Raw genomic sequence first — 56,242 nt, forward strand, 5'->3', positions numbered from 1 at the left:
GAGACCGGGCCGGATCACGGCGTCAAGCGCCAAGGACCCAACGGCTTCCCGCCCACCGCCATCATGACAGACTTTCCACACACAGGGACCCATACGCCGCAGCAATAGTTGTTGCGCGAGACGGTCATTGCCTATCCTCGCCAAACTGCTGCTGCGGCGTATGGGTCCCGGCTTTCGCCGGGACGACAGCAAGGGTTGGAGCGACGGTGGATGCTACATCCGCAACAACGCCTGCCGGTCAATCTTCCCCGTGCCCGTCTTCGGCAGTTCGTCGATGAAGATCACCTCGCGCGGATATTTGTACGGCAGCAGCTTGCCCTTCACATAATCCTGCAGCCGCCGCGTCGTCTCGCTCTGGTCCGTGGCGCTGATGTTCATCACCACGACCGCTTTCAGCGTCATGCGCCTGTCAGGCAGTTCAGCCGCGAAAACCGCGCACTCGCGGATGTCAGGGTGATCGGCGAGGCACAGTTCGACCTCGAGCGGGTAGACCCATTGGCCCGAGATCTTGATGAGATCATCGGCACGGCCGCGGAAGAAATGAAAGCCGTCGCTGTCTCGGACGAAACGGTCGCCGGTGTAGATCCAGCCCCCCTCGCGGATGGTCTCGGCGGATTTGTCCGGCCGATTCCAGTACAGCGGCGTGTTGGAATCGCCGCGTACCCACAAAATGCCTTCCTCGTTGTCGCCGACCTCGCGACCGTCCTTGTCGCGTAAGCTCACCTCATAGCCGGGCACGCGCAGGCCGGCGGCACCGAGCTTCTTCTGCGCAGGGCTGTTGGAGAGATAGATGTGCAGCGCCTCTGTCGAGCCGAGGCCTTCGACGATCTCGAGCCCGGTGAGCGTCTTCCAGCCGTTGAAAACTTCGGCGGAGAGCACTTCGGCCGCGGAGAGGGACATGCGCAGGGACGAGAAGTCTGTCCGGGCTGCACCTTCGGCCTTGGTCAGCGATGTGTAGAGCGTCGGCAGGCCGAAGAAGACTGTCGGTTTGTACTGCTCGATCGCAGAAAAAATCGACGCCGGCTTGGGCTGACCCGGCAGCAGTAGCGTCGCTGCTCCCGCCGAGAACGGGAAGGTGACAGAATTGCCGAAGCCATACGCGAAGAAGATCTTTGGTACCGAGAAGCATATGTCGTCAGGCGTCAGCTTCAGCACGTTCCGCGCGAAGGCGAGATCGCTATAGGCCATGTCGTGCTGGAGATGCACGATGCCCTTGGGCCGACCGGTCGAGCCGGACGAATACATCCAGAACGCCATCTCGTTCCGATGCGTCTGAGCTTCCGCCAATTCGATTGGAAATTGCGAAAGCCAGTCTGCGGCGGCGATCGCCTTCGGCGCGGCGTGGTCGCCGAGATGGCCATTGACGACGATCAGCGTATGTAGCTGAGTGTCCTTGCAGGCCTCGGCATTGAAGCGCGCACAGAACTCGGCATCCGCCACCGCAGCGGTCGCGCCGGAATCGGCGAGATAGAATTGCAGGAGATCGGGCGGTGTCAGCGTGTTGATCAGCAGCGGCACGAAGCCCGCGCGTACCGCGCCGAAGATGGCGGCGGGGTAGGCCGGTGTGTCATCGAGGAACAGCAGTACGCGGTCGCCGCGCTTGAGGCCCAGCGATGCAAAGCCGTTGCCCCAGCGGCAAGCGTCTGCACAGAGCTCGGCATAAGTGCGTGTGCCCGCAGGCCCAATGAGCGCGAGCTTGTCGCCGCGACCCCTAGCAAGATTGTCGAACAGCACACGGCTGGCGTTGTAGATGTCCGGAACGGCAAAGCCGATTTCGCGGGCGCCCGCGCTGTCGGCGGGCACCTGGTCGCGAATCTCGCTGATCATGCCGTCACCTCGTCGACCGCATCTCCGCCGCCGTTCTTCTCGGCCTCGTAGCGGGCCATGAAGGCCGGCGACATCGCACGCAGACGCGCATCGTCGATGCGGCCGGAGCGGGTGATGTAGCTATAGGCAAAGTCGAGCAGGCCGAGCTGCATGTGCTGGGCAAAGTGCTCGTACCAGAACGCGCTTGTGCGCGCGGCATTGACGAGCTTCTGCACCACAGGCTTGCGCGCGGCCTGGTAGCGATGCAGCGCCGTCGTCAGATGTGCGTCCGATTCCAGCGCCTTGACCAGCGCGATCGCGTCCTCGATGGCGAGCCGCGTGCCGGAGCCGATCGAGAAATGCGCCGAGTGCAGCGCATCACCCATCAGCACCATGTTCTTGAACGACCAGTGCTCGTTCCAGACCCACGGGAAATTGCGCCAGACCGATTTGTTGGAGACGAGGCAGTGGCCGCCGAGCGTGTCGGCAAACACCTCCTCGCAGACGCCCTTGGATTGCTCGGCGTCCTTGTAGGCGAAGCCATAGGCCTGCCAGGTGGCGTGATCGCATTCGACCAGGAAGGTGCTCATGGTCGGCGAATAGCGATAATGATGGGCGTTGAAGGCGCCGCGGTCGGTTTTCACGAAGGTCTGCGACAGCGTGTCGAAACGCTTCGAGGTGCCGTACCAGACGAATTTGTTGGAGGAGTAGGACAACGATGTGCCGAAATCGCCCTCATAGGCGCGGCGCACCAGCGAGTTCAGGCCATCGGCGGCAACGATCAGATCGGGGCCGTTGAGCTGGTCGATCGCCTGGATCTGGGTGTCGAAGCGCGCCGTGACGCCAACATCGAGCGCGCGCTGCTGCAGGAATTGCAGGAGCTCCAGCCGTCCGATCGAGGAGAAGCCGACGCCGTCGATCGCGACATGATCGCCGCCATGGTTCAGCGTGATGTTCTCCCAGCTCTCCATATGCGGCGCGATCGCGTCGACCGTCTCGGGGTCGTCGGCGCGCAGGAACTCGAGGGCCTGGTCGGAGAACACGACGCCAAAGCCCCAGGTCGCATCGGCCGGGTTCTGTTCGAACAGGTCGACTTGATCCTCGGGGTGACGCTTCTTCCAGAGATAGGCGAAGTAGAGCCCGCCGGGCCCCCCGCCAATCACGGCGATCCGCAAATTCTGCCTCCCTAATTGACAGTATACTTACTATCTCAGGGTAGACTAATGGGCTCCGGCCACCCACGCCAGCGGAATTATCGACAGGCGTAGCGCACCGCAGCACGGCCGCGGGCACCCACATTGCGCGTGCCCGAAACCGTCAACTGCGAATCATAGCCAAACCGCGTCGGATTGACCACCCGGGCGTCAGACGCAGCGCTTTACGTAGACCCCGTTCACCAGCACCCGGGTACAGCGAACCACTGGCACGGGGTGGCGAACCACAACCGCGCCATTAGGGCCTGCGCAACCGGCGCGGTAGACGCCGCGGGCGCACACCACCGCGTTGGCATCGGATGACTCGAAGGTCATGGTCGCCGCAAAAGCGAAGAGCGCGGAAGCGATAAGCAGGAATGAACGCATGTCTTCCTCCCAGATTTTGTCGTGATTGAATCGTTGTTGGCACACGATTAGTCGCCGCAGGCGCGCGATAATTCATTCGCGCGCCACCGGATATCAATCGCGCGTGAACTGCGCGCCGCTTATCGCGCCGCGAATGGCGCAAGCACTTCCTTGCAGCCGGGCGACAGCGAAGCCGCGTTGCTGGCAATACACTGCACGATACGACCGCCACCGGGCTCGACGCCGGCGCAGAGCGAGCGGACGTCGGCGCCGCACGCGGAGCGGAGGATGAACAGCTCTTCGCGCGGCCGCAATGGTCGCAAGACGATCACAGCGGGCGCGGCAGCCGGTGCTGCGGCCGCAGCGGGTGCGGCACCGGCTGCTGGTGCTGCCGTTGCAGTCGCGCCGCCGCTACCAGCCACAGCGCTCACCTTGGCGCACGCCGCCGACACCTTGGCCTTGTTCTTCTCCAGGCATTCCAGCGCAGGCGCACCGCCCGGCGGCACGCTGGCGCAGACCTTGGGATAGTCGGCGCGGCAGGCGCTCTTGACCGCAGCAGTCTGGGCACTGCTCGGCTGCTTGGCGGCGGCCTTTGGAGCGGCCGCGGCGGCCGGCTTTGCTGCGGGTTCGGCGGCAGGGGCCGCTTCGGTCTTTACAGGCTCAGATTTGGCAGGCTCAGATTTGGCGGGCGCTGCTTCGGTCTTTGGGGCCGCCGCCGGTTCGACGGCGCGAACTGCGCTCTGGCATCCCGCCGACAGGCTCGACATGTGGCCCTGCAAACATTGATACGCTTCGACGCCGCCCGGCGTCACGCTCGCGCAATGCGCCATAAAATCCGAGCGGCATGCGGAGCGAATGGCGCTCTTCTGGGCCTCGGTCTGCGCGAATGCGCTTGTTGCAGTTGCGAAGAGTGCTGCTGCGAGCAACGCGTGACGCGTTGATGCATGTTTCAACGTGTTGAACATCTGAGTGAATTCCTGCCCTGTCGGTAACGCCGACGTTTTCTTAAAACTGATGCAAACAAATCATCGCGGGTGATGCCGCGCGCGGCATCCTTGGCCGCTTTGGCCACTACCGCAAGTAGATAATGTCAGTGCAATTGCGACGTAACTACGTCGTCAGAGCTTGATCATCCGCTTGCCGCGGTTCTCGCCGGCGAGCAATCCGATCAATGCTTTCGGCGTGTTCTGCAAGCCGTCGATGATGTCTTCCTGTACTTTCAGCTTGCCGGATTTGACCCAGGCCTGAAGATCGCCGAGCGCGCGCTGGCTGTCCTTCATGTAATCCATCACGATGAAGCCCTGCATCACGAGCCGCTTCACCACGATCAGTCCGGGCACGCCGCGCGGGCCGTGCGCCGACGGCGCGCCGTCATATTGCGAGATCGCGCCGCAGCAGGCGATGCGGCCGTAATTGTTCATCTGTGGAATACAGGCTTCGAGAATGTCGCCGCCGACATTGTCGAAATAGACGTCGATGCCCTTTGGCGCGGCCGCGCGCAGCGCCTTGAACACCGCGCCGTCCTTGTAGTCGACCGCGGCATCGAAGCCGAGCTCGGAGGTCAGCCAGTGGCACTTATCCGTGCCGCCGGCGATGCCGATGACGCGGCATCCCTTGATCTTGGCGATCTGTCCGACGATCGAGCCGACCGAGCCTGCGGCGGCCGAGACCACGACCGTCTCGCCCTCCTTTGGCTTGCCGACCTCGAGCAGGCCGAAATAGGCGGTGAGGCCGGCGATGCCGAACACGCTGAGCAGATGCGTCATCGGCTCGAGCTTCGGCATTTTCGTCAAATGCTTTGCCGGCACCGCGGCAAACTCCTGCCAGCCGGTGTCGCCGAACACGATATCGCCGGGCGCAAGCTCGGGCGCCTTCGAGCTGACCACCTCGGCAATGCCACCTCCTGCCATCACGCTGTTGGCTTCGACGGCCGAACGATAGGTCGCGCCGTGCATCCAGGCGCGGTTGGCCGCGTCGAGCGAGATGTAGCGCACGCGCAGCAGGGCCTCGCCGTCCTTTGGTTCGGGCAGCGTGCCCTCGACCATCTTGAAGTGCTCGGGGCCGAGCTTGCCGCTCGGTTTTTCCACCAGCAGAATTTGGCGATTGACACTTCCGGTCATGACGTTCCCTCTCCGATTGTTTGACGTTTATTGATGCAGCTGCCGCAAACAAAACGTGCAAGCCGCGTTCGTTGTGCGCTGCATGAAGGCTAGATCGCTGCGTTCCGTTTCGCAACGGGAACATCCGCCTCGCGCGCCCGCACGCAAAGCGTGTTGCGTCGCTGTCATATCTGCGACATCATGAAGCGGCCGGTGTCGTGGGGGTCGCTAATGTCGAACAAGTTCACGCAATACATCCTAGGCGCGATGGTGCTGGGCATCATCATGGGCTCGGCGATCTACAATTTCCTGCCCGATACGCGGGGTGACTGGGCCTCCTCCATCAACCTGATCGCCGTGATCTTCCTGCGCCTGATCAAGATGATCATCGCGCCACTGGTGTTTGCGACCCTCGTCGGCGGCATCGCCCATATGGGCTCGGGCTCCAAGCTCGGCCGCATCTTCGCCAAGACCATGGGCTGGTTCATCAGCGCCTCCTTCGTCTCGCTGATGCTTGGCCTCATCATGGTCAATCTGCTTCAGCCCGGCGCCAACTTCCCCGGCACGCTGCCTACGGCGGGGCAATCGACCGGCCTGGCGGTCTCTGCCTTCTCGCTCGAGAAATTCCTGACGCATCTGATCCCGACCTCGATCGCGGATGCGATGGCGCAGAACGAAATCCTGCAGATCGTGATCTTCGCCGTGTTCTTCTCGGTGGCGATGGGCTCGATGCCCGAGCGCTCCAAGCCTATTCTGGCGTTGATCGACGACCTCGGCCACATCATGCTGAAGGTGACGAGCTATGTGATGCTGTTCGCCCCGTTCGCGGTCTGGGCTGCCATCACTGCGACCGTCGCCAAGAACGGCCTGCTGGTGCTCTGGAAGCTCATCGTGTTCATGGGCGGCTTCTATCTCTCGCTGTTCATCCTCTGGGGCATCCTGGTCGTCGTCGGCTTCATCGTGATCGGGCCGCGCTACAGCCATCTCCTGAAGCTGATCCGCGAGCCGCTGATGATCGCGTTCTCCACCGCGAGCTCGGAGGCGGCCTATCCGAAGACGCTTGAAGGCCTCAACCGCTTCGGCGCCTCGTCGCGCATCTCGAGCTTCGTGCTGCCGCTCGGCTATTCCTTCAATCTCGACGGCACGATGATGTATTGCACCTTCGCGAGCGTCTTCATCGCGCAGAGCTATCACATCGACATGCCGCTCGGGACGCAGCTGGCGATGCTGGCGACGTTGATGATCACCTCAAAGGGCGTCGCCGGCGTGCCGCGCGCCTCTCTCGTCGTGATCGCCTCGACACTGTCGCAGTTCAACATCCCCGAGGCCGGTCTGCTGATGATCATGGGCATCGACACCTTCCTCGACATGGGCCGGAGTGCCACCAACGTGATCGGCAACACGCTGGCGACCTCCGTGGTCGCGAAGTGGGAAGGCGAGCTCGGCCCCGAGCATGCGACGGTCGGACCGGGCGATGTCGTGCCGGGCGACATGATCCCCGGCGAAGTGCCCGCTGAATAGAGGGGTGCGCGTCATGCGTCCGACTGTGGCGATATCGGCGGGCCTGTTGCTGGCATCCCTGCTGGCAACGGGAGCTTCCGCTCAGACGTCCTCCGGCGAAGGGCTCAGCCCGACGCTGTCAGCCATCAAGAACGCGCACACCGTGCGGCTCGGCTATCGCGAAAGCTCGCCGCCGTTCTCCTTCCTCGACCAGGCTAACAGGCCGATCGGCTACAGCCTCGAACTCTGCGAGGCGATCGTCGAGGAGATCGGCGCCGAGGTCGACGATCTCAATTTGAAAATCGACTACGTCAAGGTCACCTCGGACGACCGCATCGACGCCGTGCTCCAGAACAAGATCGATCTGGAATGCGGCTCGACCACGGCCAATTCGGAGCGGGGCAAGCGCGTCGCCTTCTCGCCGCTGATGTTCGTGGCCGGCACCAAGCTGATGGTGCCGAAGGCATCCAGCGTTCAATCGCTGACCGATCTAAAGGGCAAGACCATCGTGGTGACGAAAGGCACCACCAACGAGCAGGCGATCCAGGCGGCCGACAAGAAGCTTTCGCTCGGCCTGAAAATCGTCGTCGGCGCCGATCATGAGCAGTCGTACCAGATGCTGGTCGACGGCAAGGCCGACGCTTTTGCGACGGACGACATTCTCCTCTCGGGCCTGATCGTGCGCCACAAGTCGCAGGACAAGTTCCGTGTCACCGGGGACTATCTGTCCTACGATCCTTACGGCATCATGTTCCGCAAGGGCGAGCCGCAATTGTCGGCCGTGGTCGAGCGCACCTTCCGCAAGCTCGGCTCCAACCACGACCTCGTGCCGCTCTACAACAAATGGTTTATCGCGCGCATGCCGACCGGCGAGAAAATGAACGTGCCGATCTCGCTGCAGCTGGAAGAAGCGTTCAAAGCCATGGACGATTCCGCCAGCGCGAATAATTAGGCCGCTATCCCGTCATCCCCGCGCAATGGCGAAGCCATTGTCGCTGAAGGTGCGAGTGGCGCGATGCAAGGCATCGCGCCCGGAGCCTCGAAGGATGAGCGGCCCGCCCGTGGCTGCTAACGTCCCCCAAACACCCGGTCCAGCGCCGCGTCATACGTCGCCTGCACCAGCTCCGGATGCAGCTTCGCCAGCGCCTCCATCATCACGCCGGAATTGATCTCGAGCACGCGCCATTCGCCAACCACGCGCACCACGTCGATCGACGCAAAGCGGATGCCGATGGCTCGCGCAGCATCGACCGCGAGCCTCGCGCAAGCCGTTCGCACCTCGCCGTCCTCCAGCAACACCGGCTTGGCGCCGGCATCGAGATTGTGTCGCCAATCGTTGCCACGCTGCTTGCTGTAGACGACGAGGGGCACATCATCGAGCAGCACCACACGGACCTCGTCCTCGATCGCGACATAGGGTGAGATCACGAGCCCGGTGCTCATCGAAAAAACCTCGGCCGCCGCGTGGTCGAGCTGGGCCTCGGTCGTCACCTTGAACACCGATCGCCCGGATGTCCCTTCGTTCGGCTTCACTACCACACCTTGCGGATGGGCGTGAAACAGCGCGAGCATGGCACCGCGCCAGGCGGGCCCGACAACTTTCTCGCCCAGCTTCGGATTGAGGAAGAGGTGATGCGGGATGCACGGCACGCCTTGAAGTGAGAGCGCCTCTGCTGTCGCCGATTTGTCGTTGGCGAGGCGGTGCGCGATCGCGCTGTTGAGGCCGATGTCGTAGCCGAACGCGAAGCGGCGCATCTCGCCGCGGCGCATCGCGATCAGCCAGCCGCCGGCGCGGACATCGACGTCGATGTCATGTGCCGCGCAATAGCGCCTGATCGCCTGGACGAAGATCCGCTCGCCGCCTGCCATGTCCTGTTCCTGTCGCCAAAAGCCGCAAAAATGCGGGAAACGGCGCCAAAGCGGGGTGAAAGTCAGAGCTATTCTTAATGAAATTCTCGCGAGCGCGATGGAAATTAAGTGCTGCATTTGTGCCCGAAAGGGCAAAGAAATTGCCCTCTCGGGGCGCCCGACAGCAGATCCATTAATGATGTGACCAATTCCGCCGCAAATGCCGCTTTGACCGGCATCAATTGCATCCGGAACGAGGTTGATTATTGGTCGTAATGGCGTAGATCACACACGCGAAATCCTCCGCCATGGCAATGGTGTCCGCCCGGTTTTCAGGGCCGGGCAACGCTTTTGCCCTAAAACCGCAGACATTCGGAATATCGAAAATCATGAGCGCGTTTTACCGAGAGAAGGTCCTTTCCGTCCACCACTGGACCGACACGTTGTTCAGCTTCCGCGCCACGCGCGACACCGGCTTCCGCTTCCAGAACGGCCAGTTCGCCATGATCGGCCTCGAGGTCGATGGCCGTCCGCTGCTGCGTGCCTACAGCATGGCCAGCGCCAACCACGAGGAAGAGCTCGAGTTCTTCTCGATCAAGGTGCAGGACGGTCCTCTGACCTCGCGCCTGCAGAAGATCAAGGAGGGCGACACCATCCTGGTCGGCCGCAAGGCGACCGGCACGCTGATCACCGACAACCTCATCCCCGGCAAGCGGCTGATGCTGCTCTCGACCGGCACTGGCCTTGCGCCTTTCGCCAGCCTGATCAAGGACCCCGAGGTCTATGAGCAGTTCGAGAGCATCGTGCTCGTGCACGGCTGCCGCCAGGTCTCCGAGCTCGCTTATGGCGAGAAGCTCGTCGCCAATCTGCGCGAGGACGAATTGTTCGGTGAGTTGCTCGCGGACAAGCTGATCTATTATCCGACCGTGACCCGCGAGCCGTTCCGCAACCGCGGCCGCATCACCGACCTCATCAACTCCGAGCAGATCTTCAACGACATCGGACAGGGTCCGCTGAACATCGAGACCGACCGCGTCATGATGTGCGGCAGCCCGGCGATGCTGGAAGAGCTGAAGACGATGTTCGAAAGCCGCAACTTCGTCGAAGGAAGCGGCAACAAGCCCGGCCATTTCGTGATCGAGAAGGCGTTCGTCGAGCGCTGATTGGCGTTCGCTCTCAGGGGTCAGAGTCGTCCTGGCGATAGCCAGGACCCATAGCCACCGAGTCAAATTTGGCGAAGGCTGGTTGTTGTCAACCTTCGCACAACCCTGGTCTGGGGTAATGGGTCCTGGCTTTCGCCAGGACGACGGCGGTCGGTAAAGCCTCCTGCTGAGCTGAGCCCTGCCATGCCCGCCGCTGCTGCAGTGCAGCAGTCTAACCTCTCGGTGGATTGATTTTTCTCGACCGAATTCGCTAGCCTGAAACAAGCGCTGCGTCATATCCGTATGGCAGGTGCGGGCGTATCATACCGCCTGATGCTGGCGAGAGGGTGGGAATCGTGGCCGACAACAACAAGACGCAGGAATCGCCCAAACGTTTGCCGTTGGCGGAAGAGGGGATCATGGAAACCCTGCTGCTGCCGTTCTCGCCGCGCTTCATCATCCTCACGATCTGCGCGGTCGTCACCGCGCTCCTGATCGGCATCGCCATCGTGGACCGCAGGATCTTCGACATCCTGCTGGTGCCGATCGCGATCTTCGGCGCGCTGACGCTGCTCGGCGTCCGCGACCTCATGCAGAAGAGTCACGCGGTGCTGCGCAACTATCCGATCTCGGCGCATATCCGCTTCCTGCTCGAAGAGATCAGGCCGGAGATGCGGCAGTATTTCTTCGAGAGCGAAAAGGACGGCATGCCGTTCTCGCGCGACATTCGCGCGGTCGTCTATCAGCGCGCCAAGATGCAACTCGACAAGCGTCCGTTCGGCACCCAGGAGGACGTCTATCGCGAGGGCTATGAGTGGATGCATCACTCGGTATCGCCGAAGGCGCATGCCGAGGAGAAGTTTCGTATCACCATCGGCGGGCCGGATTGCGCGAAGCCTTATTCGGCCTCGGTGTTCAACATCTCGGCCATGAGCTTTGGTGCGCTCAGCCCGAACGCGGTGCGCGCGCTCAATGCCGGCGCCAAGAAGGGCGGCTTCGCCCATGACACCGGCGAGGGCGGCTTCAGCCCCTATCACGCCGAGATGGGGGGCGACATCATCTGGGAGATCGGCTCCGGCTATTTCGGCTGCCGTCATCTCGACGGCAGCTTTGATCCGGAGGCGTTCGCGCGGGTCGCGAGCCAGGACCAGATCAAGATGGTCGAGCTCAAGATCAGCCAAGGCGCCAAGCCCGGGCATGGCGGCGTGCTGCCGGCGGCGAAAGTCTCGGAAGAAATCTCCAAGATCCGCGGCGTCTCGATGGGCGAGGACTGCATCTCACCGGCCTCGCATCGCGCCTTCTCCACGCCCGTCGGCATGATGCAGTTCATCGCCGAGATGCGAAAGCTCTCCGGCGGCAAGCCGGCCGGCTTCAAGCTCTGCATCGGCCACCCCTGGGAATTTCTGGCGATCTGCAAGGCGATGCTGGAGACCGGCATCTATCCTGATTTCATCGTCGTCGACGGCAACGAGGGCGGCACCGGTGCTGCGCCGCTGGAGTTCATGGACCATCTGGGCATGCCGATGCGCGAGGGCGTCAATTTCGTCCACAATGCGCTGATCGGCATCAATGCGCGCGACCGCATCAGGCTTGGTGCGTCCGGCAAGATCGCCACCGCCTTCGACATGGCGCGCGCGATGGCGATCGGCGCCGATTATTGCAACTCGGCGCGCGGCTTCATGTTCTCGCTCGGCTGCATCCAGTCGCTGAGCTGCCACACCGACCGCTGCCCGACTGGCGTTGCGACCCAGGATCCGACGCGAGCGCGTGCGCTCTATGTGCCGCTCAAGATCGACCGCGTGCACAATTATCACCACGCCACGCTTCACTCGCTGACGGAGCTGATCGCCGCGGCCGGCCTCGAGCATCCGCAGGAATTGCGCCCGATCCACTTCAGTCAGCGGACGTCGACGACCCACGTGCAATCCTTCGCCCAGCTCTATCCGGCGCTGCGTCCGGGCGAGCTCCTGGAAGGCACGGAGGATCCGCGCTTCCGCGACGCCTGGCGGATGGCGCGAGCGGAGACGTTCCAGCCGGCGCTGTGAGCACTGGTGCGCGGGTCTTGCCCCGCCCGTTGGTGCAAATTCAGGGCAGCAAGGTTGGCGCTTAACGGTTGATTCAGCTTTGGGTGTAGATTCAGCCCATGGACGAGCGTCGCAACAAGGCCAGGCACCGCGTACTGAAGGCTGGAACCATCGAGTTCGGCGGCGGCGCGATCGACTGCACCGTCCGGAACTTCTCCGACAACGGCGCCGCTCTCGACGTCACCAGCCCGGTCGGCATTCCCGAGCATTTCACCTTGAACATCAAGGCCGACGGCACGCATCTCGCCTGCACCGTGGTGTGGCGCAAGGAAAAGCGGATCGGCGTGCGGTTCGGGTGAGGGCGCGCTCACCCCGTCTCCACCTCACTTGACCGGCTCGCCAGAATCTTGTCGATCCTCCTGCCGTCGAGATCGACCACCTCGATATGCCAGCCGGCGAAGTCGAACGCGTCACCGACATCAGGCAGCACGGTGAATTGCTGCAGCACGAGGCCTGCCACCGTGTTGTAGCGGTGATGCGGCGGCAGCTCGACGCTGAGCAACTCGCCGAACTCGTCGACCGGCATCCAGCCCGAGACCAGCAGTGAGCCGTCTGCGCGCCTGACATAAGCCGGCTCAGGCGGGCCTTCCTCGGAATGGAAGGCGCCGACGATCGCTTCCAGAATATCCGCCGCCGTCACCACGCCCTCGAAGGCGCCGTATTCGTCATGGACGAGGCCGATATGCACGGGCGCCGCCTTCAGGATCGCGAGCACGTCGCGCGCGTCGGCGGATGCCGGGATGATCGGCGTCTCGCGCACCAGGGCGCGCAGATCGGGCGTGCGCTCGCGCATATAGGCAACCAGCAGATCCTTGGCCTGCAGCACGCCGATCGGCTTGTCGCGATCACCGTCGCAGACGGGAAAGCGCGAATGCGGGCTCTTGGCAATCAGCGCCTGGATCGCTGCCTGATCATCGTTCAGGTCGATCTCGTCGACCTCCGTGCGCGGCGTCATCACGGCGCCGACCGGGCGGTCGCCGAGCCGCATGACGCCAGCGATCATTTCCTTCTCGCCGGGCTCGAGCACGCCGGCGCTCGCGGCCTCGCTGACGAGATGGTGGATCTCGTCCTCGGACACTTTTTCCTCGGATTTGCCGCCACGGCCGAGCAGGGTGAGGATCAGCTTGCCGGAGACGTCGAGCAGAAACACCAGTGGCAGCGAGACCTTCGCAAGCACGTCCATCGCCGGCGCGACCTTGACCGCGATGCTTTCAGGGTCGCGCAGCGCTACCTGCTTCGGCACCAGCTCGCCGACAATCAGGGTCGCGTAGGTGATGAGCGTGACGACGATGCCGACGCCGACGATGTCGGCGACGCCGGCCGAGAGACCAAGCTCGACCAGCCATTGCGTCAGCCGCTGCCCGAGCGTCGCACCGGAGAATGCACCGGAGAGTACGCCGACCAGCGTGATGCCGATCTGCACCGTCGAGAGGAACTTTCCGGGATCGGCGGCCAACGTTAGCGCGCGCTTCGCGCCCGGCACACCCTTGGCGGCTAGCAGCGACAGCCTCGCGGGCCGCGACGAGACCACGGCGAGCTCGGACATGGAGAGCAGGCCGTTGATGACGATCAGGACGACAACGATGAGAAGTTCGACGGAGAGCATGGACGTTCCGAGGGTAAGCGAGTGTGGCCGCGGATCGCAGCGCACGCATTGATATGGGTATTCTGTGAGGAAATGCCGGAAATCCTGTCGCATTTACCCCGCGGGGAACCTTGGCGGCTGCAGCATCAGGGTGGGGCTGCGAGGATCTGACACACCGCGGAACTACGGATCGTTGCTTAACGGGCTCTTAGTGGCCGCCAGTTAGGTTTTCCGACAATTTGCAGAAGTGTATTCGGGGACCCTGAGGATGCGGATCGGGAAGCTATTTGCACTGTCGATGCTGACGGTGACGGTCTTTGCAGTCGTGCTTGGCGCGGAGGTGCTGATACCCCAGACGCGCATCTTCACCGACCGATCCGACGCGATCAAGCGAGTCGATGCGTTCGGCACGATCCTGATGGTCAGCCAGCAGGTCGCCGGCCTTCGCGCCCCCTACATCTCTCCCATCTTTCAGGAGGGAGCTGCGACGCAGGCTCAGATCGATGTCACGACGAAGGCTGCGAAAGCGGCCGAAGCCTCCTTCGAGAGCGCAAGGCGCGCCCTCCTGGTGCTGGATGACGGCGCTGCGATGGCCGAAAACCTCGATCGCGCAGCGCGGCGGCTGAAGGACATCACCACGGCTGCAGATCGTGCGATGAGCGTTCCCCTCGTTGGGCGCGATAGTGTTGCGATCAAGGGCTTCCTTCCTGCCGTTGCCGAGGTCATCACCAACATCGAGCCGATCATGAACCGGCTGGAGGGGAGGGTCGTGGATGCCGATTCCTCGCTGGCAGCGCTGTTGAGCCTGGCGCGGACGGCGCAGGATCTCCGCGTCTCGGCCGGCAACCGTGCCGCGACGCTGTCGCCGGCGCTCTCCGCGCGCCGTCCGCTGCTGACGGCTGAGTTCTCTCTGATGGATCGCTTGCAAGGGCGTGTCGAGGCCGATCGCGAGCGGATCGCGGCCGGCATCGACCAGCTCGGCAATCCGCCGCGCATCGCCGCCGCGTTCAAGGCGGCGAACGAGTCTTATTTTGGAAAAGCCGCGCCAGTGGTTGAAAAGGAGATGCCCGCTGCGCGCGCCGACGGCAAGTACAGCGTCACGAACGAAGAGTTTGCGAACTTGATCGTCCCCGCCATCCAGATGTTCTTCGGCGTGCGCGACGCCGCGCTGGCGGAAGCGGCCGAGCGCGCCTCGGCTGCCCGCAGCGGCGCGCTGGCGATGCTCGGGCTCGCGGCCGTCGCCGTGCTGGCGTTGCTCGGGACGCTGGCCGGTGTGACCACGATGCTGCGTCGCCGCGTCGTGACGCCGTTGGCGAAGCTCGCGGGCGTGATCGGCGCGCTTGCCGCCGGACGGCACGAGGTCGAGATTCCGGCGACGGGCCGCGACGACGAGATCGGTCAGGTTGCCGGGTCGTTGCTGCATTTCAAGGATTCGCTGCTCGCCCAGAAGGCCGCCGACGAGGCGGCCGCGATCGAGGCCGAGGCGAAGCTCAAGCGCGGCCAGCGCGTGGACCAGATCGCGCGCGATTTCGAAGCCATGATCGGCGATGTCATCAACACCGTCGCGTCGGCCTCCTCGGACCTGGAGGTCTCGGCGGGAACGCTGACGAGCACGGCCGAACAGTCCGAGCAGGTCACCGCAACCGTCGCAGCCGCCTCCGAGCAGGCCTCCACCAATGTGCAGACCGTTGCGGCGGCGGCGGAGGAGATGGCCTCGTCGGTCGACGAAATCGGCCGGCAGGTTCAGGACTCCGCGCGCGTCGCCGGGGAAGCCGTGCAGCAGGCCGAGCGGACCAACGATCATGTCGGCGAGCTCGCCAAGGCGGCGGGGCGGATCGGGGACGTCGTCGAACTCATCAGCCAGATCGCGGGCCAGACCAATCTTCTGGCGCTCAACGCCACCATCGAGGCGGCGCGTGCCGGCGAGGCCGGACGCGGCTTCGCAGTGGTCGCCTCCGAGGTCAAGGCGCTGGCCGAGCAGACCGCCAAGGCCACCGGCGAGATCAGCCAGCAGATATCAGGCATCCAGGCCGCGACCGAGGATTCCGTCGGCGCCATCAAGGCGATCGGTGACACCATCACAAGGATGTCGGAGATCGCATCCGCGATCGCCTCGGCGGTCGAGGAGCAGGGCGCGGCGACACGCGAGATTTCCCGCAACGTGCAGCAGGCGGCGCGCGGCACCCAGCAGGTTTCCGCCAGCATCGTCGACGTGCAGCACGGCGCGAGCCAGACCGGATCGGCATCCGCCAGCGTCCTCGCTGCGGCCAGATCGCTGTCCGGCGAAAGCACCCGTCTCAAGACCGAGGTCGGAAAATTCCTCGACGCGATCCGCGCGGCGTAGGCGTCAGGCAGTCTCGCCGGGATTCTCCAGGCTGAACGTCTCCGATTGCTCGTCATAGGCGAACAGCTCTGCATAACGGCCCCAAGACACCACGGTCTTCAGCGTCTCGTCCGCATAATCCTCGGACATGTAGTCTTCGAGCTCGTTGCGGAACCGCGCCGCAGGCGCGGTGTGCGAGGGCCGTTCGTCGAGCACGCGGCGGATCAGGCCCATCACCGGGACGTAGGTGACGAGATGCTCGGCGAAGAGCTTTTTGCGTGCGTCGGTCTCGAGATGGGCGAAGCGCTTGCCTGCGTCGGTGAGCATCAGATCGCCCTCGCTCAGCTGGGCGAACCGCAACAGTTGCAGCGACTCGCCGAGATGCAGGATTTCGTCGGCTTCGAGCTGAAGCTGGCTCGCCAGTACCGGCAGGTCGGCATGTCCGTTGTAGGGCGCGTTCGCCAGTGTCTCGATCAGGCCGGATAGCACGTTGGACGACACATGGTGCAGCGTCATGCCGACGCCGGTGCCGGGGATGCCTTCGATCGCCGGTGCTCTCGGCTCCGCGCGCTGGGTCATGCGCGCATAGATGCTGTCGACGAGCTGGCGGAAATGCGGGTCGAGCCGGTTGCGTGGATGGCCCAGCTCGACCTTGATCTCGGCCGCGACACGGCCCGGGTTCGACGAAAACACCAGGATGCGGTCGCACATTAGCACCGCCTCCTCGATGTTGTGCGTGACCATGAGGATCGATTTAATCGGCAGGCGGCCCTCCATCCAGAGATCGATCAGGTCGGTGCGCAGCGTTTCGGCGGTGAGCACGTCGAGCGCCGAGAAGGGTTCGTCCATCAGCAGCATGTCAGGGTGCACGACCAGTGCGCGGGCAAAGCCGACGCGCTGGCGCATGCCGCCCGACAACTCCTTGGGAAAGGCCGATTCGAATCCGTCGAGGCCGATCAGGTCGATCGCGGCGAGGGCGCGCTTGCGCCGTTCGGCAGCATCGACGCCAAGCGCCTCCAGCCCGAGCTCGACGTTTTGCAGCACCGTCAGCCAGGGAAATAGCGCGAACGACTGGAACACCATGGCGACGCCGTTCGGCGGTCCTGCGATGATCTCGCCCCGGCAGGTTGCCTGTCCCGTCGACGGAGCGATCAGGCCGGCGATGATCCGCAGCAGCGTGGACTTGCCGGACCCCGAACGGCCAAGCAAGCCGACGATCTCGCCGGAGCGGATCGTCAGATCGACCTTCTCCAGCACCAGCAGCTGTTCACCGCTTCCCTTCGGAAAGTATCGGCAGACACCGCGGATATCGATGAGCGCAGGGGGTTGATCGAGCATGATGATCTCCTCGTCAGCCGAGCCGCAGGCGGCGCTCGCCGAAGGCGTAGAGCGGTCGCCAGACCAGACGATTGAACAACGTCACCAGAATGCACATCGTGGCTATCCCGAGAACGACACGCGGGAAATCGCCGGATTCAGTCGCAGATGCAATATAGGCGCCGAGGCCCGTGGCGTTCAGATGCGTGTCGCCCCAACTGGCGACTTCGGCGACGATCGATGCGTTCCAGGAGCCGCCGGAAGCCGTGATCGCGCCGGTGACGTAATAAGGAAATATGCCCGGCAGGATCACCTTGAACCACCAGCGCCATCCACCGAGATGAAGGCTGCTTGCCGCCTCGCGCAGATCGCTCGGAAAGGCGCTGGCGCCGGCGATGACATTGAACAGGATGTACCATTGCGTGCCCAGGATCATCAGCGGGCTCAGCCAGACATTTGGATTGAGCTTGAAGCTGACGATGGCGACGACAAACACCGGAAAGGCGAGATTGGCGGGAAACGCGGCAAGAAACTGCGCCAGCGGCTGGACGCGCTCGGCCAATTTTGGACGCAAGCCGATCCAGACGCCGATCGGCACCCAGATCAGAGTCGCAAGGGTAATCAGGACGATGACGCGCAACAGCGTGATCAGCCCGTCGCGAATCACGACGAGCACATCGCCCGGGCCGAGACTGGCCGAGAGATAGCGATAGGTCAGCCACGCAGCGTAAGCCGTGCCGGCGAGAATGACGGCAAGCCAGATTCTGTCAATCGATCGCGACAGCTGGTCATTGCTCTTTGTCGTTACCCGTAACTTGGGGAGCGAGATGCGCAAGTTCGAGACGGCGCGATTGATCGCGGAGAACGGCAATGTCACGGCGCGCAGGGCGCGGGTCCGCCGGAACAAATCGAGCATCCAGGAGGTGGGCGGCTCACCGGATGCCGTTTGCTCGAAGCGGAATTTGTCGGCCCAGGCAATGATGGGCCGGAACAACAATTGATCATAGGCGATGATGACGAGCAGCATCGCCAGGATGGCGTAGAAGATCGCCGGCAAATCGCGCTGCTGGATCGCCAGCGCGACATAGGACCCGACCCCAGGCAAGGTCACCGTGGTATTGCCGACCGTGATCGCCTCCGATGCGACCACGAAGAACCAGCCGCCCGACATCGACATCATCGCGTTCCAGATCAGTCCCGGCATCGCGAAGGGCACGTCGAGGCGCCAGAAGCGCTGCCACCCCGAGAGATGAAAGCTCTGGGTGGCCTCCTCAAGATCCTTCGGCACGTTGCGCATCGACTGGTACATGCTGAACGTCATGTTCCAGGCCTGGCTGGTGAAAATTGCAAACACCGAGGCGAGCTCGGCGCCGAGCACCTGGCTCGGAAACAGATTCATGAAGAAGACGACAGTGAAGGTCAGGAAGCCGAGGATCGGCACAGACTGGAGGATGTCCAGCACCGGGATCATCACCATCTCCGCGCGCCGGCTCCTGGCCGCGATCGCTGCATAGACGAACGTGAAGATCGTCGAGCAGACGATCGCGAGCAGCATCCGCAGCACGGTGCGCAGCGCATAGAGCGGCAGGTTTGCCGGATCGAGCGAAACAGGTGAGCGCTCCAGCTCCGACAATGGCGCGACGGTCTGCTCGCCGCCATAGACGATCAGCACCATGGCCCCGATCACGAGGATCAGTGCGACGACATCCCAGACGTTGGGGCGTAGCGCCCGGCCGATCGCGGTCGTGCGGATATCTCTCGGCTTCATGGGCCCGCCTCTGGGCAGCAATCCTGGGGCTAAAACTCGGCGTGGAGTCGGCCTGAGAAGATCGAGACCGGCCCACGATCGGCGTTATAGGCCGGGTTTGTGATCAACTGATAGTCCGCGGTCAGCGTCACACCCTTGATCACGGAATAAGCGTAGTACGCCTCGAGGATGCGTTCGGTGCGATAGTTGAGCTGGCCGTCGCCGATCAAGAGCCCGGTGCCGCCGGCTGCGAGGAAGTCGCGATGCGCGGCCGACAGGCCGTTGATGGCACCGCCGATACCCACCGTGTCGTCAGGACGTCCCCAATGGCTGCCCTTGATCGACAGGCCGCCCGACAGGCTGCGGTCGATGTCGGTGAAGGACAGGATCTGGTTGCGGCCGTCGTTCCAGCTGGCCCGTGCAAACAGTCCGACGTCATTGACGATCTGTTGCTCGAGATTGACATAGAAACCGTATTTGAGCCGGTCGCGCTGGTTCGCAGCGGTGATGGTGTTGATGTCGAGCGCCGGATTGGCCGCGGCGAGATCGACGACCTCGCGGTAGTTCGCGGTGTGCCCACTGTTGGCGAAGACGCCGACACGCAATTTTCCGGGCTGCTCCAGCAGCGTATGACGCTCCTCGAATTCGACCACCGAGCCCCCGGTCTTGAAGGTCAGCACGTCGCTGTTCGGCGCGTCCGGCACCTGGAATAGGCCGGCGCGGATCGCCCAGTCCTTGCGGTTGAGCTCGACCACGGCGCCGCGGGTGTAGCCGGGCAGGTCGGCCGGGAAGTCATAGGCTCCCGACGACCACATCGCCCAGTTCATGAAATCGGCGCGCGGGTCTTTCGCATAGGAGTTGCCGTCGAAGAAGTCGCCGACAGCGAAGCGGCCGACGATCAGCGTGACGCGGTCGATGTCGCGCTTGCCGGCCAGTTGGTTCGGCCCGTCCTCGACTGCTTCCTGTTCGCCGCCGAGCCCGAAGGTCTGCTTGATGTAGTAGCGCTGCGCGCGGATCTTCGGGAACGGCGCGCCCGCCTTCTGCGCTTCACCGTTGGAGAAGCCGGCAAGTCCGAGCGCGCCGTTGAGGCCAAAGCCCTGCGCGAGCTCGGGATCGAAGTAGATTTCCCCGCCGTCCCACAGCCGCGCGCCAAGAAAGGCTGTCGCGGTCCATGTCGCCTGCAACTGACCGCCACCGGGCAGGCTCTGCGGTCTCGCATAGGGCGAATGGATGGGCCCATAGCCTTGCGGCAGCACGGTCGTTTGCGCGTGGACGTTCCAGTCCTCGGAGTCAGGCAGCCTGGGTTTGCCGACGGCCGGCATCCATGGCGTGTCGCCGAACTGATAGTTCAGGCCGAGCTTGAACAGATGGATGCGCGGGTCGACGTTGACACTGCCGAGGCCAAAGCCGCTGAGATCGTAGGTCTTGCGCGAGAGATCGACATATTCGTACTCGGCCTTCGCGGTCCAGTTGCCGCTGACGGCGTATTCGAGACCGAGACCCGCAGTCCATCCGGCCTGGTAGTGTCCGACCGGGAACAGCGGCGTGACGCCATCGGCATCGTTGACGTTGATGCGCGTGTGCCCCCAGGCAACGCCGCCGGTGAGGTAAGGCATGAAGCGGTCGAAGGCATAACCCACGCGGCCGCGCACCGTGCCGACATAGTCGATCGTCGTGTTGAAGGGCACCGGCGAACGCGCGAGCGCCGGACCGTCTGTCGGCTCCGTGAACGTCGCATCTGCTTCGATGCCGAGCACCACCCGGTTTGCGAGCTGTCTGTTGTAGCCGAGCTGATAACCGCCGCTGAAGCCGGTCGCGCTGTGAGGCAGCAGCGCGCCCTGCAAGGGCAGGGGATTGGTGCCAGGTCCGAAAGCGGCATCGCCATAGGCAACATGACCGCCGACATAGAAGCCGGTCCAGTCGTAGACAGCCTTCGCTACCGGCGCCTTCAGCGGCAGGTCAGCGGCAAGGCTGGCGGCCGGTAGCGCAAGCACGCCCGAGGCGATGGCCGCGGCCGTCCGCAAATACCTGCAACGATGACTTCTCAACGTCAAAACGCACGCCCCCAAAACGCGAATGAAACCCAGCCGCCGCGACATCCCTGCCGATTCGCGGCGATCCTGTCATCAGGGGCCTTGGCGATTTACGCGATCGAGCGAGATGAACCCGTTTCGACGCGATTTCATCCCTGCCCCGCGCTTGTCCAGACTTTATTGCTAATCATTCGCAATAGCAACTAGTCCAGAATGTCGCAGAGGATGGTTCGCATCGTTATGTGACGGTAATGCAACAAAGAATGACCCCGCCCGGGGGGACAGCCGGGCGGGGTCGGGGGCACGACACGGGGTGGATGAGGCGCCCGTGCCGGACGCGGGATCCACGTGAGATCGGCCTCAACATTGGTCCATTTGTGGTCCGCGTGCCCAATTGGACGGAGGCTTGCCGTATCAGGTTCGAACGCGCTTCCGGCGGCTCGCGGGCGCGCATTTTTCCCAAATAATTTCAGGGGGATGAGAGTTAGCCGAGCGGACCCTTGGCGAGCCTGTTCACGTCGAAATCATCGATCTCCGCCAGCAGCTCGCAAAAGGCCCGCGCGCCCTGGTCGAGCAACTGCTCGCCCTTCGCCGGCACCGCCAGCGTCGCGTTGCCGACCGCGCCGCTGGCATTGAGGTCCTGCGCCTGCCAGGCAAAGGGTGCGGGTCGCTGTGTCGAGAGCCAGCGATATTGTTTTTCCATCGCGATGCTGCTCGCGGGAAAATCAGCAATCGCATTGGCGCGCACCTGATCCGGATAGCGCGCCAGCATGATCGAGGTCTCGACCGCACCACCGTGAATGCCGTGGCGCACTTCGTCTGATGGGAACAGCTTGTCCGCGCCTGATAGCCGCGACCACGACGTCGTCACCACCAACAGCTTTTGATGCGCGCGAAGATCCTGCGCTACCAGCATCATCGCGGCGCTGTTGCCGCCATGGCTGGTGATGATGACGAGCTTCTTGACGCCGCGTCGCGCGATGTCCTCGCCGATCCCGGTCCATCGCCTCAACGCCACCTCGGTCGGCAGCGTCTGCGTGCCCGGATAGTCGATATGCTCGGTGGAAATGCCCACGGGTTCGACTGGCAGGAACGTCACCGGAAGGGCCGCCGGCAACACGTCCCGTACGCGCGCCAGATAGGCGTTCGCGATCAGCACGTCGGTCTCGTTAGGCAGATGCGGGCCGTGCTGCTCGGTCGCCGCCAGCGGCAGCACCGCGATCCAGCGCGAAATGTCCGCGGGGGCAGCGTCGGCCCAGCGGATCTCGGTCCAGTCGCGGGAAGGCGTCATCAAGGTTTCTTTGCCCGAATTTGTCACGTAGTTTGGGGTTATCAGAGGACGCGGGCCCGGCCGGTTCGCGTCCTCGAACGTGTTGCGGTTTTATCGTGTTGTTGTCACATCGGCTAGAAGCGATCGACGGAGTGCATTCATGAGCCTTTCCCATCTGCGGCGAGCGTTAACGGCAGGCATGCTGGCATCTGTCGTGTCGGTCCTGCCGGCGCGCAGCGAGACCCTGGACAAGGTCACCTTCGGCACCAATTGGGTCGCCGAGGCCGAGCATGGCGGCTTCTTCCAGGCGGTTGCCGACGGCACCTACAAAAAATACGGGCTCGACGTCAGCATCGTTCCGGGCGGGCCGAACGAGAACAACCGCATGTTGCTGATCGCCGGCAAGATCGATTTCTTCATGGCCGCGAACACGCTGATGTCGTTCGATGCAGTCGCCAACAATGTTCCGGTCGTGACCGTTGCCGCGGTGTTCCAGAAAGATCCGCAGGTGATGCTGACGCAGCCCGATGCGAAGGTCACCAAGATCCAGGACCTCAAGCCGCTGACGCTGTTCGTCTCGAAGGAGGGTATGACCAGCTACTTCCAGTGGCTGAAGTCCGAATATGGTTTCAGCGAGAAGAACGTCCGCCCGTATAATTTCAACCCGCAACCCTTCATCGCCAACCCCAAGAGCGCGATGCAGGGTTACGTAACCTCCGAGCCCTTCGCAGTCGAGAAGGCCGCCGGCTTCAAGCCCAACGTCATCCTGCTCGCCGATGCCGGCTTCAACACCTATTCGACGTTGATCGAGACCCGGCGCGACCTGGTCGAGAAGAAGGCAGACCTGGTGCAGCGCTTCGTCGATGCCTCCATGATCGGCTGGTACAATTACATCTACGGCGACAATTCTGCCGGCAACGCCATGATCAAGAAGCTCAATCCCGAGATGACCGACGAGCTGCTTGCTTATTCCGTCGCCAAGATGAAGGAGTACGGCATCGTCGATTCCGGCGATTCCCTGAAGAACGGCATCGGCGCGATGAGCGACGAGCGCTACACCTCCTTCTTCGACAAGATGGTGAAGGCCGGCGTCGTGAAAGGCGATCTCGATTTTCGCAAGTCCTATACGCTACGCTTCGTCAACAAGGGCGTCGGCGTCGAGCTCCGCCCCGCCAAGCCGTAACGTATGATTGGATCGGGAATAGCAGTGGCTTGGTTTACCTCTCCCGTAGGGAGAGGTCGGATCGCATCGATAGATGCGATCCGGGTGAGGGGATCTGTACCCTCGTGGGACCTGCGCCCCCTCACCCGGCGCTACGCGCCGACCTCTCCCCGATGGGGAGAGGTGACGTGCCCCGCAACGATCAGCGAGCGATGATAGAGCGCCAACCTCCGCCCACCGTCGAGGCCAGCCTGACGGCGCTTGCCGTCAGCCTTCGCGGCGTGACGAAGGTGTATGACAACGGCGTCATGGCGCTCGGTCCGCTCGACCTTGCGGTGCGCAAGGGGGAGTTCATCTCGCTGCTCGGGCCCTCCGGCTGCGGCAAGTCGACGGCGCTGCGGCTGATTGCGGGGCTCAGCGCCGCGTCGTCAGGCACGGCGCGGGTGTTGCGGCACGAGGGCGAGATGCCGCCCGGCCACGGGATCGGCTTCGTGTTCCAGGAGCCGACCCTGATGCCCTGGACCAGTGTGCGCGAGAACGTGCGGCTGCCGCTGAAGCTCGGTGGTGTGCCGAAAGCTGAAGGATGGGCGCGGGCCGATGCAGCGCTCGCCAGCGTCGGGCTCGCCGATTTCGCCGACGCCTTTCCGCGCGAACTCTCCGGCGGCATGAAGATGCGGGTCTCGCTGGCGCGCGCGCTCGTCACCGATCCCGATATCCTCCTGATGGATGAGCCGTTCGCGGCGCTCGACGAGATCACGCGCTTCCGCCTCAACAACGATCTGCTCGTGTTGTGGCGCGGCCTTGGCAAGACCGTCATCTTCGTCACCCATTCGGTGTTCGAATCCGTCTATCTGTCGCAGCGTGTCGTGGTCATGTCGGCGCGGCCAGGACGCATCCAGGCCGACATCCGTATCGAGACCGTCGAGCCGCGTGGCGAGGAGTTTCGCACCTCCGTCGCTTACTCCGATTATTGCCGGAAAGTGTCGGCCGCACTGGCGCCGTCCTATCAGGGGCAGTCGACGCTATGAACGCGCAAGCCCCGGTCGCCGCAAAGCCGTCGGGCGCGCAACGCGCGGTGCGTTTCCTGCTGCCCGTCATGGTGTTTGCGGCGGGCCTCGCCGCCTGGGAGCTCGTGGTGCGCGTCAGGGAGATTCCGCCTTACGTGCTGCCGGCGCCCTCGGTCATTTTCCTGACGCTGATCAAGGACTGGGCGGTGCTGGCAGAATCGCTCGCCACAACGCTGCTCACGACGCTTGAAGGTTTTGCCGCCGCAAGCATCGGTGGAATCGCGCTGGCGCTGTTGTTCAATCAGTCGAAATGGGTGGAATATTCGCTGTTCCCCTATGCCGTCGTGCTCCAGGTGACGCCTGTCATCGCGATTGCGCCGCTGCTGCTGATCTATCTGGAGCAGCAGACTGCCGTCGTCGTCTGCGCCTTCATCGTCGCCTTCTTCCCGGTGCTTTCGAACACCACGCTTGGGCTGAATTCGGTCGATCGCAATCTCGCCGGCCTGTTCCAGCTCTATGGCGCTTCGCCGCCGCAAACCCTGCGCTTCCTGAAGCTGCCGGCGGCGCTGCCCTATATTCTCGGCGGCTTGCGCATTGCCGGCGGCCTGTCGCTGATCGGCGCCGTCGTGGCCGAGATCGCGGCGGGAACGGCGGGCGCCGGCTCGGGCCTTGCCTACAGGATCGCCGAGTCGGGCTATCGGTTGAACATACCCCGCATGTTCGCAGCGCTGCTTTTGTTGTCGCTGGCCGGGATTGTCATCTATGGGGTGCTGGCGCTAATTTCCCACCTCGTTTTGCGGCGCTGGCATGAGAGCGCGCTTGGAAAGGAAAACTGATGTCTACCGGTTCGATTTCGTCCGATAAGATCGACCTTCTGATCTATGGGCCGTCGCGGCCGATCCTAGAGAACGGGTTTTCCGATCATTTCGTCGTGCACAAGGCCGAGACGCGCGGTGACCTCGAGCGCCTGACGCCGGCGATCCGGGAGAAGATCCGCGGCGTTGCGGTGACCTATCACACCGTCCGCGCCGACAAGGATTCGCTGTCGCAACTGCCCAAGATCGAGATGGTGGCGAGCTTCGGTGTCGGTTACGACCACATCGACGCCAAATACGCGGCCGAGCACAACATCATCGTCACCAACACGCCCGACGTGCTGACCGAGGAGGTCGCCGACGTCGCGATGGGCCTGCTGATCTCCACCGTGCGCGAGTTCATCAAGGCCGATCGCTACGTTCGCTCCGGCCTCTGGCAGACGCAGAACTATCCGCTCAGCGTCGGCTCGCTGCGCGACCGCAAGGTCGGCATCGTCGGCATGGGTCGGATCGGCCAGGCCATCGCGCGCCGGCTCGATGCTTCGCTGGTGCCGGTGGTCTATCACACGCGTAACCCGTCCAAGGACGTGTCCTACAAGCACTATCCTGATTTGATCGAGATGGCGAAGGCGGTCGATACGCTGATGGTGATCGTGCCCGGCGGCACCAGCACCAACAAGATGATCAACGCCGAGGTGCTGAAGGCACTCGGGCCCCGCGGCGTGCTGGTCAACGTGGCCCGCGGCTCGGTGGTCGACGAACCGGCGCTGGTCCAGGCGCTGAAATCAGGCACCATCCTCGCCGCCGGCCTCGATGTGTTCGCAGCCGAGCCCAACGTGCCCGATGAGCTCAAGGCCATGCAGAACGTCGTGCTGCTGCCACATATCGGCTCGGCTTCGGTGGTGACGCGCAATGCCATGGACCAGCTCGTGGTCGACAACCTCAAATCATGGTTCTCAGGCAAGGCGCCGCTGACGCCGGTTGCGGAAACGCCGTTCAGGGGACGCTGATGCGCATTCTTTGGGTCGTTGCATGTCTGGTCGCGGCGGCTTTTGCCGCGATCGGCTTCGCGCATGCGCAGGACGCGACGACCCTGAAGAAGGAGATGATCGGGCAGTGGGAGCTCTCGACCACCGAACGCAGCAAGACCTGCGTCGTCACGATGAAGGGCGATGCTGCTGCGCAGGGCTTCAAGCTCGAGCTCGAGCCGGCCTGCAAGACCGCGCTGCCCTTCACCAAGGATATCGTGGCCTGGAGCCTGAAGGGCCTCGACATCGTCCGTTTGCAGGATGCATCCGGCGAAGCCGTGATCGACTTCACCGAGGTCGAAGCCGGCATTTTCGAAGGCCTGCGGCAGGGCGAGGGCGTCTATATTTTGCAGGACCTCGCCGCCGCCCGCTCGATGGCCAAGTCGATGGACCAGATGATCGGTGACTGGGCGATGGTCCGCGGCAACGGCCAGCCGATCTGCGGGATAACGCTGACCAACACGGAAGCCGAGCAGGACAATTTCCAGGTCTTCCTCAAGCCGAAATGCGATGCGGCGATCGCCCAGTTCAACCCGACGCAATGGCGGCTCGAGCGCGGCCAGATCATCCTGATGTCGAAATCGGGCGAAGTCTGGCAGTTCGAGGCCGACGACAATGCGCAATGGCGCCGGGTTCCCGATACGGCCGATCCCCTGATCATGCTGCGCCAATAGGCGCTTGCCCGTTAACTTTTTCTGCTCTGCAAATTTTTCCGGTGCTGATGTCGATCCCGCCCCGGGCGGATCGTCATCCCAATAGCGAGCTGATCGCGCGACTGACCCGGCCGCGTCTCGCCTTAACAGGAGTTTTGCATGCGCTTCATGTACATCGTCACCTCCAGCCAGCCCATGAAAGGCCCGAGCCCTGCGCTGATGGAGGCCATGCAGAGAATATCCGAGCGGGAAATCAAGGCCGGCCGGATGATCGACAATGGCGGCCTGATGCCGCTTGCGACAGGCGCGCGCGTGCGGATCATCGACGGCGAGCTCAGCGTCATCGACGGTCCCTTCATCGAGGCCAAGGAAGTGATCGGCGGCTATGCCATCTTCGAGCTGCGCGACAAGGCGGAGGCGCTGGCCATGGCCAAGGAGTTCATGCAGCTGCACCTCGATCACATGCCGGGCTGGGACGGCACCTGCGAGCTGCGCGCGTTTGCCACGCCGGGCGTGGACGTGGCCTGCGAGGTTAACGCGAAGTCGGGCGTAGCCGCGCACGCCTGATGGACAGCACCTCGAGTTACGGTCGGCGGCGATGACGGCCGCCGACATCGACCACGCCATTCGTGCCACGATTCAAGCGACCTGGCGCGTCGCGCAGCCGCGGCTGATCGCGACGCTGTCGCGCATGCTGCGCGACGTGCCGCTTGCGGAAGAGTTGACCCAGGACGCGCTGGTTGCTGCGCTGGAAGCGTGGCCCAGCATCGGCGTGCCCGACAATCCCGGCGCCTGGCTGATGACGACCGCGAGGCGCCGTGCGCTCGATCATCTGCGCCGCGGCAGGATGCTGAACGGCAAGCACGACATGCTGGCGCGGGACATGCTGCAGGAGCAGGAGATCGTGCCCGATTTCGACGCCGCGCTCGACGACGATATCGGCGATGAATTGCTGCGGCTGATCTTCACGGCCTGTCATCCGATCCTGTCGCGCGAGGCGCGCGCGGCGCTGGCGCTGCGCATGATCTGCGGCCTGACCACCTCGGAGATCGCACGCGCCTGTCTGGTGCCGGAAGCCACCATCTCGCAGCGCATCGTCCGCGCCAAGCGGACGCTGTCGAATTCCGGTCTCGCCTATGAGACGCCATCAGGCGAGGCTCTGTCGGAGCGTCTCGCCTCGGTGCTGGAGGTCGTCTATCTGATCTTCAACGAGGGCTATCTCGCGGCGCGGGGCGAGGAATGGCTGCGGCCGCAGCTCTGCGACGAAGCGTTGCGCATCGGCCGTGTGCTCGCGGGCCTTGCTCCTGACGAGCCCGAAGTTCACGGCCTCGTCGCTCTCATGGCTTTGAATGCCTCGCGGGCCCGTGCACGCACCGATGCGAACGGTGACCCCATTCTGTTGATGGACCAGGATCGCACGCGCTGGGATTGGCTGGAGATTCGCCGCGGACTGCGCTCGCTCGAACGCGCCGGCGAACTCGGCGGCGGCGGAGGATTTTACACGCTGCAGGCAGCGATTGCGGCGTGTCACGCCAGAGCCGAAGCAGCCAGCGCGACCAATTGGCAGCACATCGCGCAGCTCTACGCCGAGCTGGGGCGGCTGGTGCGTTCGCCCGTCATCGAGCTCAATCGCGCTGTCGCGGTCGGCATGGCCGAAGGACCGCAAGGCGGACTGGACATTCTGGACCAGATTGCCGACTCTCCGGCGCTGGCGGCCTATCATCATCTGCCGGCGGTTCGTGGTGATCTCCTGCAAAAGCTCGGGCGGCTCGCAGAGGCGCGCCAGGCCTTCGAAGCCGCCGCGCAGCTTGCGACCAACGGACGCGAGCGTGTGCTGATGGAACGGCGCGCCTCGGCGCTCCAGGTTCGAGACAACTAGGTTGCCGCTCCTTGTTGCACGATGCGATTCATGCAACCATGCATAGAGTCTGGTCTTGTTCGGATCGCCTTGATGCTCAGAGCCATCGTCATTGTCGTTCTCGCCTTTGCCCTGTCGGGTTGCGATGCCATCGCCACCCTGAAGGACGGGCTGCAGCAAGCCCAGGCGGTCGAAAGTGATCTTGCGCAATCAACTGGCGTCAAGCCACGGGTTGGCTTCAATTGGAATAACGGACGTCTCACATCGGTGACTGTCCTGTTTCCGGCGCTTTATGAGAAGAAGCCCCTGCGCGACCTCGCCGGCCTCGTGCGTGCCGCGGTGACAAAGGAATTCAAGCAGACGCCGGAGGCGATCGTCGTCTCCTTTACCCTGGACAAGGGGCCCTCTGTCTGAGAGCGGGCGGTCAGACATTTGTCGCAACAGGCTGTCCGCGTGGCGCAAGGAGCGATCCGGTCCGGTCTCACACGATTATTCTGGCCCGGGATCGTCTCAAACGTTATGACTGGCCGCATCACATGGGAGACTTCGAGATGCTTCGACACCTTGGAATTGCAGCGTGTTTCGCCGTCGCGATGGCCGTGCCCGTTCATGAGGTGGCGGCACAGGACGCCCTCGGCGGCGCCATTGTCGGCGGCGTGGGCGGAGCGATCGTGGGCGGCGCGATCGGCGGAGGGCGGGGCGCCGCCATCGGTGCCGTCGTCGGCGCCGGCACCGGTGCCGCGATTGCCGCGGAAGGTGAACGCCGTCGCTCCGGTTACTACGCCTATCGGCGCGGCTGCTACATGCAGCGCCCGGATGGCCGCTACGTCCCGGTCGATCCGCGATACTGCTACTAGATCAGGTGACCGCCGGCGCCTCCAGGAAGGCGCCGGCACGGGATTTGGACTAGATCAACCGCATCCCCTTCAAACTCGCATGCCCGTTCTTGCCGACGATGATGTGATCGTGCACGGCAATTCCCAACGGCTTCGCAATCTCGATGATCGCCTTGGTCATCTGGATATCGGCCTGCGAAGGCGAGGGATCGCCGCTTGGATGGTTGTGGACCAGAATGATGGCGGTCGCTGACAGCTCCAGCGCGCGCTTGATCACCTCGCGTGGATAGACCGGCGTGTGGTCGACGGTGCCGGTCTGCTGCACCTCGTCGGCGATGAGCTGGTTGCGCTTGTCGAGGAAGAGCAGGCGGAATTGCTCCTTGTCGGCGAAGGCCATGCTGCTGCGGCAATAGGCGATCACTTCGTTCCAGGATGACAGCGCGTTGCGGCTGTTGACCTCGCCCTTGGCGACGCGGTGCGCCGCTGCGGCGATCAGCTTGAGCTGGTTGATCGCGCCCTCGCCCACGCCCTCGACCTCGCGCAAGCGTGCCACCGGCGCATGGACGACCTCGGCGAACGAGCCGAACACTTTGATCAACGTCTTCGCCAAAGGCTTGGTGTCGCGCCGCGGCAGCGCCGGGAAAAGCGCCATTTCAAGGAGCTCGTAGTCGCTGAGCGCATCCGCGCCGGCGCTGTAAAAGCGCTCGCGCAGCCGCTCGCGATGGCCGAGATAATGCGGCGTGTCCTCGGGCTTGCTCTTGTCGGTGTCGGTCTTGGCAGGCATCGTCCGGCAGCATTGCCGCGGATTTCCGCTTTTGCAACCGTCAATTGTGACGGCCTAGCGGCTCGGCTTCGGCGAGGGCAGGGTGACGGCAACCACCCCGGCGAGAACCAGCGTCATTCCGGTTAGAATGGACCAGGTGAACCGCTCGCCGAGCAGCGTTGTGCCGAGGATCACCGCAAAGCCCGCCCGCAAATAGCTGCCGCTGGTGGTGCCGAGCGGGCCGAGCGTGCGGATTAGCCGGAAATAGATCACCATTGCGAGCGCAGTGCAGACGATCGCAAGCGCCACGACGGCTGTGATCGCCTCTGCCGGCGGCCACGCCAGCGTCCAGGGCCGCTCGAGCATCGCAGCCGCGGGCAGCATGAGGATGGCAGCGCAGCTCATGGCGCCGGCCGCCGTGACGATTGGCGGAAGTTTTGCGAATTGTTGCGCCCATATCGGCGCAAGCGCGTAGCAAAGGCTTGCGCCGAGCACAGCCGCCTGCGCCACCGGTGCGGCTGTGCCGATCCCCGACAGCGCATCGAGACCTATGGTCAGGGCAACGCCGGCGAGGCCGAGACCGACGCCGATGATCTTTCGGCCGTTTATGGCTTGTCGCCCGCGCCCGGTCATCAAGGTGATCGCGAGTACGAACATTGGTGGCGTCGCATTGAGCACGCCGGCGAGGCCACTCGTGATGAGCGCCTCACCCCAACTGATCAGGGTGAATGGCAGCGCGCTCTGCAACATCCCTTGCACGACGAAGGCGGCCCAGACTGATCCATGACGCGGAAGGGAATGACCTCGCACGGCTGCAAGGAGAAGCAGAAGACCTGCCGCGAGCGTCACGCGCACCGCGACCATCGTGAAGGGTGGAATCGAAGGAATCGCCACCTTGATCAGCGTGAACGAGCTGCCCCAGATCAGCGACAGCAGCAGCAGAAGGGCGATCTCGCGGGCGAGGGTGGTTTGCGCTGATGTTGCCTGCTGGACCTGCGTGCTCATGCGATGTGCTCCGGGATTTACCGCAACCATGACCAGGAAGCGGCGGCGCAGGCTGGCCGAATTCGGACCTCATCGTCCGATCGAGTCCGATTTCAGCTACTCGGCGGGTCGCATCGAAACTATTATCGCGGCATGACCACGGGCCCGGCGCAACAGCAAACCCTGCCGCCGCATCTCGACCGGGAGACCTGCGACCGGGCGCGGCTGGCCCGTGCCCGCGCGTTCGATGGTCTGTTCTTCTCCGGCGTTCGCTCGACGCGCATTTACTGCCGACCGGTTTGCCCGGTGCGTCCCGCGCGCTCGGTGAATGTTACCTTCTACGCAACCGCTGCTGCCGCCGAGCGGGCCGGCTTTCGCCCCTGCCTGCGCTGCCGGCCGGAAGCCGCGCCAGGCTCGCCGGCCTGGCTCGGGACGGCCACCACGGTCGCGCGCGGGATGCGGCTGATCGACGACGGCTTTCTCGATCGCGCCTCAACGACGGAACTTGCCGAAACTCTTGGTGTCGGACCACGCCACCTGCTGCGTCTGTTCCTGCGTCATGCCGGCGCCAGCCCGAGCGAGATCGCGGCGACCCGGCGCGTTCAGGAAGCCAAACGCCTGATCGACCAGACAGACATGACCCTGGCGGAGATCGCCTTCGCCGCCGGCTTCGGCAGCGTCCGCCGCTTCAACGACGCCTTTGCGGCGACCTACAAGCGGACGCCATCGTCGTTCCGGCGGCGCCGATAGCACCCCACGCCGTCGGCGGCTGGGCCGGCCAGACGAAAAAAATCTGACATCGACCGTTTCCTTTTCACCGCCCGTTCGTCTCAACGCTGTGGGCCTCAATGAGCGGCCAGCGCAGTTTCCGCCCAGGAGAACATCGATGTCAGAGATCAAAGCCACGCCTTCGCGACGCGCAATCGTTGCCACCGGCCTTGGTGCCGGCGCCTTGCTCGCCGCTCAAATCGTCCCGTCACACAGCCAGACCAGGAGTTCGACCATGGAAGCCACCATTCGCACCGGCAGCGACATCACCACCCTCGTCAACGTCTTCACGGTCGAGCCAGATAACCAGCAGATGCTGGTCCAGCTGCTGAAGGAAGGCACCGAGACCTTCTTCAGCAAGCAGCCCGGCTTCATCTCGTCCAGCGTCCACGCCGGCAAGGAGGGCGGCCGCGCCATCAACTACTCGCAATGGAAGAGCGCCGGCGATATCGAGAATTTCCGCAAGGATCCGAAATTCGCGCCTTACGTCCAGCGCCTTGCCGCGATCGCCAAGGCCGAGACCATCCTGTGCGAGGTCGTCGAGGTCAATCATGCCTGACTTCGGGCGGGTGGCGCCTCGCCGCCGATTGACGTATCTCGCTGATCGGCGACGTGGAGGCCAGGCTTGACCGACGACGTGACGAGCAATGGTGCAGGGGCGGTCCGGCAGACCGCCCAGCAAGCCCTCGAGCGTCTTGCGGTGGAGATGCGGCCGCAGCTGCATCGTTACTGCGCGCGCATGACCGGCTCGGTCATCGACGGCGAGGACGTGCTTCAGGAGGCGCTGCTCAAGGCCTTCGAGGCGGCGCCGCGGACGGAGCCGCTCGACAATCCGGAAGGCTGGCTGTTTCGCATCGCCCACAACGCAGCGCTGGATTTCCTGCGCCGGCGCGCCCGCTACAATGCTGCTCATGCCGATGAAGATCTGGACATGATTCCCGCCCTGACCAGTCTCGTGACCGAGCGAGAGATCGTGGCTGCGAGTCTCGGCACCTTCATGCGCCTGCCGGTGGCGCAGCGCGGCGCCGTGATCTTGCGCGACGTGCTCGGCTATTCCGTCGACGAGGTCTGCACGATCATGGGCAGCGGCATTCCGGCCACCAAGGGCGCCCTGCAGCGCGGCCGTTCCCGTCTTCGCGAACTCGCGGCGGAATCCGACGACATCAAGCCGCCGGAACTGGATGACGCTGAACGCGCCCGCCTGTTGCACTACGTCGAGCGCTTCAACGCGCGCGATTTCGATTCCTTGCGCGACCTGCTGGCCGAAGACGTGTGCCTGGAGATGGTCAACCGGACCCGCCGTGCCGGCCGCCGCGACGTCAGCGAATATTTCAGCCGCTACGAGGAGACCGCCGTCTGGCATTTCGTGCCTGGATTCGTCGACCGGCATCCGGCGATCATCGCCTTCGACCCGCAGGACCCGTCAGGCCCGCCGCGCTACTTCGTGCTCCTCGATTGGAAGAACGGCAGCATCGTCAGCATCAGGGATTTCCTGTTCGCGACTTACGCGATCGAAGGCGCCGAGCTGTTCACGCTGGATTGACAACGAACGGCAAACAGATCACCCGATCTGCTTCTCGCCGTGCCGCTCCGACAGCGTGAAGATCTCGACGCCGGTGGCGGTGACGCCGACCGAGTGCTCGAACTGCGCCGAGAGCGAACGGTCGCGGGTGACCGCGGTCCAGCCGTCGGAGAGGATCTTCACATGCGGCTTGCCGAGATTGATCATCGGCTCGATGGTGAAGAACATGCCGGGCTTGAGCTGCACGCCTTCGCCGGGGCGGCCGATATGGATGATGTTCGGCTCGTCATGGAACATGCGGCCGAGACCGTGGCCGCAGAAATCGCGCACCACGCTCATGCCCTGCGGCTCGACGAAGCTCTGGATGGCGTGGCCGATGTCGCCGGTGGTGGCGCCGGGCTTCACCGCCGCGATGCCGCGCATCATCGCTTCATAGGTGACTTCGATCAGCCGTTCGGCCTTGCGGGCGATCGGGCCGACCGCATACATCCGGCTGGAATCGCCGTACCAGCCGTCGACGATGAAGGTGACGTCGATGTTGACGATGTCGCCTTCCTTCAGCGGACGGTCGCCCGGCATGCCGTGGCAGACCACGTGGTTGAGCGAGGTGCAGGTCGAGTAGCGATAGCCGCGATACATCAGCGTCGCCGGATAGGCGCCATGGCTGAAGGCGAACTCGCGGACGAATTCGTCGATGCGATCGGTCGGCACGCCGGGGCCGACGATGTCGGTGAGTTCGTCGAGGCACTTCGCCACCAGGGCACCGGCCTTGCGCATGCCGGCAAAGGCGGCCGGCCCATGCAGCTTGATCTGTCCGGTCTTGCGCAGGGAGGTATCAGTGGCTTCGACGTAGCTCATGCTTGTCTGGTCTTCTGGGGTAGGCCCGGTCTTGGCAGGGCGAAAAGGCTTGATTTCAGGCCCCAATTTAATGATTGCGGGCTTCGGTGCAAGCTTAGCCTACCCGCCATGCGCCCGAAAGCGGTCTCAATTCGGGACTTCTACGGTGGTTTCGACCGGCAGTGCGCCGCCGCGAACGCGGATTTCGCGGACCGGGTAGGGAACCCGGATACCCTCGCGCTTGAAGGCGTCCCACAGCGCCAGCATCACGTCGCTTTTGACGTTGTCCATGCCGTCGGGATCCGCGATCCAGAAGGTGAGTGAGAACTTCATGCCGGCCTCCGCGAACTCGGTCAGGATGCAGTTTGGCGGCTTGCCCTTTTGCGCGCGCGGATGGGCGGAGGCGGTCTCGATCGCGAGCTTGCAGACGAGCCTTGGGTCGGCGTCGTAATTGGTGCCGAAGGCGATCTTCACCAGCGTGTTCTTGTCGGTATAGGTCCAGTTGACGACCTTCTGCGTCACCAGGTCCTCGTTCGGTACCAGGAATTCGCGGCCGTCGCCGGCGGCGACGGAAATATAGCGCGTCTTCATCGCGCTGATGCGCCCGGTATTGTCGCCGATGGTGACGAGGTCGCCCGGCTTCACCGATTTGTCGGCGAGCAGGATGATGCCCGAGATGAAGTTGGCGACGATCTTCTGCAGGCCGATACCGATACCGACGCCGACCGCGCCGGAGAACACGGCGAGCGCGGAGAGGTCGATGCCGACAGCGCCGAGCGCAATGACGACAGCGACGGCAAGCAGCCCGATGCGGATGATCTTCACCAGCAGCACCTGGACCGACGGCGTCAGATCGCTCGCCGAGTTGATCGTGCCCTCGGCGAAATTGCTGGCGATGTTGGTGATCCAGAGCGCGATGATCAGGAGTGCGCCGGCCTTGATCACCAGCAGCGGCGTCAGCCTGAGACCACCGAGCACGATCGCATAGGAGTCGAGCAGGTCAACCGTCGCATCGAGCTGGCCGACGATCGACAGCGCGGCAAAGAACCAGGCCGCCACCGACACCAGCTTGACGATGAAGGCGTTGCGCAGCACCGAGGTCACCAGCCGGATCGCGAGCCAGGCCAGCCCGAGCTTGGCGGAGACCATCAGCAGATAGCTGCGGCTCGGCCAGGTCGCGTGATACATCACCACGCGCGAGATGATCACGAGCAGGGTGAACACGGCGGTCGATGCGCTCGCGGCCATCACGCGGACGAAGCGGCGGAGCGGCACCGGCCAGCGCATGGCGAGTGAGGAGATGTCGACATGGCTGCGAATGGCGGCCTCCGCCGCATAGGCGATCCCCGCCGCGGCCAGGATGAGCCCGAACTGCAGGTAGAACCAGGGCGAGGCGATTTCCGCTCCGACGCTCCGCGCAGTCGTCTGAACGAACTCCATGAGGTCTTTGAGGTCCATGTCCATCTGATGGTCTCGCGGAAAGCAGTCGGGCGGGTGTGATTCGAAGGCACCGCAGAATCCCACAAGGGCTGCGGCCGGGCCATCGATACACCGTGAAGTGAAGCGCGTTAAGGCCGCAAAATACGGGCAGATTGCCGCGAATGCGAGAAAATGGGTTGGCGCAGGAGTGTGGCGACGATAAGGATGCAATTCCAGCGATTTGTACCCGGAAGGTGGATGGCTTCCCTCGACTCTTTCAGCATCGCCATTCTGCTCGGCGCCGTCCTCGTTATGGCCGGTATCCTGTCGAGCCTGCTCGCGCTGCGCTTCGGCGCGCCGCTGCTGCTGGTCTTCCTCGCGATCGGCATGCTGGCGGGGGATGCGGGTCCCGGCCAGCTCCAGTTCAACGACGTCGGCACCACCTATCTGGTCGGCTCGGTGGCGCTTGCGCTGATCCTGTTCGACGGCGGCCTGAAGACACGCTTTGCCAGCATCCGCACCGTGCTCGCACCCTCTGTGGTGCTCGCGACCGTCGGCGTCTTGCTGACCGCGCTGATCACGGCACCCTTTGCGAAATACGCGCTCGACCTCAACTGGACGGAGTCGCTGCTGGTCGGCGCGGTGGTCGCCTCGACTGACGCGGCTGCGGTGTTCCTGCTGGTGCACACCCAGGGCCTGCGCCTGCGCCCGCGCGTCGGCGCGACGCTGGAAGCCGAATCCGGCACCAACGATCCCTTTGCGATCTTCCTCACCTTGATGCTGGTCGAATACATCTCCCTGGGCTCGAGCACGCCCGGCCATGTGGCGATGGAGTTCGTCCAGGAAGCGTTGCTCGGCGCCGTCGTCGGCGTGATCGGCGGCCGTCTCGTCGTCATCGGGCTGAACAAAGTGGCGCTGCCGCAGGGCCTGCACGCGCCGTTCGTGACCACGGCCGCGCTCGTCATCTTCGGTGGAACGCAGATCATGCACGCCTCCGGATTTCTGGCCGTCTATCTCGCCGGCATCATCATCGGCAACCGGCCGACGCGCGCGCATAATTCGGTGGTGGCGTTCCTGGATGCTGCGACCTGGCTGGCGCAGATCGTGATGTTCGTGTTGCTCGGCCTTCTGGTGTCGCCGAACCGGCTGGGCTCGAGCGTGCTGCCGGCGATTGGCGTCGCCTTCGTCCTGATGCTAGTGGCGCGGCCGATCGCGGTGTTCGTGTGCCTGGCGCCGTTCCGTTTCAACTGGCGCGAAAAGGTCTTCATCGCGTGGACGGGCCTGCGCGGTGCGGTTGCGATCTTCCTGGCGTCGATCCCGATGCTGGTCGGCCTGTCGAAAGCCTATCTCTATTTCGACGTCGCCTTCGTCGTCGTGATCATCTCACTGCTGCTGCAGGGCTGGACGCTCGCGCCGGCCGCGCGCAAGCTGCATGTGGCGCTGCCGCGGATGGAGCGCGGCCCGCGCCGCATCGAACTCGACCTGCCCGGTCAACTCGAACAGCAGCTGGTCGGCTATGCGGTGCGGCCGAAGAGCCTCTATTTCCGCCGCGGGCTCATTCCGTCTTGGTCCAAGCCGACGCTGGTGATCCGCAACGAGCACATCCTGACGCCCGTGGAAGCCGAGCCGGTCGCGCCCGGCGACTACATCTATCTGCTGGCCCCGCCAGAGAAGGCCGAGGCGCTCGATCGTTTCTTCGTCGACATGCAGCCGAGCACGGCGCCCGATCCGCATCTGCTCGGCGATTTCATGGTCTCCGGCGAGCACACGCTCGCCGAGCTCGCCGAGATCTACGGCGTGCAGGTCAGCGAGGACGAGAGCAAGCTCACGCTCGCGGACTATTTCGACGTCAATCTCGATCGCGCGCCGAAGGAAGGCGCCGAGCTCGGGCTTGATTCCATCGTGCTCGTCGCGCGCAGCATCTCCGGCGGCCGCGTCAACGTCGTCGGCCTCCGCCTGCCGGAAGACGACGAGACGCCGGCCCCGCTGACGCGGCGGCAAGCGCTGCGGAAGAGGCTTGCGGAGCTGTGGACCTCGGTGGCGGGGGTTTAGCTGCGCTGCCGCCCTACACTCGCAGTCATCGCGCGACTTGATCGGGCGATCCAGTATTCTAGAGACGGCAACGAATACGGAGAGGCCGCGGCGTACTGGATGCCCCGGCCAAGCCAGGGCATGACACCGTCTGTGTGATGGCGGCCTGTCTCCCCAATGTCGTCCCGGTCACGTCAGCACCTTCACGCCGCCGAACGACGTCATCCGTCCGTGCCGCAGCATCACGATCTGCGTTGCGAGCTGCCGCAATTCGGCGGCGTCGTGGCTGACATAGACCATGGGGATATTGGCTTCGTCCCGCAACCGCACCAGATACGGCAAAATCTCAAGCTTGCGGGCCTCGTCGAGCGCGCCGAGCGGCTCGTCGAGCAGCAGAAGTCGCGGCTTTGACAGCAGTGCGCGGCCGAGCGCGACGCGCTGGCGTTCGCCGCCCGAAAGCTTTCCGGGACGGCGATCGAGGAGAGCGCCGATGTCGAGCAGCTCGACGACGCGCGTGCGCTGCGCCGGATCGACCGCAAGGCGGTTCATCCGCCGGCCATAGTCGAGATTCTGCGCGACGTTGAGATGCGGGAACAGCCGCGCGTCCTGGAACACATAGCCGATGCGGCGGCGCCAGGTCGGCACGTGAATGCCTGATGCGGTGTCGTCGACCGTCTCGCCGTCGATGACGATGGTGCCGCGATCGGGCCGCAACAGCCCCGCGATCATGTTGATCAGCGAGCTCTTGCCGGCGCCGGATGCACCGAACAGGCCGGTGACGCGGCCCTCGCTTTCGAACGATGCGGCGAGCGAGAATTCACCGAGTTTCTTTTCGACATCGACGCGCAGCATGGTCAATTCCCGTGCAGGCGCGCAGTGGCGCGGCGGGCGAACCACTCGGCTGATATCAGCGCGCCGAGCGCGAGCGCGATCGAGATGACGACAAGCCGGCCTGCGGCGGCATCGCCATCGGGCGTCTGGATCAGCGAATAGATCGCCGACGAAATCGTCTGGGTCTCGCCGGGAATGTTGGAGACGAAGGTGATGGTGGCGCCGAACTCGCCGATCGCCTTGGCAAAACCGAGCACCATGCCGGCGAGCACGCCGGGCAGCGCCAGCGGCAGCGTCACGGTGAAGAAGACCTTGAAAGGCGCGGCGCCCAGCGTCTCGGCCGCCTGCTCGAGCCGGCGATCGATCGCCTCGATCGACAGCCGCATCGGGCGCACCAGCAGCGGAAACGACATCACGCCGCAGGCGAGCGCAGCACCGGTCCAGCGGAACGCGAAGACGATGCCGAGATGATCGGCGAGGAAGCCGCCGACGAGACCGCGGCGGCCAAAGGTGAGCAGCAGCAGATAGCCGGTCACGACAGGCGGCAGCACCAACGGCAGATGCACGATCGCATCCAGCACGGACTTGCCCCAGAAATCGCGGCGGGCGAGCAGCCACGCCAGCGCAATGCCGAACGGCGTTGCCACCAGCGTCGCGATCACCGCGACCCTGAGCGAGAGCAGGATCGCCGTCCATTCCGCGGGAGAGATGTCGAGCACGAAAATCAGGTGGCAAGAATCATGTTGTCGGGCCGATCAGGAATTTGAAGCCGTATTTTTCCAGAATGGTCTTGGCGGCCGTCGTGCGCAGGAAGGCGAGATAATCGTTGGTCTCGGGTTTCGCGGTCGTGGTCGCGGCCACGGGATAGATGATCGCCGGATGCGAATCCGCCGGGAAGGTGCCGACGATCTTCACGCCGGGCTCGACCTTGGCGTCGGTGGAATAGACGATACCGAGGTTGGCTTCGCCACGCGCCACCAGCGTCAGCGCGGCGCGCACGCTCTCGGCCATCGCGAATTTCGGCTCCGCCGCCTGCCAGGCCCCCAGCTTCTCAAGCGCAGCCTTGGCGTATTTGCCAACTGGCACCGACTTGACGTCGCCGGTCGCGATCCTGCCGTCGCCGGCGAGTTTTGCGAGGTCGAAGCCTTGCGCGATGGTCACGTTGTCGATTTTGGAATCCTTTGGCGCGATCAGGACGATGCTGTTGCCGAGCAGATTGACCCGCGTCGTCTCGTTGATGGTCTTCTTGGACAGCGCGTAATCCATCCAGTCCGTATCGGCGGAGACGAACACGTCGGCCGGCGCACCCTGCTCGATCTGTTTTGCCAGAACCGAGCTCGCGGCATAGCTGACGCTGAACTTGACGCCGGTTTTGGCGGTGTAGGCGGCATCGATCTCGTCGAGCGCGTTCTTCATCGAGGCGGCAGCGAACACCGTGATGGTCTTGTCCTCGGCCTTCGCAGGCGAAAGGCTGGTGCCCGCGAGCATGACGAAGGCGGTGAAAAGTCCGGTAAGTCGGTACATGGATGGCGCTCCGTGCGAGCCCGCGCGCACGAAACGTACGCGCAAATCTGGCGTTGGGTGGATGAGGCGACGGGCGGAAGCGCTGTTCCACGTGTCCCGGAACGGCTTACGGCCGACAGGGATATCGCTGGCCGCGAAGATAGCAGGCTGACGCCTGAGGTCAAAGGCGACCGTTTGTCTAACCTACTGCGCCGGCAGGATCGAAATCGACAGCGAATTGTCCTTGGCGCCGCTGATCTGGAGCACGAACGGCTTGTCCGAGAGCTCGTATTTCATGGTCTTGCGGATGCCGTCGCAATCGGTCGCGCCGCTGAAGGCCACGGGCTTGAGGAAATGCCCATCCTGGACCAGGTCGACCCAGGCCCCGCTCGACAGGCTGATGGTGTAGAGCCCGGCCTTTGCCGCCTTGATGCTGGTGAAGCCGGCAAAGGTGCCGTCCTTCGGCGCCCGCTCCGGCGGCGAGGGCAGTTTTGCCTCGGCAGGCGCGACCAGACCCAGCGTGATCGCCGAGGACGGGACCGCGGCTTGCTCGGCTCCCGAGGCCAGCTTGGCACGATCAGGCGCGGTCAGCGCAGCGCGGTCGCGCTCAATCGGCCATTTGAACTTGTCACAGCCGCTCGGCTCTTCGGCAGCGAAAGCGGAGGTCGCACTGATCGAGAGCACGGCAAGGAGAACGAGGACGCGCATGTCAAATCTCGTCGTTGGCCGCGCGAGGATGCGAGGCTTGCAGTCAGTTTTTGTTGGAGGCGGGATGCGCATCCCGGAATGCCGCAGGCTTACGGCGCGGCGGCTGGGGTGATCCTATCGCATTTGGGATAGACGAACCAACCAACAAGTTCGTCATCCCGGACAAGCGCGCCCAAGCGCGCGCAGATCCGGGATCCATAGCCACTGGCAGTAGTTTGGCGAAGACTCGGAGTGACCAGTTCGCGCCGCACGACGTCCTGGTAGTATGGGTCCCGGATCTGCGCGCGCTTGGGGCGCGCTAGTCCGGGACGACGGCAGTATGTGAGGCGACAGCCTCCCCACACGCCCTACGGCTTCGCGTCCGGCGCATGCAGCACGGCCCTGCAGGCGGCCGGCATCTGCGCCAGCGTCATCGGCGGCTTCGGCTTCGGCGGCTCCGTAGGCGGCTTGGGATGCAGCACGCCCTCGCTGAACCAATAGGCGAAGTCGGAGGGCTTGCAGCCTTCGTCCTCGGATTGCGACGGCTGGCCCTGGCATTCGCTCGCGCCCGCGGGGCAGCGCATGCGGATGTGGAAATGATAGTCGTGGCCCCACCAGGGGCGGATCTTCGACAGCCAGGAGCGATCGCCCTTGGCCTCGCGGCACAGTGCCTTCTTGATCGCGGCATTGACGAAGATGCGCTGCACCGCCGGCTCCTGCGCGGCGTCGCGCAGCACCAGCACATGGCTCGGCGTGAACACCTTGGGATCGATGTCGAGGCGGTCGTCGCGCACCATCATCACCGCGGACATTTCCTCGCGCTCCTCGCGCGAGAGCCGACGGTCCGGCATCGGCGTCAGCCAGATGTCCGCATCGAGACCGATTTGGTGGCTGGCATGGCCTGAGAGCGCCGGCCCGCCACGCGGCTGGCCGATGTCGCCGACCAGGATGCCCGGCCAGCCCGCGTCCTTATGCGCCTTGGCGGCCAGGCGCTTGATCAGCGCGATCATGTCAGGGTGGCCGTAATTGCGGTTACGCGACAGCCGCATCACCTGCCAGGCATCGCCGTTGAGCGGCATCTGCTCGGCGCCGCCGATGCAGCCCTTTACATAGGAGCCGATGACATGCGCCGGTCCCGTCGAGGGCAGCAGCTTGCGCGCGAACAGTTCCTTGGCGCCGATCTTGGGATCGTTCGGATTGGCCAGCGGCGGCAGCGGCTTTGGGTTCACGCTGCCCTTGTCCTGGGCCAGCGCGCCGCTGGCGGTCAGGAGCGTCATGACGAGCAGGAGAGGGGCGATGCGGCGGGGACTCATGCTGACTTCTTATAACCCATCGCCGCCGCGTCAGGGTTAAGAATTAGGCTTGTCACGCCGGCCTGACCTCACAACGTCTTTACAGCCGCAGGCGCCTCGCGACATCATGCCCTTAAGGCAGAGGGTTTTTCATTATGACATTTTTTCTGACGTGGCTCGCGCGGCGGGTCGCTCTCGCCAGTTTTGCACTGGCCCCGATCCTGGTCACCCCGGCGCGGGCCGACGTCCAGGTCGATATCGACAAATCCTCACAGCACATGTCGGTGCGGGTCGACGGCGCGCCGCGCTATTCCTGGCCGGTCTCGACCGGGCGCAGCGGCTACGGCACGCCGAGCGGCACCTTCCATCCGCAGGCGATGATGCGCAGCTATTTCTCGCGCAAATACTACAATGCGCCGATGCCGCACGCGATCTTCTTCTATTACGGCTTTGCCATTCACGGCACGACCGACATCTCCCGCCTCGGTGGCCCGGCGTCGCATGGCTGTGTCCGGCTGCATCCCGCCCACGCAGCAGCCCTGTTCGCGCTGATCAAGCGTGAAGGCGCTGGCAACACCACGATCCATATTTCGGATTAGGGCGCTTCCAACTCAGCGGGAAGATCGGCAATAAGTTGCAGATTTTCGCCGCATCGGCGTGATTTTTAACGGCGCGATAACTCTATCCTGCAGTGACCAAAATTCATGCGTGGAACGCGATGCGTTTACCGTCCTGCATGCAAGCGAACCTGGTTGCGGAATTGATTCAAGGAGAATGCGTGTTTTTGCATCTTCTCCCTCGCCGAATGCGACGAGAAAGCCGGCTCGATGCGCCGCCCGACGGAATTCGCGCCTCGTAAACAGGCAAGGTCGTCGCGCTGCGCGGTGACAGTTTCTTGACGCCGCCGACCAAGATTACTTTTCTTTCAGACACTTGGAGCAAGACTTGCGGCCGCTGGGCGCGGCTAGGATGAGTGAAGTTGAGTTTGGGGTCGAAGAAAACAAAAAAGCGAAAGCGCAACGTGCCTGCCCGTGGCCGCCAACGGCCGCACAAGCCGCGATTCGCGCGCGCGCCTCGTGCACCGATCGATCGCGACCAGCTCGTGCAAAGCCGTGCGGAAGCCGAAGCGGCCATCGCCGAAGCGCGCCGGTCGCATGAGCGGCTGCGCCAGGCCATCGATCTCTTGCCGCAGGGCATCGTGATCCTCGATCCCGAAGGCCGCTACGTTCTCTGGAACAAGCAGTACGCCGAGATCTACAGCAAGACCGCCGATCTGTTCCAGGAAGGTGCGCGTCTGGAAGACACGTTGCGGGTCGGCGTTGCCCGTGGCGACTATCCGGAAGCGGCCGGTCACGAGGAGGAATGGATCGCCGCGCGGCTGAAGAAGCTCTACGAGCCCGGCAAGCGCCACGAGCAGACGCTATCCGATGGCCGGGTCATCCTGATCGAGGAACGCCGCACCGATGACGGCGGCGTCGTGGGCCTGCGCGTCGACATCACCGAATTGAAGCAGCGCGAGGCCTCGTTCCGCCTGCTGTTCGACGGCAACCCCGTCCCCATGATCGTCTGCGCGCTGGACGACGAGCGTATCCTCGGCGTCAACGACGCCGCAATCGCGCATTACGGCTACAGCCGCGCCGAGTTCGAGCGGCTGAAGATCCGCTCTTTGCAGGCCTTCGACAGCGAGCCGCCCTGGACCACCGACTGGTCCAGCGAGGAGCAGGCCGCGCGCACCTGGAAGCATGTCAAGGCCGACGGCGCGCTGATCGATCTTGCGATCTATTCCCGCGAACTGACCTATAACGACCGGCCCGCCGTGCTGCTCGCGCTGATGGACATCACCGAGCGCAAGCGCGCCGAGGCGCGGCTTGCCTTCATGGCCCAGCACGACGGGCTGACCGGGCTGCCCAACCGCAACCTGTTGCGCCAGACCATGGACGAGATGCTGCTGCATTCGCGGCGCAGCCCCGAGAAGGTCGCGGTGCTGATGCTGGGGCTCGACAATTTCAAGGCGGTCAACGACACGCTGGGGCATGCGGTCGGCGACAAGCTGTTGCGCGGCGTCGCCAAGCGTCTGCGCTCGACTCTGCGCGAGGAAGACGCGCTGGCGCGGCTCAACTCCGACGAGTTCGCCATCGTCCAGAGCGGGCTGACGCGCCCGGAGGACGCGGCTGGTCTCGCCAAACGCCTGCTCGAGGCGATTGCCGATCCCTATCTGCTCGACGGCCATTCCGTGGTGATCGGCGCCTCCATCGGCATCGCGATGGCGCCCGGCGACGGCGACGAGTCCGAAAAGCTGCTCAAGAGCGCCGGCATGGCGCTGTCGCGGGCCAAGCTAGATGCGCGCGGCACCTTTGCCTTCTTCGAGGCCGCGCTCGATGCGAAAGCGCAGAGCCGCCGCAAGATCGAGGTCGAGCTGCGCGATGCGATCCAGAACGACGTGCTGCGCCCCTATTATCAGCCGCTGATCGACCTCCAGAGCGGCCGCATCACCGGCTTCGAGGCGCTGGTGCGCTGGCCGCATGCCGAGCGCGGCATGGTCTCGCCGGCCGAGTTCATCCCGGTTGCGGAAGAGACCGGTCTCATCAATCCGCTGGGCGGCCTGATGCTGCGCCGTGCCTGCCTCGACGCCGCAAGCTGGCCGGACGACGTCCGCGTCGCCGTCAATCTGTCGCCGCTCCAGTTCCGCAGCGGCAATCTGCTCTCGATGGTGACGGACGCACTGAAGCATTCCGGCCTGCCGCCGCGCCGGCTCGAGCTCGAGATCACCGAGACGCTGCTGCTGGAGAAGAGCGCGCAGGTGCTGGCGACGCTGCACGCGCTGCGCGCGCTCGGCGTGCGCATCTCGATGGACGATTTCGGCACCGGCTATTCCAGCCTCAGCTATTTGCGCAGCTTCCCGTTTGACAAGATCAAGATCGACCAGTCCTTCGTGCGCGATCTCGGCGCCAACCGCGAGGCCCAGGCGATCATCCGCTCCATCGTCAGCCTCGGCAAAGGCCTCGGCGTCATCATCACCGCCGAGGGCGTCGAGACCGAGGCCGAGCTGAGTTGCCTGCGCGCCGAAGGCTGCGACGAGGGCCAGGGCTTCCTGTTCAGCAAGGCCCGGCCGAACGCCGAGATCATCAGTCTCCTGGCCGCGCAACGTGGCATCGATGGCGCGGATGAAGATGCCGCGCTGGTGGCCTAGCCTTCGGCACTCCGGCTTCTAGTAGCCGGAGTAAGGGCCGGACGGCATGCACCTGTCGTCGACATAGCCATACCCTCCGCCGCCGCCATAGCCGTAATACGCCTCGGCTGGATAGCTGTAGGCGGGATAGCCGCCGCCGTAATAGCCGCCATAGCCACCGTAATACGCGCTCGCGATCCCGGCGCCGACGACGGCGCCTGCAAGACCGTAGCCGAGGCCGCGATAGCCGTAACCGCGGTAGCCATAGCCCCGATAACCATAGCCGCGATAACCATAGCCACCGCGATAGGCGAGGCCACCACGATAGCCATAGCCACCCCGGTAGCCTAATCCGACGCCGCGATAACCGTAGCCGCCGCGGTAGCCGTAGCCCCAGCGCACTTCGGTGGTGACAGGATCGACCATCGACTTCATCGCCGCCACCGATGTCGGCATCGGGCCGGCCTGGGCGGCGCCCGTGACGAGCAGGGTGCCGGCTGCGGCGAGAATGTGAGTGCGCAGAGAACTCGAGAACCTCATGACCATCTCCGTGCTGTGCGGCGGCGCTTCTGCGCGGCCATCGACAGCCTATTTGGAAACAGCCTTGCTGTCGCGTGCTTGATTTAAATCAAACGGATCGCGGCCAGTCGCGCGGCGCTTACGCCGCGCGAAGTCCCGCCAGGAAAATATCCACGCTCTTCATCAGCGCTGCCGCATGCTGCCCGAGCTCGCCTGAGGCGACCATGACATTGCCGGCGAGCGCCCGCGACTGATCGGCGGCCTGGCTCGCACCGGCGACGTTGGCCGAGACGTCGGTCGTGCCGGTGGAGGCCTGCTGCACGCTGCGGGCGATCTCCCGCGTTGCCGAGCCTTGCTCCTCGACGGCAGCCGCGATCGTGGTGGCGATGCCGCTGATCTCGCGGATGGTGCCGCTGATATCGGAAATCGCGGTGACGCAATTGCCGGTCGCCGCCTGGATCGCGTTGACCTGGGCCGCGATCTCGTCGGTGGCCTTTGCAGTCTGGCTCGCGAGCTCCTTCACTTCGGAGGCGACCACGGCAAAGCCGCGGCCGGCGTCGCCCGCACGCGCCGCCTCGATGGTGGCATTCAGCGCCAGCAGATTGGTCTGGCTCGCGATCTCGCTGATCAGCCGCAGCACGTCGCCGATGCGCTCGGCCGAGGCTGCAAGGCTCGTGACCATTTCGGTGGTCTCGGTGGCCTTGACCACCGCACCGCTCGCAACCTGACTGGAATGGGTGACCTGGCGGCCGATCTCGGTGACGGAGGAGGCGAGCTCCTCGGTCGCAGCCGCGACCGCATTGACGCTGGTCGAAGCTTCTTCCGAGGCGGTTGCCGCGGCGGCGGCACGCTGCGAGGTGCCGTTGACGCTGGATGTGATTTCGCCGGCGACATGCTGCATGCCCTCGGTCGCCCTGGCGACGGCGGCAACCACGCCCTTGACGTCGGCCTCGAAGCGGTCGGCCATCTGGCGCTGCAGCGCCTGCTTCTCGATCGCGGCCCTGGCCTTGTCGGCCTCCTGCGCCTCGCGCAGCGCGCCTGTTTCGAGCATGCCCTGGCGGAACGTTTCGACCGCCTTGGCCATGGTACCGAGTTCGTCCGGCCGCTCGCTGCCGGGAATGGTGACGCTGGTGTCGCCGCTCGACAGCCGGTTCATGACCGCTGTGATCGCGGTGAGCGGCCGCGACAGCCCGCGCCCAAGCAGGAATGCCAGCAGGATGGCGACGGCCAGGATGGCGACCGTGCCGAGGATCAGGTTGCGTTCGGAGGCGGCGAAGGCGGCCTCGTATTCGGTCGTGTCCTTGATGATCTCGACCACGCCGACCGGTTGGCCGGCGTAGTTCTTGATCGGCCCGACATAGACCTCGACGGGATGGCCATCGAGCTCGGCCTCGCGCAGCAGCGGCGCGCCTGAGATCACGGCTTTCAGCTCGTCGGGCTTGGCGACGGCGTTCTCGCCGAAGGTCGACGACAGCTTGTTCAGCGACGTGCCGTCGACCGAATAGACCGCGAGGTCGATGCCGAAGCGCTTCTTGGCGCGGTCGACGAATTCCTTGCCGAAGGCGGCGCCGACGTCGACATTGGCGAGGTTCTTGCCGTCGCGCACGATCGGCGTCATGCCGAAGATGCCGAGCGCCTCGCGGCCGGGCTCAACGCCGACGATCTGCCGGCCGGTCTTGAGCGCTTCGACCACGGTGACGCGGCGCGCGGAGACGTCGTCGCCGAACGTCTTTGGCGTGTGGACGCGATAGAAAGAGATTGCGGGCGGAAGCTGGAAGGTGATCAGCGGGATGCCCTGGGCTTTCAGCGCCTTGTTGGCGTCGCCGAGCAGGGCACCGAGCGCATCGCGGTCGCCCCTCACGATGGCGTCGCCGACGGGCGGCAGCGCCGCGATCGCGGCGGAGACCGCAAGGGCCGAACGTCCCTCGTAGTCGATGGCTGCAATCACGCTCTCATATTGCAGCTTGAGCTGCTGATCGAGCGCCATTCGCGTCAGCGCCCGCTGCTGGGTGATCGAGAAACCGGAGAGGATGGCGCAGGCCACCGCGACGGTGAGCGCGATGGTGAGAATCAGGCGGGCCGCAATCGACTTGAGCTTGAGCATCGAGAATTCCCGGGCATTCCAAATATTGATTGTGGCTTGCCCTGAACGGTCCCAGAAATTGCTTAACAACAAGGACGGACAGCCCCGTGTTTGCACGAATTCGCTACGGTCCTTTTGCATGACTCAATGCGCCAAGCGCATGATGAGATTGGCTTGTTCGCCGCAAGCAGGGACAAAGCGCCGCAGCGTCGCGCGTGGCTAGCTGATTTCGGCCAGGATCATCTTGCCGACGTCCTCAAAATGCGTGTCGCGCGCCTGGATCTGCTGGGCAATCGCATGCATGTCACGAAACCGTCGCTCGAACGGATTGCCGCGGAAGACGGCGGTGGCGCCGGCCATGTGATAGGCGGTGTCGACCACCCCAGCCGATTGCTGGATGGTCCAGGTCGCGGCGAGGCGGACGGCGCTGCGATGCGCCGGGCTGAACACGCCTGTTGCGGAAAGCTCGCGCCACATCGCATGCGCGGTCGCATAGAGATAGGCGCGCGCGGCGCGCAGATCGGCCTCGGTGCGGCCGATCAGGCCCTGGACCGCCTGGTTGTCGCGCATCGCGTGTGCGGCTAGCGATTGGTGTTTTCCGCGCGCCAGCGCAATCGCCGCATCCAGCGTCGCGCGCGCGACGCCGAGCGAGACGGCGGCAAAGCCGAGGCTGAAGGTCGAGCCGGTCGGCAGCCGATAAAGTGGGCCCGGCTCGCGCAAGGCCTCGGGCATGTCGCGGAACACGGCAAAGCGACCGGGGATGAAGAGATCCTTCACCTCATAGGAATCGGTGCCGGTGCCGGCGAGCCCGATCGCCTGCCAGACGTCGTGCATCACGGCGCTTGCGACCGGGAACAGGATGGTGCGCAGTTCGGGCGAGCCGTCTGCATTCTTCCGCGCTGTGCCGTCTTCATTGGCAATGCGGACATGCGCCCCGAGCCAGCTCGCCTGCCGCGAGCCCGAGGCAAAATCCCAGCGCGCGGTGACGCGGTAGCCGCCCTCGACCGCGCGCGCCTCATGCGCCACCGCGCCCCAGGCGAGGATGCCGGGCGCGGTGTTGAAGATCTCATGCGCGCTGTCGTGGTCGAGCGCCGCCGCGATCATCGCGCAGACCGAGCATTGGCCGAGACACCAGGCCGTGGATGCATCGGCCTTCGCGATCTCCTCCAGCATCCGCATGAAGGTCTCGGGCGGGGCTTCCGATCCGCCCAGGCTCTTTGGCAGCAGGACGCGATAGAGCCCGTTCTCGATCAGCGCACCCACGACGTCAGGCGTCAGCCGGCGCGTCCGTTCGATCTCGTCAGCTTCGCTCGCAATCAGCGGCGCGATGGCCCGCGCCCGCGCGACGAGATCATCTCCGACAGTTCCGTCCATGTCAGCGCTTCCTCGCCCATTCTGCCGTGAGCGGTGAAACGCGATGGTGATCTATCTGCGCACCTCAATCAAGCCGCAACGGCAGTCGTAGCGTCGTCTTTCCGGGCCAGCGAGAAGAACAGGATGGCGGACAGCACGAAGGCGAGGACAAAGAAGATCGTTCGCGCCAAGGCCAGGGCTTTGGCCTGCTCGGGCGGCACGACGGAGATCAGGATGCCGAAGGGGATGTAGCACCAGAGTACGATCGCAATGATGCGTCCCATTCTACCGAGACGGAGGAAGCCGAGCGAGAACAGGAATGTCGCGAGATAGCTCGCATGAAACTTGACCTGAGACGCGATCATCTGGATTTCACCGTCGGCGGCCGACACCGGCAGGCCCATCTGGAGCGCGTGCACAATCGTCATGATGTGATGATTTTCCAGCGAATCCAGCAGCAGCGTCAGCATGGCGGCCGCCAGCGCGACGCTGACCAATCGCGAATCCACCAGCCCGCGCAGGCGGGCGGCCAGCGCCACGAAGAAGGCGCCGTAGAAAACCATGAAGAGATTGTCGAGGCCGAGGTTGAGCCGAAGTCCGAGGACGGCAAGCGGCGAGGCAATGAAGGCACGGTAGTCGTCGATCGCGCGCGCGCTCTGGAAGAAATCCTGCGAGCTGTGGGTCGCGAGGATGGCGGCCACCATCGCGGCGACGGTCAAGGCTGCAAGGCTGGCAAGCAGCGCCAGCGTGCGGTCCAGGTTTTTCTGTTCCATGTTATATGCCCTTCGACAAACCATCGATGCAATATAGATATCGACTGATATTCGAATATCAAGTGATATTTACGAGCGAGAGAGAATGTGCGCGTGCCGAAGCTGAATCGCGAAGAAAGTCAGGCTCGTACCAGGAGCCTCCTGATCGAGGCGGCCCGCCGGGAGATCGTGAAAAAGGGTTTTGCGATGGCCTCGATCCGCGACATCGCCGAGGCTGCGGGCTTCTCGCTGGGCGCGATCTACTCGAACTTTCCGGACAAGGAGGCGATCCTGCTCGAGCTGATCCAGCAGCATCAATCCGAGGAGCGCACGCGGATCGAGGCGGCGTTGGCGCGTGCGCAAGGCGACGCCGCTGCCGCCATGGCGGGCATCGAGGCCTGGGCTGAGACGGTCAATTCCGATCCCGATCTCGGCGTGCTCGCGATCGAGCTGCAACTGCATGCGCTGCGCAGCCCTGCGTTCGCGAAAGTCTATAACGAGTCGAATCGCAAGCATCGCCGCGCGCTCGGCACGATGATCGCGCATCTGTTCGAGCTGTTCGGCAAAAAGGTCCCGGGAGAACCGTCGGAGATCGCGACCGGCCTTGCCGCGCTGAGCCGCGGGCTTGCGCTGTCGCCGACCGGTGGCGACGACGATCGCGGCGGACGCATCGTGCTCACTTTCCTCAAGGCGCTGATCGAAGCGGCGCCGTCCGTCGAGAAAGCCAAGAGGTCGCGCACGTGAAGAAGCCGACCCGCCGCGCCGAGGCGCCGCCTGAGCTAAGGCTCGAACACGCGCCGATGAGCGATATCATCGATGCCCTGGCTGGCGGGCAGGTCACCGCCACGGCGTTGACAAAAGCCTATCTCGCGCGCATCGCGGCCTATGACCGCGGCGGGCCGGCGCTGAACTCGGTTCGCGCGCTCAATCCCGACGCGCTCGCGATTGCAAGCGGGCTCGACGGCAGCCGGCCATCAGCCAAGCGGCCGCTGGCCGGCGTGCCGATCCTGGTGAAGGACAACATCGCGACATCAGACAAGCAGCCGACCACGGCGGGCTCGCTGGCGCTGGAGGGCGCGCGTGCGAAGCGCGACGCCACCGTCGTCAAGCTGCTGCGCAAGGCCGGTGCGGTGATCCTGGGCAAGGCGAATTTGACCGAGTTCGCCAACTTCATCGCGTTCGAGATGCCCGGGGGCTATTCCTCGCTCGGCGGCCAGGTGAGGAATCCTTACGCGCCGGCGCTGATGGGTGAGCACAACATCCCGGTCGTGACGCCGGGTGGCTCGAGCGCGGGGTCGGCGGTCGCCGTCGCGGCCGGCCTGTGCGCGGCCTCGATTGGGACCGAGACGTCGGGTTCGTTGCTGTATCCCGCTAGCCAGAATGGGCTCGTCACCGTGAAGCCGACGGTCGGCCTGATCAGCCGCGCCGGCATCATCCCGATCGCGCATAGCCAGGATACCGCAGGGCCGATGACGCGCACAGTGCGCGATGCGGCGATCCTTTTGAACGTGCTCGCGGCGGAAGACCCGCGCGATCCCGCCACGGAGCGGCAGCGGCGGCCGGCCGACTACGCCGCGGACCTCTCGCGCGATGCGATGAAGGGCGCGCGCATCGGCGTGCCGAGCGATCCCTCAGATCCGCTGAACGATCGTTACTACGGCAAGCTTCAACCCGCATGGCTCAAGGTGATGACCGAGGCGATCAAGGTGATGGAGGATCTCGGTGCCGTCATCGTGCGCGCGAACATACCGACGTCAGGCTGGATCGGCGGGCCGGGCACCGGCATGGCCGTGCTCAACCGCAATCCGCTGAGCAGCAACAAGGGCAATCCCACCGGCGCGCCGATCGTGTTCGTCTACGAGCTGAAATACGGCCTCAATCGCTATTTGACGGATTGGGCGACCAATACCGACCTCAAGACCATGGCCGACATCATCGCCTTCAACGCGGCGCACGGAGACAGGGCGATGCGCTTCGGCCAGGACCTGTTCCTTGCCGCCGACCTCACCCGGGGCGATCTCAGCGAGCGCGAGTACAAATCGGCGCGCGCCATGGACTTGCTCTCGGCGAAGACGCGCGGCATGGATGCCTATATGAACCAGCACAAGCTCGATGCAGTGCTGTTCCCCGGCAGCAGCGGCTGCGTGATTTCGGCGAAGGCGGGTTATCCCAGCGTCATGGTGCCCGCAGGCTTCATCTCGGGCGCCGGCGACAAGGAGACGCCGGACTATCCGCTCGGCGTCAGTTTCGCGGGCCGGGCCTGGAGCGAGCACAAGCTGCTGCGTCTCGCCTACGCCTATGAGCAGGCCTCGCAGATGCGTAAAGCCCCGCCCGGCCTGCCGGCGCTCTGAACCAAGGCGGCGAGGCGTGCGACCAATTCTCATGCCGATCGTCAGAATTCTCCTGGTCCTGCTCGCATTCGCCTCGCCCGCCTTCGCGCAGGACGGCATCCACGAGCTGAACGCCGCGCGCGATGCCGCGAAGACCTTCAAGGTCTATGTCGACGGTGTCGCGAAAAAGGGCCAGCGGCCCGACCTGACCCGGCCTGATGTCGCCGCCATGCTCGGCCACATCTACGATCTCGACGCCTTCGCGGCGCTGCCGCCCCCGGAGGCGAGCGACATGAACTGGCTGCCGGACTGGTTCGACGCCGCTAACCAGACTCACAAGCTCTTCATCTTTTACGGCGTCAAGCCGGGGCCGCAGCCTGACCTGGGGGCGCTCGGGCGCAACATGATGGAGTACGGCGACCAGTACGCGACGGCGATCACCTTCATGATCCGTGGCCTGGCACGCGAGGCCGTTGCGATCCCGTTATTCTGGAATGACCTGCCGCCCGAGCAGCGCACCCGCATTCGGGCGGAGGGCTTTGCTGGCGTCCGCAAGAACAGTGCCTTGTTCATCCTGACTACGGTCTGCGCTGCGATCCAGGGCACCCCCAAGCCCGCCAACGCGCGCCTCGTCGCGGCCGCGCTGCGCGACACGCGCGGCGTCTGGGCGGAGTTTCTGACGCCCGGGGACCGGGCTCGCCTGGTTGCAGAGCTCGCCGACCTTCCCAGATGGGCGCCCGATGAGATCGCGCGCGCCGATCTCGCCAGCTTCACCGCCGCGCTGCAGGCGCCGAATTAGGCCTCCGCCTTCGCATCCGGGCTGCTTTGCCCGAGCCGCGGCTCCGTGCCCGCCAGCAGCCGTTGAACATTGGCGCGGTGGCGGATGATCACATAGAGCCCGCCCGCGATCACCAGCAGCCGATAAGGCAGCGGATGCGCGAAGCCGCAGACGAGGATGATGGCGGTCAATGCCGCGAGCATCGAGCTCAGGGAGACAATGCGGGAGAGCGCCAGCACGATGCCGAAGACGGCCGCCGTGCCCAACCCCACCGGCCACGACATCGCCAGCAGTACGCCGAGCCCGGTCGCTGCCGATTTGCCGCCCGTAAAGTTTAGCCAGATCGAGCGGCCGTGCCCCAGCAGCGCGGCAATGCCCGCGAGGCACACGATCCACGGCACCCCGATATCCAGATCCGACGCGGTCGGCGGCGTCGCAGATAATTCGCTGATGAGCCAGGGACAGAACGCGCGGGCAACGATGATCGCGGCCGCGCCCTTGAGCACATCGATGACGAGCACCGCCAACGCAGGCCATTTGCCGAGGGTCCGCAGCACATTCGTGGCCCCGGTGGACTTCGAGCCGTGCTCGCGGATGTCGATGCCTCCAAGCAGCTTTCCCGCGAGATAGCCCGTGGGGATCGCGCCGAGCAGATAGGCGATCACCAATCCAGCTGCGCCCGCGATCCAGAATGCCATGTTTGTGTCCCGTGTCCGGTAGGCGCTTTTATCGCCAACCTCGACTGAGCGCCATGGGCAGGGCATCGTTCGCCGATGGTCATGGTGTCGCCTGCGTCTGCCTCAAATGAAGGCTCCATCAAAGTGCGCAACGCCGCAAAATGGCCGCACATGGAACGGCATCTTTGCACCACGCCTTGTGGGAAACGGTGGGGGAGAGCCTGACATGCGGATATGGACCTGCGTCGTTACAGCGGTGTGTGCCGTCGCCTTCTGTGCCGTCGCCTTGGGTCCCGTCGGCGCCGAACCCGCATCCGCTTGCGGCATTCCTCAGGACATCCATGACGGATGGGTGATGACCGTGCCGGAGAAGCAGGGGCTCAACACCGCGCTGCTCTGCGCGATGGACGAGGGCATCAGTGGCGGCAAGCTCGCCAATGTCGACGACATCGTCGTCATCAGGCACGGCGTGCTCGTGTTTGAGCGCTACTATGATTATCCGCACCAGATGAATTACGACGCGACCACGCGGCACAACGGCTACTCCATGACCAAGAGCGTCGTCTCGCTGCTGGTCGGCGTCGCCATGGATCGCGGCTTGATCAAGGATCTGGACGCGCCGATCTCGTCGTATCTCCCTGATTATGCGGGCCTGCGCGCATGGGACAAGGATCGCATGACGCTCCGCCATCTCCTGACGATGTCGGCGGGATTGGGCACCGAGAGGGCTCTCGGCGTGTCCTTCCAGTACGACAACGTGTCCTTCCAGTATAACAATGCCGAAACCGAGCTGATCGGCACCATCCTGAAGAAGGTCACCGGGAAAGGCGTCGATGTGCTCGCTCAGGAGAACATCTTCGCACCGCTCGGCATCGAGGATGTTGCCTGGTACCGGAACCCGGTGAGCGGCCTTCCGACGTCGTCGTATGGACTAAGCCTGCGGCCGCGCGACTGGGCGAAGATCGGCCAGCTCGTTCTCAACCGCGGGGCCTGGGACGGCAAGCAGATCGTTTCGGCCTCCTGGATAGAGCGATCGACCGCCGAGCACATCAAGACGGATAAGGCCGCGTTCGGCTATGGCTATCAATGGTGGATAGGGCATTCGCCGGACAGCACCGGCACCATCGAATGGGCCGCTGCACTCGGCTTCAATTCGCAGAAGACCATCATCATCCCGTCGCTCGACATGGTCGTGGTCTTCAATGCGGGGCGGGAATCCAAGAACATGGTCGCGCCCGAACTGGATCTGCTGGATCGCTACATCCTGCCGGCGACGTTGAGGAATTGATCGGGCGTCGGGCGGGGCCATCCGTCGACTTGGCCGTTTATGCAAGCCATGCATAATCATATTTTGACCTGACATTGGATTTTCGCTAATCGGCCCGGCACCTTCCCGGAAAGAGCCAATATCGTCCGGGGAGGGGACATGTCCGACAATGAGCTTGCAGACCATCCGTCCGATGCGCCGTTGACGCGTCGCCGCCTGATGTCGCTCGCGGCGACGACCACGGGCGCGATCGGTTCGTCGATGCTAAATCTGCCCGCGTTTGCCGAGGAGAAGACAGCCGTGGCCACCGACCCGATCGAAAAACTGTTGCCGGGCTTTCGTCGCAGCCGCATCAAGACCGCAGGCGCGGAGATCAACACCCTGGTGAAGGGAGAGGGCCCGCCGCTGCTGCTCCTCCATGGCCATCCCCAGACGGTCGTGTGCTGGCACAAGGTTGCACCAAGACTTGCCGAGCGGTTCACTGTCGTGCTCACCGATCTCAGGGGTTACGGCGATTCCAGCAAGCCCGACGGCGGCAAGGACAGCGTCGCCTATTCCAAGCGCGAGATGGCGCGCGACCAGGTCGAGGTGATGCAGTCGCTCGGCTTCGAGCGCTTCCTTGCTGCCGGTCACGACCGCGGCGGGCGTGTTCTGCACCGGTTGCTGCTGGATCATCCCCACGCGGTGACCAAAGCTGCCGTGCTCGACATCGCGCCGACCGCGACGATGTATGGGAAGGTGACCAAGGATTTCGCCATGCGTTACATGTGGTGGTTCTTCCTGAGCCAGCCGGCGCCGCTTCCGGAGACCCTGATCGGCAACAATCTCGATTTCTATCTTCAGGCCCACATCAACAAGCAGAACAAGACGCCGAGCGCGATCGATCCGGTCGCGTTCGAGGAATACCGGCGGTGCTACACGCCCGAGACGTTGCACGCCGTGTGCGAGGATTACCGGGCCTCTGCCGGCATCGACCTCGTCCACGACGCGGCCGATGCGGACAAG

Annotated in this window: 51 protein-coding genes (1 of these 51 cut by a window edge); 26 read left to right on the plus strand and 25 right to left on the minus strand. The window is 64.3% G+C overall.

The features are described from left to right. Window positions 1-213: 213 nt before the first annotated feature. The 5 genes from M2427_RS37535 to M2427_RS37555 all read right to left on the minus strand — a co-directional run bounded on the left by M2427_RS37535 (window position 214) and on the right by M2427_RS37555 (window position 5,485). Window positions 214-1,827, minus strand: coding sequence for a benzoate-CoA ligase family protein (locus tag M2427_RS37535; RefSeq protein ID WP_280711847.1), 1,614 nt, complete (start codon window positions 1,825-1,827; stop codon window positions 214-216). Next, window positions 1,824-2,981: an FAD-dependent monooxygenase gene (locus M2427_RS37540; protein WP_280711848.1), complete on the minus strand. Its 1,158-nt coding sequence runs from the start codon at window positions 2,979-2,981 to the stop codon at window positions 1,824-1,826. The genes M2427_RS37535 and M2427_RS37540 overlap by 4 nt, the downstream gene beginning before the upstream one ends. Before the next feature lie 189 nt (window positions 2,982-3,170). Then, entirely contained in the window at window positions 3,171-3,386 is a 216-nt protein-coding gene (locus M2427_RS37545; protein ID WP_280711849.1) for a hypothetical protein, read from the minus strand. Window positions 3,387-3,505: 119 nt separating this feature from the next. Then, on the minus strand, window positions 3,506-4,330 hold the full coding sequence (locus M2427_RS37550) for a cysteine rich repeat-containing protein (protein ID WP_280711850.1): 825 nt from the start codon (window positions 4,328-4,330) through the stop codon (window positions 3,506-3,508). Window positions 4,331-4,483: 153 nt separating this feature from the next. Further along, window positions 4,484-5,485: an NADP-dependent oxidoreductase gene (locus M2427_RS37555; RefSeq protein WP_280711851.1), complete on the minus strand. Its 1,002-nt coding sequence runs from the start codon at window positions 5,483-5,485 to the stop codon at window positions 4,484-4,486. A gap of 210 nt (window positions 5,486-5,695) precedes the next feature. Between M2427_RS37555 and M2427_RS37560 the strand changes: the two genes are divergently transcribed. Then, window positions 5,696-6,985, plus strand: a complete 1,290-nt coding sequence (locus M2427_RS37560) for a dicarboxylate/amino acid:cation symporter (protein ID WP_280711852.1) — start codon at window positions 5,696-5,698, stop codon at window positions 6,983-6,985. Window positions 6,986-6,998: 13 nt separating this feature from the next. Beyond that, window positions 6,999-7,916 carry an amino acid ABC transporter substrate-binding protein gene (locus M2427_RS37565; RefSeq protein WP_280711853.1) on the plus strand — a complete coding sequence of 306 codons (918 nt, stop codon included), beginning with the start codon at window positions 6,999-7,001 and terminating at the stop codon, window positions 7,914-7,916. A 116-nt stretch (window positions 7,917-8,032) separates the two neighbouring features. Here the strand turns inward: M2427_RS37565 and M2427_RS37570 are convergent, their stop codons facing one another. Then, on the minus strand, window positions 8,033-8,833 hold the full coding sequence (locus M2427_RS37570) for a RimK-like protein (protein ID WP_280711854.1): 801 nt from the start codon (window positions 8,831-8,833) through the stop codon (window positions 8,033-8,035). 368 nt (window positions 8,834-9,201) lie between these two features. On the opposite strand from M2427_RS37570, the gene M2427_RS37575 reads away from it, so the two are divergent. The 3 genes from M2427_RS37575 to M2427_RS37585 all read left to right on the plus strand — a co-directional run bounded on the left by M2427_RS37575 (window position 9,202) and on the right by M2427_RS37585 (window position 12,337). Further along, window positions 9,202-9,975, plus strand: coding sequence for a ferredoxin--NADP reductase (locus M2427_RS37575; RefSeq protein WP_280711855.1), 774 nt, complete (start codon window positions 9,202-9,204; stop codon window positions 9,973-9,975). 398 nt (window positions 9,976-10,373) lie between these two features. Then, window positions 10,374-11,999: an FMN-binding glutamate synthase family protein gene (locus M2427_RS37580; RefSeq protein ID WP_280711904.1), complete on the plus strand. Its 1,626-nt coding sequence runs from the start codon at window positions 10,374-10,376 to the stop codon at window positions 11,997-11,999. Between the two features lie 98 nt (window positions 12,000-12,097). Continuing rightward, window positions 12,098-12,337, plus strand: coding sequence for a PilZ domain-containing protein (locus M2427_RS37585; RefSeq protein WP_280711856.1), 240 nt, complete (start codon window positions 12,098-12,100; stop codon window positions 12,335-12,337). Window positions 12,338-12,345: 8 nt separating this feature from the next. Here M2427_RS37585 and M2427_RS37590 read toward each other — a convergent pair whose 3' ends face one another. Next, window positions 12,346-13,644 (minus strand): hemolysin family protein, encoded by a 1,299-nt coding sequence (locus M2427_RS37590; RefSeq protein ID WP_280711857.1) that lies wholly within the window; start codon window positions 13,642-13,644, stop codon window positions 12,346-12,348. A 247-nt stretch (window positions 13,645-13,891) separates the two neighbouring features. Between M2427_RS37590 and M2427_RS37595 the strand changes: the two genes are divergently transcribed. Continuing rightward, a complete protein-coding gene (locus M2427_RS37595) occupies window positions 13,892-15,967 on the plus strand; it encodes a HAMP domain-containing methyl-accepting chemotaxis protein (protein ID WP_280711858.1) in 2,076 nt (691 codons plus the stop codon). Between the two features lie 3 nt (window positions 15,968-15,970). On the opposite strand, the gene M2427_RS37600 is transcribed toward M2427_RS37595, so the two are convergent. From M2427_RS37600 to M2427_RS37615, 4 genes are all read right to left on the minus strand, one after another. Further along, on the minus strand, window positions 15,971-17,284 hold the full coding sequence (locus M2427_RS37600; protein ID WP_280711859.1) for a nitrate/sulfonate/bicarbonate ABC transporter ATP-binding protein: 1,314 nt from the start codon (window positions 17,282-17,284) through the stop codon (window positions 15,971-15,973). Between the two features lie 13 nt (window positions 17,285-17,297). Beyond that, a complete protein-coding gene (locus M2427_RS37605) occupies window positions 17,298-19,031 on the minus strand; it encodes an ABC transporter permease subunit (protein ID WP_280711860.1) in 1,734 nt (577 codons plus the stop codon). A gap of 29 nt (window positions 19,032-19,060) precedes the next feature. Then, window positions 19,061-21,109: a carbohydrate porin gene (locus M2427_RS37610; protein WP_348521970.1), complete on the minus strand. Its 2,049-nt coding sequence runs from the start codon at window positions 21,107-21,109 to the stop codon at window positions 19,061-19,063. Between the two features lie 418 nt (window positions 21,110-21,527). Continuing rightward, entirely contained in the window at window positions 21,528-22,334 is an 807-nt protein-coding gene (locus tag M2427_RS37615; protein ID WP_280711862.1) for a creatininase family protein, read from the minus strand. A gap of 139 nt (window positions 22,335-22,473) precedes the next feature. Between M2427_RS37615 and M2427_RS37620 the strand changes: the two genes are divergently transcribed. The 9 genes from M2427_RS37620 to M2427_RS37660 all read left to right on the plus strand — a co-directional run bounded on the left by M2427_RS37620 (window position 22,474) and on the right by M2427_RS37660 (window position 29,693). Continuing rightward, on the plus strand, window positions 22,474-23,496 hold the full coding sequence (locus M2427_RS37620; RefSeq protein ID WP_280711863.1) for an ABC transporter substrate-binding protein: 1,023 nt from the start codon (window positions 22,474-22,476) through the stop codon (window positions 23,494-23,496). Window positions 23,497-23,687: 191 nt separating this feature from the next. Next, window positions 23,688-24,503 carry an ABC transporter ATP-binding protein gene (locus tag M2427_RS37625; protein ID WP_280711905.1) on the plus strand — a complete coding sequence of 272 codons (816 nt, stop codon included), beginning with the start codon at window positions 23,688-23,690 and terminating at the stop codon, window positions 24,501-24,503. Further along, window positions 24,500-25,318: an ABC transporter permease gene (locus M2427_RS37630; RefSeq protein WP_280711864.1), complete on the plus strand. Its 819-nt coding sequence runs from the start codon at window positions 24,500-24,502 to the stop codon at window positions 25,316-25,318. Before M2427_RS37625 ends, M2427_RS37630 begins: the two co-directional genes overlap by 4 nt. Beyond that, the gene (locus M2427_RS37635) at window positions 25,318-26,307 is read left to right on the plus strand and encodes a 2-hydroxyacid dehydrogenase (RefSeq protein WP_280711865.1); all 990 of its coding nucleotides are present in this window, start codon (window positions 25,318-25,320) and stop codon (window positions 26,305-26,307) included. Before M2427_RS37630 ends, M2427_RS37635 begins: the two co-directional genes overlap by 1 nt. Continuing rightward, window positions 26,307-26,999 carry an AprI/Inh family metalloprotease inhibitor gene (locus M2427_RS37640; protein WP_280711866.1) on the plus strand — a complete coding sequence of 231 codons (693 nt, stop codon included), beginning with the start codon at window positions 26,307-26,309 and terminating at the stop codon, window positions 26,997-26,999. Before M2427_RS37635 ends, M2427_RS37640 begins: the two co-directional genes overlap by 1 nt. Before the next feature lie 138 nt (window positions 27,000-27,137). Further along, window positions 27,138-27,545 (plus strand): YciI family protein, encoded by a 408-nt coding sequence (locus M2427_RS37645; protein WP_280711867.1) that lies wholly within the window; start codon window positions 27,138-27,140, stop codon window positions 27,543-27,545. Between the two features lie 31 nt (window positions 27,546-27,576). Then, the gene (locus tag M2427_RS37650) at window positions 27,577-28,857 is read left to right on the plus strand and encodes an RNA polymerase sigma factor (RefSeq protein ID WP_280711868.1); all 1,281 of its coding nucleotides are present in this window, start codon (window positions 27,577-27,579) and stop codon (window positions 28,855-28,857) included. A gap of 72 nt (window positions 28,858-28,929) precedes the next feature. Then, entirely contained in the window at window positions 28,930-29,250 is a 321-nt protein-coding gene (locus M2427_RS37655; protein ID WP_280711869.1) for a hypothetical protein, read from the plus strand. Between the two features lie 137 nt (window positions 29,251-29,387). After that, on the plus strand, window positions 29,388-29,693 hold the full coding sequence (locus tag M2427_RS37660) for a hypothetical protein (protein WP_280711870.1): 306 nt from the start codon (window positions 29,388-29,390) through the stop codon (window positions 29,691-29,693). A gap of 49 nt (window positions 29,694-29,742) precedes the next feature. On the opposite strand, the gene radC is transcribed toward M2427_RS37660, so the two are convergent. Next, complete coding sequence (radC, locus tag M2427_RS37665; RefSeq protein ID WP_280711871.1) at window positions 29,743-30,456, minus strand: DNA repair protein RadC; 714 nt, start codon at window positions 30,454-30,456, stop codon at window positions 29,743-29,745. Window positions 30,457-30,510: 54 nt separating this feature from the next. Next, a complete protein-coding gene (locus M2427_RS37670; protein WP_280711872.1) occupies window positions 30,511-31,440 on the minus strand; it encodes an EamA family transporter in 930 nt (309 codons plus the stop codon). 132 nt (window positions 31,441-31,572) lie between these two features. Between M2427_RS37670 and M2427_RS37675 the strand changes: the two genes are divergently transcribed. The 3 genes from M2427_RS37675 to M2427_RS37685 all read left to right on the plus strand — a co-directional run bounded on the left by M2427_RS37675 (window position 31,573) and on the right by M2427_RS37685 (window position 33,730). Further along, window positions 31,573-32,169, plus strand: a complete 597-nt coding sequence (locus M2427_RS37675; RefSeq protein ID WP_280711873.1) for an Ada metal-binding domain-containing protein — start codon at window positions 31,573-31,575, stop codon at window positions 32,167-32,169. Between the two features lie 136 nt (window positions 32,170-32,305). Then, the gene (locus tag M2427_RS37680) at window positions 32,306-32,746 is read left to right on the plus strand and encodes an antibiotic biosynthesis monooxygenase (protein ID WP_280711874.1); all 441 of its coding nucleotides are present in this window, start codon (window positions 32,306-32,308) and stop codon (window positions 32,744-32,746) included. Window positions 32,747-32,812: 66 nt separating this feature from the next. Next, window positions 32,813-33,730 (plus strand): sigma-70 family RNA polymerase sigma factor, encoded by a 918-nt coding sequence (locus M2427_RS37685; RefSeq protein ID WP_280711875.1) that lies wholly within the window; start codon window positions 32,813-32,815, stop codon window positions 33,728-33,730. Window positions 33,731-33,748: 18 nt separating this feature from the next. Here M2427_RS37685 and map read toward each other — a convergent pair whose 3' ends face one another. Further along, entirely contained in the window at window positions 33,749-34,567 is an 819-nt protein-coding gene (map, locus tag M2427_RS37690) for a type I methionyl aminopeptidase (protein ID WP_200470446.1), read from the minus strand. Window positions 34,568-34,693: 126 nt separating this feature from the next. Further along, window positions 34,694-36,010: a mechanosensitive ion channel domain-containing protein gene (locus M2427_RS37695; protein WP_280711876.1), complete on the minus strand. Its 1,317-nt coding sequence runs from the start codon at window positions 36,008-36,010 to the stop codon at window positions 34,694-34,696. Window positions 36,011-36,223: 213 nt separating this feature from the next. Here M2427_RS37695 and M2427_RS37700 point away from each other — a divergent pair, with 213 nt between their 5' ends. Further along, complete coding sequence (locus M2427_RS37700) at window positions 36,224-38,017, plus strand: potassium/proton antiporter (RefSeq protein ID WP_280711877.1); 1,794 nt, start codon at window positions 36,224-36,226, stop codon at window positions 38,015-38,017. 168 nt (window positions 38,018-38,185) lie between these two features. Here the strand turns inward: M2427_RS37700 and modC are convergent, their stop codons facing one another. The 5 genes from modC to mepA all read right to left on the minus strand — a co-directional run bounded on the left by modC (window position 38,186) and on the right by mepA (window position 42,330). Beyond that, on the minus strand, window positions 38,186-38,848 hold the full coding sequence (modC, locus tag M2427_RS37705) for a molybdenum ABC transporter ATP-binding protein (RefSeq protein ID WP_280711878.1): 663 nt from the start codon (window positions 38,846-38,848) through the stop codon (window positions 38,186-38,188). 2 nt (window positions 38,849-38,850) lie between these two features. Beyond that, a complete protein-coding gene (modB, locus tag M2427_RS37710; RefSeq protein ID WP_280711879.1) occupies window positions 38,851-39,546 on the minus strand; it encodes a molybdate ABC transporter permease subunit in 696 nt (231 codons plus the stop codon). Window positions 39,547-39,565: 19 nt separating this feature from the next. After that, window positions 39,566-40,351: a molybdate ABC transporter substrate-binding protein gene (gene modA / locus M2427_RS37715; RefSeq protein WP_280711880.1), complete on the minus strand. Its 786-nt coding sequence runs from the start codon at window positions 40,349-40,351 to the stop codon at window positions 39,566-39,568. A gap of 183 nt (window positions 40,352-40,534) precedes the next feature. Further along, a complete protein-coding gene (locus tag M2427_RS37720) occupies window positions 40,535-41,038 on the minus strand; it encodes a hypothetical protein (RefSeq protein WP_280711881.1) in 504 nt (167 codons plus the stop codon). 347 nt (window positions 41,039-41,385) lie between these two features. Then, the gene (mepA, locus tag M2427_RS37725; RefSeq protein WP_280711882.1) at window positions 41,386-42,330 is read right to left on the minus strand and encodes a penicillin-insensitive murein endopeptidase; all 945 of its coding nucleotides are present in this window, start codon (window positions 42,328-42,330) and stop codon (window positions 41,386-41,388) included. Between the two features lie 134 nt (window positions 42,331-42,464). On the opposite strand from mepA, the gene M2427_RS37730 reads away from it, so the two are divergent. Continuing rightward, complete coding sequence (locus tag M2427_RS37730; RefSeq protein WP_280711883.1) at window positions 42,465-42,908, plus strand: L,D-transpeptidase; 444 nt, start codon at window positions 42,465-42,467, stop codon at window positions 42,906-42,908. Window positions 42,909-43,330: 422 nt separating this feature from the next. Continuing rightward, window positions 43,331-45,499, plus strand: coding sequence for an EAL domain-containing protein (locus M2427_RS37735; protein ID WP_280711884.1), 2,169 nt, complete (start codon window positions 43,331-43,333; stop codon window positions 45,497-45,499). A gap of 18 nt (window positions 45,500-45,517) precedes the next feature. Here M2427_RS37735 and M2427_RS37740 read toward each other — a convergent pair whose 3' ends face one another. The 4 genes from M2427_RS37740 to M2427_RS37755 form a co-directional block, all read right to left on the minus strand. Then, window positions 45,518-46,018 (minus strand): hypothetical protein, encoded by a 501-nt coding sequence (locus M2427_RS37740; RefSeq protein WP_280711885.1) that lies wholly within the window; start codon window positions 46,016-46,018, stop codon window positions 45,518-45,520. A gap of 118 nt (window positions 46,019-46,136) precedes the next feature. Next, window positions 46,137-48,101, minus strand: coding sequence for a methyl-accepting chemotaxis protein (locus M2427_RS37745; RefSeq protein WP_280711886.1), 1,965 nt, complete (start codon window positions 48,099-48,101; stop codon window positions 46,137-46,139). A 198-nt stretch (window positions 48,102-48,299) separates the two neighbouring features. Beyond that, window positions 48,300-49,454 (minus strand): acyl-CoA dehydrogenase family protein, encoded by a 1,155-nt coding sequence (locus tag M2427_RS37750; protein ID WP_280711887.1) that lies wholly within the window; start codon window positions 49,452-49,454, stop codon window positions 48,300-48,302. A gap of 68 nt (window positions 49,455-49,522) precedes the next feature. Beyond that, window positions 49,523-50,206, minus strand: a complete 684-nt coding sequence (locus M2427_RS37755) for a hypothetical protein (protein ID WP_280711888.1) — start codon at window positions 50,204-50,206, stop codon at window positions 49,523-49,525. Between the two features lie 93 nt (window positions 50,207-50,299). Between M2427_RS37755 and M2427_RS37760 the strand changes: the two genes are divergently transcribed. From M2427_RS37760 to M2427_RS37770, 3 genes are read left to right on the plus strand one after another with little or no spacing between them, the layout of a single operon-like run. Further along, the gene (locus M2427_RS37760; protein WP_280711889.1) at window positions 50,300-50,929 is read left to right on the plus strand and encodes a TetR/AcrR family transcriptional regulator; all 630 of its coding nucleotides are present in this window, start codon (window positions 50,300-50,302) and stop codon (window positions 50,927-50,929) included. Window positions 50,930-50,985: 56 nt separating this feature from the next. Further along, on the plus strand, window positions 50,986-52,536 hold the full coding sequence (locus M2427_RS37765; protein WP_348521972.1) for an amidase family protein: 1,551 nt from the start codon (window positions 50,986-50,988) through the stop codon (window positions 52,534-52,536). Between the two features lie 31 nt (window positions 52,537-52,567). Continuing rightward, entirely contained in the window at window positions 52,568-53,314 is a 747-nt protein-coding gene (locus M2427_RS37770; RefSeq protein WP_280711891.1) for a hypothetical protein, read from the plus strand. Here the strand turns inward: M2427_RS37770 and plsY are convergent. Next, complete coding sequence (gene plsY, locus M2427_RS37775; protein WP_280711892.1) at window positions 53,311-53,991, minus strand: glycerol-3-phosphate 1-O-acyltransferase PlsY; 681 nt, start codon at window positions 53,989-53,991, stop codon at window positions 53,311-53,313. The genes M2427_RS37770 and plsY overlap by 4 nt on opposite strands. A 205-nt stretch (window positions 53,992-54,196) precedes the next feature. On the opposite strand from plsY, the gene M2427_RS37780 reads away from it, so the two are divergent. Further along, window positions 54,197-55,258: a serine hydrolase gene (locus M2427_RS37780; RefSeq protein ID WP_280711893.1), complete on the plus strand. Its 1,062-nt coding sequence runs from the start codon at window positions 54,197-54,199 to the stop codon at window positions 55,256-55,258. Between the two features lie 138 nt (window positions 55,259-55,396). Beyond that, on the plus strand, window positions 55,397-56,242 hold the 5' portion of the coding sequence (locus tag M2427_RS37785; RefSeq protein WP_348521971.1) for an alpha/beta hydrolase. It continues 186 nt past the right edge of the window; 846 of the gene's 1,032 nt are visible here — the first part of the coding sequence; its start codon is at window positions 55,397-55,399; the stop codon falls past the right edge of the window.

The sequence above is a fragment of the Bradyrhizobium sp. BR13661 genome, from assembly GCF_029892425.1.
In the GTDB taxonomy this organism is placed as follows: Bacteria; Pseudomonadota; Alphaproteobacteria; order Rhizobiales; family Xanthobacteraceae; genus Bradyrhizobium.

Excerpts from the sequence above, each read along its gene's own strand:
- M2427_RS37645 (WP_280711867.1), top strand. The coding sequence starts at position 27,138 with ATGCGCTTCATGTACATCGTCACCTCCAGCCAGCCCATGAAAGGCCCG.
- M2427_RS37580 (WP_280711904.1), top strand. The coding sequence starts at position 10,374 with ATGGAAACCCTGCTGCTGCCGTTCTCGCCGCGCTTCATCATCCTCACG.
- M2427_RS37565 (WP_280711853.1), top strand. The coding sequence starts at position 6,999 with ATGCGTCCGACTGTGGCGATATCGGCGGGCCTGTTGCTGGCATCCCTG.
- M2427_RS37605 (WP_280711860.1), bottom strand. The coding sequence starts at position 19,031 with ATGAAGCCGAGAGATATCCGCACGACCGCGATCGGCCGGGCGCTACGC.
- M2427_RS37595 (WP_280711858.1), top strand. The coding sequence starts at position 13,892 with ATGCGGATCGGGAAGCTATTTGCACTGTCGATGCTGACGGTGACGGTC.
- M2427_RS37610 (WP_348521970.1), bottom strand. The coding sequence starts at position 21,109 with ATGTCGCGGCGGCTGGGTTTCATTCGCGTTTTGGGGGCGTGCGTTTTG.
- M2427_RS37615 (WP_280711862.1), bottom strand. The coding sequence starts at position 22,334 with ATGACGCCTTCCCGCGACTGGACCGAGATCCGCTGGGCCGACGCTGCC.
- M2427_RS37660 (WP_280711870.1), top strand. The coding sequence starts at position 29,388 with ATGCTTCGACACCTTGGAATTGCAGCGTGTTTCGCCGTCGCGATGGCC.
- M2427_RS37765 (WP_348521972.1), top strand. The coding sequence starts at position 50,986 with ATGAGCGATATCATCGATGCCCTGGCTGGCGGGCAGGTCACCGCCACG.
- M2427_RS37770 (WP_280711891.1), top strand. The coding sequence starts at position 52,568 with ATGCCGATCGTCAGAATTCTCCTGGTCCTGCTCGCATTCGCCTCGCCC.
- M2427_RS37680 (WP_280711874.1), top strand. The coding sequence starts at position 32,306 with ATGTCAGAGATCAAAGCCACGCCTTCGCGACGCGCAATCGTTGCCACC.
- M2427_RS37590 (WP_280711857.1), bottom strand. The coding sequence starts at position 13,644 with ATGCTCTCCGTCGAACTTCTCATCGTTGTCGTCCTGATCGTCATCAAC.
- M2427_RS37550 (WP_280711850.1), bottom strand. The coding sequence starts at position 4,330 with ATGTTCAACACGTTGAAACATGCATCAACGCGTCACGCGTTGCTCGCA.
- M2427_RS37630 (WP_280711864.1), top strand. The coding sequence starts at position 24,500 with ATGAACGCGCAAGCCCCGGTCGCCGCAAAGCCGTCGGGCGCGCAACGC.
- map (WP_200470446.1), bottom strand. The coding sequence starts at position 34,567 with ATGAGCTACGTCGAAGCCACTGATACCTCCCTGCGCAAGACCGGACAG.
- M2427_RS37780 (WP_280711893.1), top strand. The coding sequence starts at position 54,197 with ATGCGGATATGGACCTGCGTCGTTACAGCGGTGTGTGCCGTCGCCTTC.
- M2427_RS37750 (WP_280711887.1), bottom strand. The coding sequence starts at position 49,454 with ATGGACGGAACTGTCGGAGATGATCTCGTCGCGCGGGCGCGGGCCATC.
- M2427_RS37650 (WP_280711868.1), top strand. The coding sequence starts at position 27,577 with ATGACGGCCGCCGACATCGACCACGCCATTCGTGCCACGATTCAAGCG.
- M2427_RS37640 (WP_280711866.1), top strand. The coding sequence starts at position 26,307 with ATGCGCATTCTTTGGGTCGTTGCATGTCTGGTCGCGGCGGCTTTTGCC.
- M2427_RS37620 (WP_280711863.1), top strand. The coding sequence starts at position 22,474 with ATGAGCCTTTCCCATCTGCGGCGAGCGTTAACGGCAGGCATGCTGGCA.
- M2427_RS37740 (WP_280711885.1), bottom strand. The coding sequence starts at position 46,018 with ATGAGGTTCTCGAGTTCTCTGCGCACTCACATTCTCGCCGCAGCCGGC.
- M2427_RS37730 (WP_280711883.1), top strand. The coding sequence starts at position 42,465 with ATGACATTTTTTCTGACGTGGCTCGCGCGGCGGGTCGCTCTCGCCAGT.
- M2427_RS37695 (WP_280711876.1), bottom strand. The coding sequence starts at position 36,010 with ATGGACATGGACCTCAAAGACCTCATGGAGTTCGTTCAGACGACTGCG.
- M2427_RS37675 (WP_280711873.1), top strand. The coding sequence starts at position 31,573 with ATGACCACGGGCCCGGCGCAACAGCAAACCCTGCCGCCGCATCTCGAC.
- M2427_RS37625 (WP_280711905.1), top strand. The coding sequence starts at position 23,688 with ATGATAGAGCGCCAACCTCCGCCCACCGTCGAGGCCAGCCTGACGGCG.
- M2427_RS37555 (WP_280711851.1), bottom strand. The coding sequence starts at position 5,485 with ATGACCGGAAGTGTCAATCGCCAAATTCTGCTGGTGGAAAAACCGAGC.
- M2427_RS37600 (WP_280711859.1), bottom strand. The coding sequence starts at position 17,284 with ATGCTCGATCAACCCCCTGCGCTCATCGATATCCGCGGTGTCTGCCGA.
- M2427_RS37585 (WP_280711856.1), top strand. The coding sequence starts at position 12,098 with ATGGACGAGCGTCGCAACAAGGCCAGGCACCGCGTACTGAAGGCTGGA.
- radC (WP_280711871.1), bottom strand. The coding sequence starts at position 30,456 with ATGCCTGCCAAGACCGACACCGACAAGAGCAAGCCCGAGGACACGCCG.
- M2427_RS37535 (WP_280711847.1), bottom strand. The coding sequence starts at position 1,827 with ATGATCAGCGAGATTCGCGACCAGGTGCCCGCCGACAGCGCGGGCGCC.
- plsY (WP_280711892.1), bottom strand. The coding sequence starts at position 53,991 with ATGGCATTCTGGATCGCGGGCGCAGCTGGATTGGTGATCGCCTATCTG.
- modA (WP_280711880.1), bottom strand. The coding sequence starts at position 40,351 with ATGTACCGACTTACCGGACTTTTCACCGCCTTCGTCATGCTCGCGGGC.
- mepA (WP_280711882.1), bottom strand. The coding sequence starts at position 42,330 with ATGAGTCCCCGCCGCATCGCCCCTCTCCTGCTCGTCATGACGCTCCTG.
- modC (WP_280711878.1), bottom strand. The coding sequence starts at position 38,848 with ATGCTGCGCGTCGATGTCGAAAAGAAACTCGGTGAATTCTCGCTCGCC.
- M2427_RS37560 (WP_280711852.1), top strand. The coding sequence starts at position 5,696 with ATGTCGAACAAGTTCACGCAATACATCCTAGGCGCGATGGTGCTGGGC.
- M2427_RS37635 (WP_280711865.1), top strand. The coding sequence starts at position 25,318 with ATGTCTACCGGTTCGATTTCGTCCGATAAGATCGACCTTCTGATCTAT.
- M2427_RS37575 (WP_280711855.1), top strand. The coding sequence starts at position 9,202 with ATGAGCGCGTTTTACCGAGAGAAGGTCCTTTCCGTCCACCACTGGACC.
- M2427_RS37655 (WP_280711869.1), top strand. The coding sequence starts at position 28,930 with ATGCTCAGAGCCATCGTCATTGTCGTTCTCGCCTTTGCCCTGTCGGGT.
- M2427_RS37720 (WP_280711881.1), bottom strand. The coding sequence starts at position 41,038 with ATGCGCGTCCTCGTTCTCCTTGCCGTGCTCTCGATCAGTGCGACCTCC.
- M2427_RS37670 (WP_280711872.1), bottom strand. The coding sequence starts at position 31,440 with ATGAGCACGCAGGTCCAGCAGGCAACATCAGCGCAAACCACCCTCGCC.
- M2427_RS37545 (WP_280711849.1), bottom strand. The coding sequence starts at position 3,386 with ATGCGTTCATTCCTGCTTATCGCTTCCGCGCTCTTCGCTTTTGCGGCG.
- M2427_RS37570 (WP_280711854.1), bottom strand. The coding sequence starts at position 8,833 with ATGGCAGGCGGCGAGCGGATCTTCGTCCAGGCGATCAGGCGCTATTGC.
- M2427_RS37745 (WP_280711886.1), bottom strand. The coding sequence starts at position 48,101 with ATGCTCAAGCTCAAGTCGATTGCGGCCCGCCTGATTCTCACCATCGCG.
- M2427_RS37700 (WP_280711877.1), top strand. The coding sequence starts at position 36,224 with ATGGCTTCCCTCGACTCTTTCAGCATCGCCATTCTGCTCGGCGCCGTC.
- M2427_RS37755 (WP_280711888.1), bottom strand. The coding sequence starts at position 50,206 with ATGGAACAGAAAAACCTGGACCGCACGCTGGCGCTGCTTGCCAGCCTT.